The sequence below is a fragment of the Vibrio sp. GLN_1 genome (assembly GCF_043106015.1).
Classification (GTDB): domain Bacteria; phylum Pseudomonadota; class Gammaproteobacteria; order Enterobacterales; family Vibrionaceae; genus Vibrio; species Vibrio parahaemolyticus.
Window position 1 is genome coordinate 1 of sequence record NZ_JBICMD010000002.1, and the last position, 42,058, is coordinate 42,058.

Sequence of the window (42,058 nt, forward strand, 5' to 3'; positions counted from 1 at the left end):
AAAAAAAATCTGACTTGTACCAGTTCGACCGGATGAAAGCATTCGCCGATAAGGGCGAACCGGGTCGCTTGGTCGGTGGTACGCCTAGTGGCGGTGCAGATCTTGGTTTGTGGTGCATCGAGTCACTGGAACGCACGGATCAGTATTTTACGGATAACGGCATTCCCTTAGAAATTAAGGGCACGTTAACAATCTCGGAGTATGGGGAAGATGAGTTCTAACGGTGTTCAATATCAAACCCGCCGTGGCGATATGCTCGATTGGGTTTGTCATCAACATTATGGCCAACGTCCGAAAGCCGTTGAAGCGGTTCTCGACGCCAATCCAGGGCTGGCAAAGCATGGCCCTGTTTTGCCCGCTGGCCTTGTCATCAATTTACCGGATCTCGGTCCTGCCGAGGACAAAAGCCGGATCAGTCTTTGGGATTAAGCCATGAAACCACCTGCGTTTAAAATCTTGGCCAACGGCACTGACATCACCCGAAAAATTAACGACCGCTTAGAGCGTCTTACCGTTCGTGATGCTCCTGGTATTAAGTCCGATACGGTGACGCTTGAAATCGACAATCGCGATCAGGCGGTCGAACTGCCACCAACAGGGGCAAAGTTAGAAGTGTGGATCGGTATAGGCGAGGACCTAACCTTTAAAGGTACATACCAGGTCACGGAGTTAGAAGAACCGCTCCATGAAGACATCCTGACCATTCATGCTGTAGCGGCTCAATACAAAAGCGGAGGGATTAAAGCCCCCAAGGACCGGACGTTCGATGACATCACACTAGGCGACTTGGTGGGGCAAATCGCTGGAGAACATGGTTTAACGCCTGTTATTAGCGAAGCGTTAGCCGGTATCGAGTTTGACCATATCGACCAGAAAGCTGAATCGGATGTGAACTTATTAAACCGTTTGGGCCGTCAGTATGATGCGATTGCGAAGCCGGTTGCGGAACGGTTGCTGATGACGCCAAAAGGAGAAGGGAAAACCGCCAGCGGGCAGTCCATGCCAGAAATCACGATTTCGGACCCGGCCAATTCTTCGGGGCGTGTGACCATCACCGAAAGAACGAATTATCAATCAGTGATCGCTCATTGGTTTGATGAGGATTTGCAAAAAAAGCAGACTGTGAAAGCCGGTAGTGGTGATCCCGCTTTCACCTTGCGCCGTCAGTATAGCAACGAACAGGAAGCGCAAGACGCTGCAGAGGCTGAGTTGGCCAAGCAACAGCGTGGAAAAAAGAGCTTTACGCTTGAGCGCCCATTGACGCCAGAAATGACGGCCGAGTCTCGTGTCATTGTGCAGAACCATAAGGCCAGCGCTAACGGTACCTGGATAGCGGAAAGTGTCGATCATGTCATCGAGCCTGACCGTTTTTCAGTATCCAGCGCGCGCCTTGTTACCCCGAAAAACTAACCACCAAAACCGCATGGTTCGAAATTTCCTTATGAATCTTATTGATAGGCTTGCTGATTATGCGGCTTTGAGGTCTAATAAACTGTATGGATATACAGTGATATTTTTATCACAGGAGAGAAAAAAGTGACTCATAACGCTTTAAATGACGGGACTCGATCCGGTACATTAACTAACTTAGCGCATTTATTGCGCTTTCTGGCGTCGGCTAGTGAAAACCCTGAGATTTGTGACCCTGGTTTGCACCAGGCGATTTTACAGGCGAGTTTGACGGCAAAGGAGCTTGAACAAAAAGACGCCACTCAGACGGGCGAGATCGTCGAAAAGTGAATTGCAGATCTTTTTTGGCGTGACGCTTTCCGCATCGTGTGGTAGGCTTACACCGAAATGTTGTTTTATGGCTTGTGCGTTATGGTTTGGCGACTTAGCGGGCAAGTAAGAAAATTTAACCTGGCTTAAAAAAGCAAAACCCCGCAAGAGCGGGGTTCAAGATTCGGGTCAGGAAGTAAACTAGTCACTTCTCTAAATTTGTTTTGGCGACAGAATTTAGAAGAAACCCTAAAACACAAGACTAAGTTTACTTCGTGTGCCCGGTTGCTGCAAGCCTTACAGCGAAAAAGCAATCAAAAAATGAGCGTAATTGGACTTAGTGAAGCGTCAGCGTGGCAAGATGACCGCAGTGGTTGGCGTAGATACACCCCTAAATTTGACATCCCGATGCCGAATCACCCAATCGCGAGGCGGTTGGATGCCCTTCTTTCCGGCCATAATTGGAACCGAAACCGTTTTATGCGCAAGTTGCGCAAAGATGGCGCGACGCTTAAGCGCCGCAAGCTATCCGATGGAACTTGGAAAACGAAACACATCGCGCCCCGTCGTGCCTCGATCCGTTTGGAACGAGAACAAACGCTCGATGCGCTTGTGAGAGCGATGATTTACCGCGCTGATTACAATCCCGATGCACCTTACTTGTTTGAAGTGAAAGCCAGCATGGAAGAATTGGCCAAGATGATCGGCCAGCTCCATGAGTATGCACCTGGTTATGATGGCCAGAATGGGCAATATCGTCACGGCCGCAAAGCTTGTGACCCTGTTCATGCTGCAGCTGATGACCTTGAAGCCGCGGAAATGATAGTCGTGGTACGTGAGTTCGATCAGGAGAGTAAGACCAACAAAGCGAAAAGGATCTTTCTTAGACCAAACTTTTTTAAAGGGTTTGGCCTAACGATGGACGATACTCGCTCGATGTTAGCGACTGCTCGTAAATGGCAGGAAAAAAACGGGCTATTAAAAACGGCCAAGCAAAAACGCCAGGCTGAGATCTTAAGGCTGGCTGAGTCTGAGCGTATTGCCTCTTTGGACCGCCCTTCTCTGCGTAGCTTATTAGCTCGTATTAAGCGAGAGTTTACGGGCGAGAACAAGCATACCAAGCGCGTTATGGATGCTCACCACCGTTTGAAGCAAGCGGTAAAAACGGTCACAACTAAAGCGAAGGACACACGTTCTGACACTGAAATCAGGATCCGAACGCTTATTCAGCAGCTTCCCTTTGCGTCTGTGTATGACTCTAAAAACAAAGTCGCTCAACAGCTTGGTTTAGACCGAGCGCCAGACTTCGGCTTTAATGCTGAGTTCGACAGGCTCCTCCTGGCAATGCTAGAAACCTACACATAACAATACATTTGGTTTTTATCCGCTTCGCTGCGGAGGATATGCCGCATCCACCGCATACAATCGATTAAATATTAACCGCCTCCCGCTTTCTCGATCTCTAAATTCCTCTATTACCACCGCGATCACCTCTTATTTTTTGCTGTTCCATCCCTCCGAGTTTAAATAACCTCGAAAGTATTCACCGAACTAACCGCTTTCTAAAAAGAAAGGATATAAGCCCGCCACAAGGGCGAGGCTTATCATCTCTTTCGCTTTGCTACAGATATAATGGTACCTCCCATTAAATTGCTATTAGAGCGAAGCGATAATCGCAATTAATGGGGATTAGCAATTTAACGGGCCCCAACTGCCAGCATAAGCAAAGTGCAACGTGTAAGACCAACGATATAGCTGGCAGCGCTGTAAGTCCCTTTTGTCATTCGACAGGAGGCTATAAAGCAACACGATCAGACAGTGGAACCGACTCTTAACCCCCTTCACTTTATTCAACCACATCACCAAGCCTTCTTTCGCTTCGCGAGGTCTAGCAAGAGGATGAGGCGAGATTTAACAAAGCACTGTGCAACTAACCGCGCCGATGAAGTTCAGTGCCCTATTCAACATCATCGAGCGGCTTGGTGCTTCGCTTGCGCAAGCGCATCGCTTATCCCTGCGGGGCTAGTATCCGCTCGTGGTAGCTTTTGTGGGTGCGCTTCTGGGCGCAAAAAAGAATAGTTGCACAATAGGACGAAAAGTCCTAATATATACATCGAAGGCCGGGCAGTGTGCCAAGGCCAAAGCCGAGAGAAATCGCGATGAAAGGTATGATCCAACAACTTGATGAAACAACATTTTATTTAGAGAGCCGTGGTAACAAAATGACGCTGTCACTTGTGAGCGATAGCTGGGGTCGTCACTGGCAAATGCAGACAGACAACGCAAGCCATCGTGCTTACCGTGGGTTGGGTGTGAAAGAGTTTGCGACGCTAGAAGAAGTCGAGAAAAATTACAAAAGCTGGCGTGGTATTGCTGCCCTGGTAAATGCATAAGGCAACAGCAGGGCGGCTTTGCCGCCCTATGGAGACATAATGAGTAAAGCACCAAAGTATGATAATTCCCTGTTGCGGGATCTTCGCATCAAGAGAGGTTTATCTGTTGATGAAATGGCGGCTGCAGCTGGAGGCTTACACAAAGGCAAATGGCTTAATATCGAACATGGTTGTCGTCAAGTTAGGCCAGAGGATGCCGAGAACGTCGCGAATGCGTTAGGGGTGCCTATCGAAACTATCACGCCTTTTATTCAGTCTGGAGAGAACGAAAGGTGCAATGTTATCCGTGATGAAACTTTAATTCCGTTCGGGGGTGATTGGATCCAACCAACGGGCGAAGAAGTTCGCGCGATGCTGGCACAGTGTGAATTGACTGGGAGCGAGGCTGCGGCGCTTGTTGGTGTAAAGGATGGCCGCACGGTTAGAAAGTGGACTAGCTTTGATCCTGATGCGGTTGCAGAGGCAAAACGCCTGGGTAAAAAACATAACATGACGCCGATCCCGTTTGCTGCGTGGGCCATCTTAGCGGAGCGCGCAGGTTATGGCTGCATATGGAAGTGAACTAAGTGATTATAGAAGCCGCCACTCTAAGGCGGTTTTTTTGTGCCTGGCGACTGGCTTTTGGTAAAGAAATAAAGAATTAAAGAAAATAACGCTTGCCAGATAGGACGAAAAGTCCTAGTATTTATATCGAAGGCCGGGCACGGTGCCAAGGCCATAACCGAGAGAAATCACGATGACTAACAATCAAATCATTGCAAAAACCATTCTTGAACAACTAGGCGGTGGTCGTTTCATGGCGATGACTGGCGCTAAAAACCTGGTCGCCATTGAAAATGGCCTCCAGTTCGACTTACCTCGCACTCGCCACTATGTAAAAGATGGAATCAATAAAATTCAAGTGATTCTGGATCCGTCTGATACCTACACAGTTCGTGGACTTAAATGGATGCCTCGCAAGTATGAGTTTAAAGAGTTGGCCAACCAGCCTGGTGTTTATGCTGACACGTTTCCAACGGTTTTTACTAATATGACTGGGCTAGATACTCGCCTGTTTTAATTCAAAAGGAGGCCGTCGGTTTGATGGCCTTTTATTCACTTTATGGGTCAATAAGGCTTCAAGTTGTGAGTGAAGCGATACCTTGGTTGATGGTTGTTAGTTATTATTCACTCTAGAGGTGATTAAGATATGAAGAAGACTCGATTTTCTAAAAACCAGAATGATGCACTTTTTATCCTGGCGCTTTTGGAAAGTAAGCAATTTGAAGGTGCGGTTCCAGTGGCCAAGATGCGCACCATGATTTCACAGCCTCGTGAGGGTGAGCTCGATGCATCGAACTTTAGAAAGAGCCTCCACGCCTTGGAGGGTAAGGGCTGCATCGAACTGTTGAGGGCGAAAGATTTAAGTTTGGCTGCACAACTAACCAAAATTGGACGTCACCAGGCAGCGAAGGTTTACCGGGAACGCACTGGCGAAGAACTGGACATAAAGCCGGTTGATGATGAACAAATGACAATATTTGATAATGACCAATAAGGAAAAATTCAATGCAGCACACTACCAACCCAAATGAGCTGACATATCCTATTAAGCCAATGATTATTGTTGATGATTTCAAGGCTGACGTAGTTTTCGTGTCTTTATCACCCGAGATCCCGCTTTCTAGCTTTTCTCTGAAAGAGTGTTTTACAAATGTGCAGTTCAAGAACGGCTGCGAAAAAGCCTGGGCGAATGAGTTAAGAAAAATCGCAGACCAGTTAGATGGTCAAGAATCCAAATAGAGTAAGAAGGACGATGAATAGTATGCAGTCAAAAGATAAAGAGCTTATTGAGAAGTTGGAAGAAGCTGAAAAGACTATCAAAGCGATAAAACATGGTCTTGAGAGAAAAGTTAGAGACCAAACTCAGCTTGAGGTTATCAATATGGATGCGAAGGCGCTTGTTGATGTTAGCCAAGAAATTGAAATGATCACTCAGTATCTAGAATAAGAGGGATAGTTGTGGGTAGAAAGCTAAAGCCAAATGGTTATATCGCCGTTTGTCAGTGCGGAAAAGTGGTTGGTGCTATCGACCTAAACCGAACTGATAGGCAGGATTCGGGAAAGGTTCTTGGTCAATGGATTTCGGATGGCTGCGAATTGAAACCTCAGTTCGACAGCACTTGGCAAGTGGATGTTTCATCATGCAGCTGCGATAACTAAAGGGGAGTTGGACATGAAAGAAAGAGAATGTACCTGGATTCATGGTGATACAGAGTTTCGTTTGAGAACTGAGAGCCAAAAAGGATACTACGTAGCGTATTTGAGTATTGATCATGATGTTTCGGTCAGGGTATCGAACCCGATTTCAATTTTTATCCGTTTAGATGCTCTTACTGCACTTGACGAAAAATTTTATGTAATGGTTATCGATGGCATCGAGGTGCGAAATATTCCAGAAAAAGCAGCAAAAGAAATTTCAAAGACACTTGAATGCGAACTTACTGAACATTGTGACAAATGCGGAAAAGAAGATGCTTTGATTTTTGATTTAACTGGTGAGAAGGAGCACATTTGTTTGGCTTGCTCTGAGTAAAAGTGAGTTAAGACAAGAAAACCTGATCTTTTGGCGGTTTCGACTCAAATCGGCCGCCAAATCATTCCGAGAAAATCCCCGCCTAAAATCCCGTCAAACTGAAACAAATTTACAACATCAAAAATCGCCTCTCGATCTTGGGTTATCTGTCAGTTTTGACAGATTAACGCGCTCAGCACGTCAAAGCTGACGTAATACCGCCTAAACTTCGCTATTTACCATAATGGGCATAATGACCACCAAATAATGGGTTATGGATTTCGTTTTATATGGATGACGCTCGACCATGCTGCCCTGGATCGGATACCCTCAAAGCCGGTTATATATTAGAGGTGATATTCATGCTTAAAAAACTGTTCGTCGTCCTTGGTGGATTGGTGGCGTTGTCTGGGTGTAGTGACGCCAATTCCGAATGGCTTAATAAAGGGTATTCGGTCGGGCTTGATCGCCAAGGGTGGGCCGAGGCGAATCACGAAACCCAGCTCGGAACGGCTGGCCATTGGTTAAAATCGCTCCAGGACAAAGGCTTTTTGAATGCGCCAGAACTGACAGAGGGTGAAGCACTTAAGGAGAACGCTGCCATATTAATGGACTGCATTAATAAAGCCTTGCCAGTTTCTAATGGTGAGATTAATTACCTTGTTGCCGATTGCGTTAAATTGAACGGTTGGTCTAAGCCTTAATTCGTGACTTGCCTGGTGTGAGGGGTGGCCAAGTTCAAAAAACACCGCCCCTGTCGTTTCTTGTGATACGTGTCTGTTTTAGTATGTGTGAAAAATAACAGCGTGACGCGTCACGCTCACAGGAATAAAAATAATATGAAATATGGCTATGCGGTACGTGATAATGATCTGGGAATGCAGTTAAAGGCTTTACACGATTTTGGCTGCGATGATATTAGCTTCGGTGATGAGCTGCCCCAGGTTATCGAGGGTTTGAAACAAGGTGATGTGCTGGCGGTTTGGCGTTTGGATAAACTAGCGGCTGATGTGGCCAGTGTGGAGTCTGCGTTTAAAGAGGTGCATCGCGCCGGTGCGTCGATTGAGTTGTTATTTGAAAAGCTGAATTCGATTTCTGATCACAAAGAGATATTAAGCCAACTGATCGATGTTATGAAAAAAATTGAGGAAAGCTAATTATTCTTTTGTGTTGCTTCTGTAGAGAATCATTAGCATAGATACAAGCGCCGTTCTTACTTCTGGCGGTAGCGTTCGCGCTGCAGCTGCCACATCCCAAGGGGTGGTTTTGTCTACCCCTAACATATCGAGCGAAATGTCCAGATCGGTTGTCTTTAGCTTTTCGACTAAAATTCGATAGTGGGACATTTTCATGTCGGTTTCGCCCCGCTCGATGCGCTGATAGGTTTTTAACGTTACTCCAATCATTTCGGCGATGTTCTTTTGAGAGAGGCCCGCCGCCTCTCTGCGCTCCTTTAGCGCGGTTATTAACGGATCATATGACATCGACTCCCCTCCTGTTTAATTAGACTCACGTCACACTCGATAGGACTTTTTTTTCCGTATATCGCTAAGTATAGGACTGTTTTTGCAATTGCTATTTACAGGGCCTATTGCGCCACTGCATATTCCACTGGTCGCACCAATTTTGATGACGACAAAACATATATGCAGTTGGAAGGTATGTTTATTTAATGGATAAGAAAAAAACGATAATCAGCACCAAGCTGAATCAGATGGCGACACTGTTGCAAATTGTTGAGGATTTAAACAAAACAAGCGATTGTGTCGATCATGAAATCTATTGTGCAACGACGTTGCTCAAAGGCTTAAGGACGGATGTAGCAGAGATAGTCGAAGGTGTCGATTAACAAAAAAGCCCCAGAACGGGGCTTTTATTATATGCGGTACATCCAAGCGCATGACTTGAACATCCTGGTTATCTCTGGCGTTCGCTCGATACCATGTTTATCGAGTATCCAGTCTTGAATGCTTCGGTATACTTCATGGAAGCATCGATTATGCAACCGCCTGTCGGTCTTGATTTGCTTACCATTCACTGTTATCTGAGCAATGAGCAGTGGGATTTCTTTCCCTTCTATCTTGCGAGTGCCGGTTCTTAACCCTTTGACTCGGCCATCCTCATGAAAAACCTTGTTGATATCGAGGTTCAATCTAATCGCGCGCATTCTCCGACGTTCCTGGAGTTTCTTGATCTCCAAATCGGCTTTGTGCTTTGCCTCGTCTGCTGAACCATGTTTATTGAAAAAGAAGTACCGCTGAACGCCGAGAGCTTTGTCTTGCACTCGATAGGCGCGTGGGGTTTCTTTGTTTGGGTATAACATCGGTGTCATATTGGCTCCCGTTCAAAATAAAGGTTCTTGTCTGGGTTCTAGTGGTTCTGGTCGCTGTGGGCAAGCGTGGACATCAATCCCTGGCTCTTTTAGGTACAAGTGGCATTTCTCGTTCCAGAACACCTCAGCGTTGCTTTTTAGACACTGCCCGACACGTTGCTTTCTTGGCTCGATACTGAATCCGTAATTATCGACCTTGGGCGCGAACTGGTCATGCTTCCAGCCCTTTTGTTGGTAATGCTGACAACTAAAACAGGTATCAGGTAAGCTCATTCTGGCTATGTTCATGCGTGACCCCCTTGCCTGGTGATCTCCTGATAACACATTTTAGCTATCGCCTCGCCGATGGAATCCGGCTTATCTTTTAGGTACTCGATCACCTGGTCGGCTGGTTGATACATAAGGTCGCATAGACGCATCGCGCCCGAGAGGGTATTATTACTTTGCAGCATAATTAATTTTCCCATTGGTTGTGTTGTTGATGCCGGCGGTTGCAGGGGTGAGATACTTCAACCGACCGGCTTTCCTTTTTCACGGCTTACCCGTGGTGTTCCTTCCAGAACTCAAACATTCTTTTGAATTGGTCTATCTGAGAGATATCGTTTGTCACACAGTAGACTTTCCACTCCTTAACAAACTCCTTATCCGTTTTAAAATTTAGTGGTGCGGTTGCTGCCTTCTGGCTGTTTTCCTGACCGTTTGGCGCGGTGCTTACCGTAGGTGGTGTGCCTTTCGGGTTTGGTTTCTGCTTTGGTTTTTTAGGTGCTTCTAATGCCATGCTTGGAACTCTCTTTAAATCTTTAATTCATTAATTCGTTAAGTCTGTCGATGATCGCTTGAGTCATTTTCTCTGCGGCTTCTCTTGGACCTTTAAACTTGCACTCGATAGCGGCCAGGCCTTGATCGTGTGCACCTCGTATGGATGGTTTTTCCGGTAGAGGGTGAGGCACAGTGAAGTATGGGGTTTGTGACATGTAGTCGATAGCGTATTGAAGCTCGGCATCACTTCCCGTCGTTCTGCAGAACACGAACACAATCTTGTTTCGGTCTACGCCGTTTTTAACCAGGTCGTTGGCCAGAATGACGCACGGCTCCATATCATCCAATCCTAGCCCCGTAGGGATGACCACCAAGTCAGAGGCCAGTGATACCTCTAACGTTGCACGGTTGGCCATTGGTGCACCATCAAAAATAAACAAGTCGTAATTATCGGCCTGTTTTAATGCCTGGCTAGCACTGCCAAAGATTTCTACAGCGACGACTGGCTCCACTCCTGCAGCGAGGCGACGTTTATGCCAGGTGAAACTGGTTGATTGATTGACATCGAGGTCGGCGATTTTGACGTCCCATCCAAACCCGGCATGAGCGGCGGCAAGGTTGCGACTGGTTGTTGATTTGCCAACGCCACCCTTTTGCTGAGCGACTGCTATTTTATATCCCATTGGTTGCTACCTTTCGTTAATTAAAGATTTCTTTAAAGGTTTAGGGGTATATTAGGACTATGCGTCCTATTTGTAAAGAGGGAGAATTAAATAATTAAAGAAATAAAGAAAGCGGGACAGGCCCGCTTTTGAGGTGGGTTAGTACGGCTCGACATCTTGCGGCTGCATTGAGCCTTTATTACATTCCTGACAAGTGGCTCCGATTTTGGAGACAGTAAACCAGTTGCCACAATCTGGGTTATCACATTGGCAGTAATAGCCATCATCTTCGGCCCAGTAACATTCAACTATCCCGGCTTCTACTAACTCGATCACTCCGCCTTGGTTACATTGTCCGCATGTAACGACATCACCTTCGTTTAATAAGTCAGGGTTCGCGCTGTTTGTTTCAACATTGTGCGGCCCTTCGTGATTGCATCGAGGGCAGGGTCCGAGCCAGTTTACTTTTAATGGTTCCATGTGTTGATCCTTACTCTTTCCATTTCGGCGGCGTTTCATGTGTAAGTCCTGGTATTTCCATCGAAAGACTGTTCGCATCTTCTTTGGAAAAACCAATACTGTTTAGTGTTTCTACATCGATGTCATGAGCAAATATCAATCTGGTTAGTAAATGCCTTAATCTGTCTGTTTCTTCAAAGGCGTTGCTCATGCTGCACGTTACAACGGGGTAGGTTTTACCGTCGAGTTGTACTTCACGAGGAAAAAAAGGAAGTGATTCGTTTAATACTATGGTTGAGTTATTCATGACCGCCGGGTCCTTATTTCACTTGTTTTAGATAGGTATCAATATTTTGGTGAATGACTTCGAATTCGATGACCCACACTAAATCATCGGGTTCGCATTGGCCGTAAATCTCGCGCCAGGTGTGTCGGAACTGAGGGAAGCTGCCAAACCCTTCGCGGATTACCTGTTCTGGGTCTTGGCGGAGTTCTTTCATTGTTTCGATTCGAACGTCGGTAACTTTTAGAGTAAGTCTGCTGGCGTGTCTTGGCATGTGAATCGATGGCACCCATTTATAGCCCCGAACCTCATGGTCCTGGCAGTTTGCTATGGACTCTCTTTCACTCGCTTTATATCGATACTCATGGATTTCAGAAATATTACGCGGATTCACTTGTTGGTAATCGTTATGGCCTAAAGCGGCAAAAGTTTCGCGCACGTAAATTAGGTCATCGACAAAGCAGGGCGCTTTCACAAGATCATGTTGATACTTATCGTCAAACGTTCCTTTTCGGATAAGCGCTCCCCACTTCCCTTTTTTTGGGTGAGAAGATGTAATCTTAGTTGGCTTACGGTCTTTAAGTTCCCAGCCTGGAGTAACTTCTAGCGGTCTGCGAGTGACTGTTTTACGCCCATCCAATAGAGCGCGAACCAGCTCAGTTTGAAATAACATTGGAACAGTTTTCATTTTTAAGTCTCCTTACGCTGCTTCGCTGTTTAAGTTGGTTTGCACTAGGTCATTAGGTGTGACGTTCCCGTTTTGGCTAACGTTGACATTAAATAGCCAGTCCTCAGCGAACTGTTGAACGTCTTTCGGGATACGTACACCACCAGGGGGCGCTTTGTGGGTGACAATGGTATTTGTGGCCACATCGTAAGAAATGAGCTTTGCGGTGCCGGATTGGTGCATGTGTAACAGGGCTCGGCTTTGATGTGTCTCGCCAGTTTCTTCGTTCTGAGAGGTGATCACCTGTGGCCATAAAATCAAATGGTGTTCGTCTTTATGGAACAGGCCAGTGAAGTCCATGTTTTGTTTTTCTAACTGCAGTCGCTTGATCTTCTCGATAGCTTGGTTTTGCTTCACTTTGAGGTCTTGGTTTTCTTGGCGGTACTGCTTGTTCTCTCGCTCCAGGCGCGCGTTTTTGTCATCTTTCTCTTTGCTTTTCTCTTTGACGCGCTTGATCTGTTCTCGTAGCTTTTTCGGGTTATCGCCGCCTTTCAGTTCATTGATTTGGCGCTGCAGCTCGTTCGAGCGGGTGCGTGACATTTCCAACTCTCGGGTTAATCTCTGGTTTTCTGATTCCAGTTTCATCTTGGCCTGAGCGACTTTCTCGGCCGTGACGAGAATGGATTTCATCTCTTCAATTGTTTCCTGCAGTTCGCCGATCTCTTTTCCCATCTCCACCATTTGATTGGCGTAACCTTCGGCACGGTTCTTATGGTGGTGATAGTCTTCCAGCTTGGCGTTCTGTTGGTTAATGGTTTCCGCCATTCGGTCGGATTCCTGCACCATTTGATTAAAGTGGCCAAGGAAAGCTTCGAGTGTGTCAGCGGCCTGGTTGTTGAGTTCAAGCGGTTGTAATTCCATTGTGTTAACTCTCTTTAATTCGTTATTTCTTTAATTCTTTATTTTATTTCGACGTTCGGTGGCTCTGGCCAATTCGCAAGGTCTGCACCAGGAAAGTAAGCCGTCCGGGTTCTTGGCACAGTTGTGAAAAAAGTCGCTATGTATCGGTAAGAACTGATGGCATCGAGTGCAGCGCTTCTCGATACCATCTTCGCCAATGCGAACAATCCCGAGGCGTAGTCGGCTTTCAAAAATGGCGGCAGGTAAGTAACGCTCCGGCGGGTAAATTTTTTGGATAACGTCCGAAGGTGGGATCTCGAACTTTTCGCCGATGGTGTCGAGGTCCATTCCGTCCACTAATAGAGCGCTCATAAGGCTAATGTCATGCGGTGTGATGTCTTCCATGCTTAGCCCCCTCATGCCGCTTGGTCTTGTTGTTCTTGTTGCTCTAACCAGGCGCGCCCTTTTTCCATTAAGGCCAATTTGGTGACAGGGTCGTGTACGGTTGGTCCGCAATAAAACGCCGGGAAGATGATCGCGCACATCGGTTTGTTTAACGGGTCTTTCATGATTTCGCCCGTTTCCGCATTCACAAACTCGATACGGCCAGAAGCCCACTTTCTGACGGTGGTGCCTTTGCGGCTTTTGGGCCCTGACTTGTAGGTGTGGTCGTAGTAGTAACCAGTGATGTGGCGAATGATGCAAGGTTGCCCCTCTGGCCACCATTCTCCGGAGCAATCGTTCGGTACTAAAAACACGGTGGTAAAGCCTTGCTGTTGCTCTAAACGCGCTTGTTGTATCCACGGCAAAATGTTGCTGTAAGGGGGGTTAAGCCAGCCTGTTGCGTTTGCTCCCGCCGGAACGCTGGCTTTCCAGTTTTTACCCAGACCATTTATCTCTTTGGTGAAGTAGGTTTTCACTTTGGCGGATTTGTGCGTCGCGGCAAGGTCGATACCGAATTGAAACTCGGCATCGAAGGCGGCAAACAACCACGGCACGGTGGAGGTTTGATCGCGGTATTCTTCTTTGGTTTTGCTGCGTTGTTGGTGATTTTTTCCCATTGGTTGTGTTCCTGAGTTAGCAAGTAAATTCGCGACCGCTGCGAACGGTGCGGCTGTATTCGGTACGAGTGCGGGTTCTGGTTCTGAGCGCTTGGTCGTCGAGGTCACTGACGACAGAGAAACAAAGGACCAGGCACATCACGCGTAAAATGCCCATTTCAAACGCACGGGTGATCATGTGCATGGGGGTTTTGGCTTGGAGCTTGAGCCGGATGTCTTGCTCGATGAGCTTGAGTTCCGGCGGGGTGAGATCGAGTTCCTTGCCGAGCTGTGAAGGGCGTTTCCCTTCGGCATGGCCTTTTAATACGGCCAATTCATCAAAATTCAGTCCCATCCCTGGGACCAATTCGAGACTACTCACGAGAATGATCCTCCAGTTGTAGGCTGTCGATTTGGGTCATCATTTGGTCGAAAGCGGTTTTCACCTGGTTGGCTTGGAAGTACGCCGCGTTGACCAGGGCGTGTGTTTCATCATCGAGTTCGCCATCCAGCGCTTTTTCGAGCAGGGTAGTTGTGGCCAATAAGTCCGCCAAGGCCGCTTGGGCGGTTTGCTTTTGTTGGCGCTGCACGTTGCGAAGTTTGGTCGGGGTATCGACGCGTATCAACGAAAGTTCGCTGCACATGGTATTTCCTTAGACGTTGTTTGTTTTGCTGTATCGTTGTTTTTTGTTACTGCAAAAAGTTGTTAATGCTGCCATAAAAAAACGCGACTCGGCCGCGCTTTTAAAGCGTTCGGTTACTGGTTCGGTTTCCAGCAGCCTTTGAAGACGTAACGACCGACCACTTTCAGATTGGTGGTGAAATCATCTTCACTAAATTGTTGCGTTGGGGCGTGGCGTTCGTCGTCCGCGTAAACGCTGTAACCGGATCCGATGTCTCGACGCACATAACGAACATACAGGTCGCCCGCTTGAGTTTGCAAGGCATAGATATCGGTGTCGGTGATCTCATTCGCACTTGTGTCAATCAGCAGTGAGTCGCCTCGACTGAATTGGCTGTTCATTGATTCATCTGGCGCGGTGATGAGTTTCAAACTGTGCTCATTGAGGCCGCGTCGTTTGAGCGCTTCCACATTGAACGCAAGTTCGTCATCTTTGCCGCCTTGCTCCTGGTTCACGTTCGCCGTGATGTATTTATTCGTTTCAACGCCGATCCCAGGCTCATTTGACCAACCGGATAAATATTGCGGTGTGGTATCGAGCACCTTGGCCAAGTATGGGTAAAGTTCAACGCCTGGACTACGCTGGGCACATTCCCAGTTTTGCCAGCGGCCTGTGCTAATGCTTTCCGGAGCAACCCGAGACGCCGCCTCGGCCGCTTCCCGAGCGGTCCACTTCTTTAACAGTCGGCGTTCCCTGAGTCGGTCGCCGATGATTTCTTTAATATCTGATTTCATTATTTACACCCTGTCTGTTGGGCTTTTTTGTTACCTGGATAACGTTTTTATTGAATTCTTTAATTCGTTAATCGCTGATTTTCTGTCGCTATAATACCACAAAATACCACAATTCGCGGAAATTGCCACATCTCGATCATTGTCATAACAACGTTTTGTTGTTAATCTGTATCGCAAATCGCGGAAAGGACAACTAAATGAGGTTTCAAGACTGGATCAAATCGAAGGGTTTCGGCGGGCAAACCTGGCTGGCCCAGATGATTGGGGTCAGTCCTAAGACGGTGAACGAGTGGGTTCACTTGCGCCGTTCGCCAAAACCTCAAAGTAGAAACAAGATCCGACGCATCTCTGGCGGGAAAGTCGATTTCAGTCTGTTCGACCTGGAGTACGAGCAAGCGCAAGCAGAGAGGGCAGCATGATTGTGATGGCGTTATTAGGCGCGACAGAGGAACAGAGCGAGGCCGCGTATCAAGCGCTGGTGAGTGAACTGGGTTCGGGGCGGGTTCGTCGTCTGTATTTGGGTTATTTGCCCGATCCTGCCGAAAGAGCGCGCCGCCTTCGAATGGAAACGTCCGGGCGCTGGCCTGATGACATTGTCACGCTGTTTATTGGTAGCGGCTGCAAGGAAGAATTGCAGACGTTACGCGGTATGGAGGCGTTCGTTTGTCATCAATACGGTGCTCTAACAGATGATTATGACCATCTGGATATCCAGCCACACGATTTCATGATCAGTGAATTTCGTTGGGCTCCATCCCACGTTATCAGCATCGTTGAGGCTTGGTCCGAATGTTACGTCCGAAAGCTGGATCGCCGCCGTAAACGTCGAGAGCAGAAAAAGAGGACCGCGGCATGAGCATGACCCGAGGCGCGGTGATGTTAGGGCAAAAACCCCAGTTTCGCCGTTTTCTGTCGCAACTGCTCGACGTTCAAGTGACCGATGAAGCCGAAGCGGCTAACGCGGTAAGAGCGTTCTGTCGCATCGAGTCCCGTCGTCAGTTAAATACCAACGCCGCGGCCGCGGATCGCTATCGTCAGCTGATCCGCTTTTTTAATGATTGGATGAACAACAAACCCTTACAGCAGGAGAACTCCCGATGAGTGTGAAGAATCGCTTTGCGGCGACCAGTGAGCAGGACGCCGAGGACCAGTTAAAAGCGTTGTACAGCGGCAAGCCAGTAAGAACCGGCTCAACCGCTCACCATCGCATGACCTGGTTTATCAAAAGTCGTCAGGTGACGATGGCGCGCGCCAGTTCACACCGAAACGGCCGCGGCGAACCGATGTACCTCGTGGAAGTGAAGTAAGGCGACGTAATGGCTAACTGGGATGAGATTTTTGACCAATGGGCACGCTGGGTTCACCAGGGCGCATTGGTGCCCGGTGGCCAATCTGTTTTGGGCAAGCTGATCGAGTGTCAAGGGGTGTTCGGTGGCGGTGGCGGCGGTGGCCCTGTTTTAGATTGCATCGAGGCCGATGTTGAGGCGGCGGTGTTACGTTTGGCGGCAGAAGATCAGGCAGCTGCAACCACCTTTCGTATGGAGTATGGCGCGATTGGTCATACGCAAGACGATACCCAGTTAAAACGAGCGCTCCGAGTCGGGATCAGTTTGCCCACCTATAAGCGCCGCTTAAAGAAAGCGCGCGACCATGTGATCAAGGCATTAACCAAGAAAAGGACCCAAGACAATGTATAGAACCTCTAATGAACGTCATATTTTGAACCACAAACAACGTGACCACTCTCGAACCATTCCGTTGGTGAAAGCGAACCCGGACAAGGTCAACCGCCGTCGTCGCATCGAGGACATTCTAGAACAGCGTCGCCTTGATGGCTTGTTTAACCTGTAAAGAATTAATGAATTAAAGAAAGTGAAAGAGCTTGTTTTATTCGGTGTCACCTTGCCAGCGGCCTATGTGCTTCTGGCTTGGCTGGCAAGTTAGGCCGGGGCCAGTATGAAAAATAAAGTGATAAAACTCACTGACAAAAACCTCAAAGCGGAAGCGAGTGGCGATGTGTATACGTTGCGGGAAGAAAACAGCCCGCTGCGGTTTCGTTTCCATGCTGGTCGCGATGAACACGGCCATCGTCAAAGCGGGACCTGGTACATCGTTCGCTGTGATAAATGGCATTGGCTCGGTCACTGGCCCGCGTTAACCGCCCCAGCGGCGAAAAAGGTCGTTCCTGAAAAGTTGGCGCAGTTGGCTATCTCAGCCAATCAAAGCGTGGCCGTCAGTAACTTTGAAACCGTGGGCGATGTGTTGTCCTGGTATTTGCCTCGCGTGGCCAAAGACACCAACCTGTCAGCCCCTCGCAAAGCCACGATTAAAAGCGCCATCAATCGCCACTTGATCCCCGCGCTGGGGTCGTTGGCCATTGACTCGCTACACAGTGCGGTGCTCGATGACGTATTGATTTGGCCACTGCAGGAAACGCACTCCTTATCGACGGTGAAATCGGTGCTGGCCATCTTAAAACAAGCCTTCAAACGTGCGCAGAAACAAAAGCGCATCGAGTCGAACCCACTCAAAGCGGTGTTCTTTTCGGACTTCTTCTCGGTATCGATTAAAGAGAAAGATGGCCGCTTATTCGCGTCTGACATGCAAATCCTGTTCGAACGCCTCCTAGGATGTGACCGTGTCACGCAATGCCTGACCGTCATGCTCATTGGCCACGGCACTCGCATCACCGAAACCCGATTCGCCAAGTGGAGCCACATCGATTTGATGGATGCGTATTGGCGTATCCCACGCAGCGACACCAAAACCAGTGAATGGCATAAGTTGCCACTCTCGCCACAAATGGTTGAGTTCCTAACGCAATACCGTGCCTGGCAAACCAAGAAAGGCTATCGCGGGGTGTTTCTGTTTCCGGGTCATGGCCATGCCAAGCCCATCAGTTACAGCACATCAAGAACATTACTCAAGCAAGTCAGTGAGGGGAACTGGAGTGCGCATGACTGCCGTAAAGCCATGAAAACCATCATGACCGACGCTTTAAGTATCAATGATGCAGTGAGTGAACGCATTCTCAACCACGCGATGGACAGCATTCGCAAAGCCTATGACCAAGCGCTGTATGACGTGCCAATGCTCGAAGCGCTGACGAAGTATCACACCTGGTTAGACCGTCGAGGATTTCAAGCATTACGCGACGAGACAGAGACGAGATCACCAAGATCCTTTAAACACGACGAGTTAAGTCACTGCATGGCCTGAGTCAGCAAAGCAGCCATCTATCACAGGGGAATAAACAATATGGGAATTTCATTAGCGAGAAAGCGCCAGAGTCAGTACGAATCAGTCAGAACGGTTGTGGTTAGTACGCCTTTATCAAGGGGCGAAAAACAACGAGTAATCAATAACATAAAGAGATATACAGGTCACTGCGTGTGGTTTGCTGGCACAGAAATGCCGGGGACCCTGGGGCGCTGAAAGTCAACCACGGGTGCGAGGCCCGCGGTATTTGAGAAATTTTCGGATCTCCTATGCGCCGTCAGCACTCTCGCCAGATCCCTGACGAATCGCAGATCCCGCAAGGGCTGAACGGTGACGAAACGATCCTTTTTAACGAGATAAATGCCGATGCGATACATGAACATCACCCAGATAGCCATCACTTTCGACCTGAGTCGGGACACGGTGCGAAAGCGGCTTCGAGCGGCGAACGTCGTCTCGGCCATGAAGGGAAAGAAGCGCGAAGATCTGTATGACATGGCCCAAGTCGGTCCCGCGTTATTTAGTTAAACACCTGTGAGGTGATTAAGGGGTGTTATGCCGTTTTGGAAACCATCGGAACGGGTCACGCTGGCAAGCTTGGAGAATGGAACCAAGTTTCGCTTATGCCGAAACGGGCTTCGCTACAAGTTGATTGATAAGTCATACAGCAAAGCCAGGGCAAGAGTAAAAGCAGTTGGCCATCAAACTGGGGTGATTGGATTTAGCGAATCAATCCCGCCAACGCTCAATAAAAACAGTTTGGTCGTTCCAATCAGTTAATCAGTGAAGAAGGAGTTGGCACCATGCCATTACTAAAACAAGACATTCGATCATCGTCGCGTTCTGGGAAAACCACAATGCTGTTGAGTTTGGTCGCGGGCTATGTGGCCCAGGGTATTCCTGGCGTCATTGTTGCGGCAAATGACCAGGCCGCGCATGAGTTCCGAAATCGTCACTCGCCCGCGTATGAGGTTTGGAACCCGAGCCAGTTGGTTCGCTACCTGAAAGGCCCAAAGAAACCCGATGATTATCGAGTGTTCTTGCTGGATGACGCCGAGCGTATGCAAAGCCGTGAAGGCCACCCGGTGGCTTTGCTGGAGCATCATTTCAAAGATACGTCTGATTACATTGTCGTGATCCCGTTCTATGCCGATGAGCAAACAAACCCAGCCGTTTTGATGTCTCGCGAAAACCCCAATGGTTGGAAACTGGAGTCGCTTACCGAAAAGCTACGCGAAGAAATCAACAGCAAGTCGCTGAACATTGCGTCCGACCCGTCAGTCGAAGCGCGACTTGTTACGAATAATAACTTCCAGATCCTTGGGCTATTGATGCAAATCGAAGCCTTGCAGCGTGAATCAATGGTCATTATGTTGCAGCTTGGCCCCGATCAGGGACCGACTGGCCGCGCCAGATTGGGGGCGAAGTAATGGAGGCATTTATCGATGCAATCAAAAAACGTGCTTGGGGATCAGTGGCGTTATCGCTGAAATCTATCCTTTTCACCTTATTGGTTTGGCTGATTAACAGTGCAATAAGCATGGTGAAAATCATGTTTGTTCTTTACCTGTGCGGTTGGGCGGTTGGTTTTGGTGGTTGGGCTGGGTTGAATTCTGCCATTGAGTTTGAAGCCTTTATTCACTCGTTCTGGCCAGCGGGGTGATGCCGTGGCCAAGATGTCAGAACAAGACAAGTTAGAGCGTAAGCGGGCGCAAGAACGCCGCCGTTCTAAACGGTATCGAGAGCGTAGGAAAGCGGAGAAAGCCAAGCAGGAAGAACAGCTCGGCGTGACTAAAGTGGAATTGAGTCTTTCTTCTGCAGATCGAGATCGCCTTGATGTCATGCGTCAGGCCCGAGCGGTGGTCGGTGAGCCTTACACCAGAGAGGAATACATTGCGGAGTTGATCCAACACGATGAACAGCGATACCAGGAGCAAGTCGCCGCGCTCGGTTGTTGTGGGAAATGTAAGTCATCATTGCCGCAAGGTTGTGATGGTGTGTTCGAGGGGGATAGCGATTGCTGGCGTACCCGAAAATATAGAGAGTTAATGCTATGAGATTAAGTCACAAACGCAAAATAGCGCACAAGAAAGGTACTTACCAGCCGCGCTTGGTGAGTCGAATTAAATTCCGTTGGCCACTATTAAAGCCCGGTGAAAAGGTCAGTCTGTTCAGCCGTGCTAGAACGGGGCTTTCTCATGTCTTGCTAGATGAAACCATCGATGCAGCTATGTTTCCAAGTAAGCCGTCAAAGGTGGTAATGTCTTTCAACGCGAAGGATTGTATAAAGAAAATTTCTTTAGCGGCCAAACGTGTTAAAGAATTTCTTTCACCTAAGAATGTTGTGTCAAGTTAGGGCGTGATGCATCACGTTCACATCTAAAATCAACGTAAGTCGTCACGCAAAACATTCTCAACATTCGAGGTTGTGTGACAAATATCAAACAACCAGATGAAGATATAACAACTTAATGTTGTTTTTTCTGAGCTATTAGTTTATGGTTTTATATAACGTGGTTTTAGTGCGTCCAGAGGGCGGGCTGAATCGCTCACCTAGCCAACTTTTATAAGCCCACCAACTCTTTCGGTGGGCTTTTTTTATGCCTATGCAAAAAGTCATCGATAAAGTTTCCGAATGGAAAGGGCGGCTTATCGCGTATGGTGGCGGCTCCGGCGTTTCGGCCTACAGTGCGAAATCCGTCGCTAAGTCAAACCAAATACCCGAAGTCGCACAACAAGCAACAGACATCCTATCTGTTTACATCCTCCCAGGCGTGACCGTTGGTTCTGCAATTACCATCCTTGGAATTGTCGTCGTTATTGGACGTTTTGTTTTTGACGTCTGGAAATACTTCGATCAACGCCGCCTTAAGCTATTAGAACGCGAGGGCGCATAAATGCTATCTGTCACATTGTTTAATCTCGCTTACCTGGTCGTTGCGGTTGTTACCGTTTTTCTGGCTCTACGACTTCGCGACTGGTTATCAAAGGTAAAGTTTCGTGATCAAATTCTTCCCATCATCCAAAAGGATTCGCTGGCCACGGCGATGTATTACGGTCTTTGGGCTGTCGGCGTTTGCGTTCTCGCCGGTTCAATGCTGGGCGTCGGTTGATAAATACGATAGCCAAATCAAAAGTGCCTGGCGTCGATATGTTCCCTCATATCACTGGGGGCTTGGTTGGGCTCAGCTATGGCAAGAGTCTCGGCTAAATCCTGATGCTGTTAGTCCTGTTGGTGCAGCTGGCGTCGGTCAGTTTATGCCAGGGACTTGGTCGGACATGCAAAAACAAGGCGTCGTTCCTTTTGGAACTTCGCCGCGTGATGCGCGTTTCAGCATTCAGGCGTCTGCCTATTACATGCGCCAAAACCTTGATGGTTGGAATTCCGAAGGCCGGACCCCTGGCAGTCATTACGACCTCGCTGCGGCGGGTTATAACGCTGGCCGTGGTCATTTGTATAAGGCCCAGAGGTTGTGTCATGGCGCGATGGAATATTCTGGCATCATTGCCTGTTTACCGGATGTCACCGGAAGGCACTCAAAAGAAACCATCGACTACGTGAACAAAATTCACCACTGGTATGAAAAACGCTTTGGGGTGTCCTTATGGTGGTAACAAAAATTCGTATGCTCCTGGCGGTTGGCGTTTTAGCCGCCGGGGCTGTTTTGCTGTGGCGGCTGGATACAGTCTCCGACGAACGCGACCAAGCCAATGTTCGCGTTGGCCAGCTAGAGCAAAGCAACAATCAATTAATCGCAGATCTGGAAGCACAGCGCCGTGAGGTTCATGCCTTGCAAAGCAGCTACCAGACCGAACAATCCCGCGTGGCCAACCTGGTCAAAGATTTAGAGCAAGCGCAACAGCGCGCCACCGCTCGACAAAAGGTGATTTATGAAACTGCCAATCAATCAGATTGCGGCGTCCAGCCTTTGCCTGATGATCTTATCCGGTTGCGCCGTGAGCGAACCACCGCCACCGGTGATTAAAACCGAAGTTATCTATCGGACCCCGCCGCCCGCTTACACGGTTGGTTGCTTCGTTCCTCCTTTCACTGGAACAGCGTGGGCAGATTTGGCCGCTGATAATGAAGCACTTATCTCGGTGATCGAGTCTTGCGATAAACGATTCAAACTTATTCGTGCCTGGGACAAGAAACCAGGACAAACCAATATCGACCCGATGCAATAGGGGACCACTTCCACACATCCTTGAAATGAAGCCCTTCACGCATCGGGTCGTTATGCATTGAGGGGTAGATGTGGGATCAGTCAGCCATTTGAACGACGCCTTTTCCTGGAACATTACTCGGATAGCGGAGGCGTTTGGATTGCACCGCGACACGGTGCGAAAAAGATTAAAAGAAGCCAGGGTCAAGCCAAGCGGGAAAAAATCCGGTGTGGATATTTACGCCCTGGCTGATGTCGGTCCTGCGTTGTTTGCGGCCGAATCATCGAATAAATCCGAGGACGACTACAACCCAAACAAGATGGTCCCGAAAGACCGGAAAGATTTTTTCCAGTCAGAGCGAGAGCGCTTGAAGTATGAAACCGAAATCGGCGAATTAATTCCAGAAGGTGAATATCGACTCGATTTAGCGGCCACGCTGAAATACCTGGTCAGTGCCTTTGAGTCGCTGCCGGATAACTTAGAACGCCGCTACAAAATGCCTCCTGAAGCACTCGAATATGTCGAGAGTTGGGCTGATGAGTCAAGAACCTATCTTTATCACGGATTATTAGAGGTTGAGCCTGATGCTAAATAGCTACGCATCGCCGGGAAAAGTTCGGCGAGAAGTAGCGAGTTTAATCAGACCGCCGAACCGTGAACCCGTATCACAAAGCGCCCGCCGTTTGCTGCACGTTGAGCAAGGTGGGTCAATGGTGCCGTGGGATGGGGATTTAGTTCCATACATTCACGAACCAATGGATTGTTTGAAGTCGCGCTTATACAGCTCGGTGATCTTCGCCGGCCCAGCGCGAACATCCAAAACCGTCAGCTTAGTTGATGGCTGGATATGTGACACCATCGTCAACAACCCGGCCGATTTTCTCCTGGTGCAAATCAGCCAAGAGAAAGCCGCGGAATACTCAAAAAAACGTCTTGGCCGTGAGTTCAATGCCAGTGCAGAGATTCAAGAAAAACTCTCACCGCGGGCGCACGACAACAACGTTCACGACAAAGTATTCAAAGCGGGCAACTTTTTAAAAATTGGTTGGCCATCAAAAAACATCTTCGCCAGTTCCGACTGGAAATATGTGGCCATTACCGACTACGACCGGATCCCGCTGAACGTTGATAGCGAAGGTTCGGCGTTCTTGCTGGCGTCGAAACGTACTCAAACATTTATGTCGTCAGGCATGACCCTTGCCGAAGGGTCGCCCGGCTTTTACATTACCGACCCGACCTATCGTCCTGCGACGCCCCACGAAGCGCCGCCCACTCATGGGATTTTGTCCCTTTACAACCAGGGCGACCGCCGTTTGTTTTACTGGCAATGTCCGGACTGTGGCGAATGGTTCGAGCCGGACTTTCCATTATTGCAATGGGATAGAGACGTCGCTGATCCGTCATTAGCCTCAAAAGAGGTGTTCATGAGCTGTCCGCATTGCGGCAGTTTACACAGTGAACACAAGCGAATGACGGGCGGCAAGTCGTTAAAAATGACGCTCAATGCAAGCGGTCTTTGGATCCCCGAAGGTTGTCAGGCCGATCAGAACGGCGTGATCACCGGCTCACGCCGCGATACTCGCGTCGCTAGCTTCTGGCAGAAAGGGCCAACCGCTGCGTTCCAGACTTGGAACCAACTGGTTTATAAGTACCTTTCCGCGTTAGAGCAGTACGAGAAAACAGGCGATCTCAACGATTTACAAACCACGGTCAACACCGACCAAGGAAAAGCATTTACGCCGCCGCGTAAGGGGGATCAAAGCGTTCAATTGCTAATGGACCGCCGCACCGATTTAGGGGTTCGCGTGGTGCCAGATTGGGCACGATTCCTCACCGCCGCCGTTGACGTTCAAGCGGGTGCGAAAACTGCGCGCTTTGACGTCATGGTGCTGGCTTGGGGCTCCGACCTGGAATACCAAGTCATTGACCGGTTCAAGATTGAAAAATCCAAGCGAACCGATCCGGAAAACCCGGACAAGTTTGTCCGGGTGAACCCGGCCACGCACCTCGAAGACTGGGACTTGCTGATCGATAAAGTGATCAACAAGTCCTACGAACTGGACGATGGCAGCGAACGCCGAATGCCGATTCATTTAACGTCGTGTGATTCCGGTGGTGAAGATGGCGTGACCGATAACGCCTACGCCTTTTATCGCAAACTGAAAAGTGAAGGTATTCACCGCAAGTTTATGTTGGTCAAAGGTCAGGGCAAAGGCCCCGTTATCAAAGAAACCTACCCAGACAACACCAAACGAAGTGACCGAAAGGCGCGCGCTTATGGTGATGTGCCGGTGTACCAGCTCAACACGGACCGAATCAAAGACACCGTATCAAACTCCATCGAGCGTGATACGCCAGGGCGTCGATATTGTTGGTTCCCGGATTGGTTGCCGGAATGGTTCTTTGATGAGTTGTTAGCCGAAGAACGCAACGCCTCCGGCCATTGGGAAAAAGTCTCCACTCGGAACGAAACGTTCGACCTGTTCGTTTACAGCTGGGCGGGAATATACAAATTAAAAGCGGACCAAATTGTCGATTGGGAAAATGCGCCCCCTTGGGCAGTGCCAATCGATGAGAGTTCTGAACTAATAACCGGAGACGGTGAAGCCGTGGCGCTGCCTAAGCGTCGCCGCCGTCGCTCAAGTTTATGATGGTGACTTATGGCATACACACAAGAGGATCTTGACGCGCTTGACGAAGCTATCGTCACCGGCGAACTGAGCGTCAAAATTGACGGACGAGAAGTCACGTATCGCAGCATCAAGGAATTGACCACAGCAAGGCGTCTGGTATTGCGGGCGCTTGCCCGTCAGAAAGGTGTGCGAATCAGTACGTTTTCTGCCGTTCAAACCAATATTGATCGAGGTATTCGCTGATGGGCTTAATCCTTGGATTAGATGGTCAGCCGTTAGCGTCTCAATCGTATGAGGGCGCAACGCGCGAACCTCGTGGCCGCAACTGGCCAGCGCCGTCCGTGGGTCCAAACCGAGCATTAGCCACGGCAGGGAAACCACTCAGAAACCGAACTCGCCACGCGTATCGCAACAGCTTGCTGATGCGATCGGGGTTAAACAAAAACACCACCAACGAGATCGGCAAGGGCTTTACGATTATGAGCTCTTGTGAGGATGACGATTTTAGAAAAAACGTCAATAAGCTGTGGAACGTCATTTCGAAACAGCTCGATCCGTGGGGTGACTTAAACTTCGGTGGTCTGTGCCATCTGGCCGCGCTCTCGCGTCGGATGTCGGGCGAAGTGTTTATTCGTCGTTTAAACCGTCGTATTGATTCCGGTTTGGTAGCGCCGATACAGATTGAGTTGCTGGAAGCGGACATGTGCCCACAGGAACTAAACCGTCGCATTAGCTCGACCCGTCGAATCATCCAGGGCATCGAGTTTAACGGCAAGGTTAAAGTGGCGTACTGGTTCTATAAGGCCCACCCAGATGATGGTATCGAGTCGGTCAGTTTGAATGACTGCATTCGCGTTCCGGCCCGTGAGGTGATTCATCACTACATGCCACTGAGACCTGGTCAAGTTCGTGCCGAACCACCAACCGCCGCCGCGCTGATTAAGGACCGAACCTTCCACGAATACAACGACCATGAGTTGATCCGTAAGCGAGAGCGCGCGGGCATCACTGGTGTGCTTTATCGTGAATCGTTTGGTGAAGCGGACTGGGAGTTCGACCCGCATACAGGTAAAGACATGTATGGCGACTCTGAGCCAGCCAACACAAAAGAAACCATTACCGCCGGATCGTGGCTTCGAATGGTGCCAGGTGAAAAAGCCTTGCCGTTTGATGGGGATGATACCGGGCAGGGGTACGCGGATTTTGTCCGTTGGGAATCGCTGCTTTATTCCGCGGGGATGGACATTCCTTACCCATTGTTAACTGGCGACTGGGCAGGGCTTAACGACCGCTTGGTTCGAGCCTTCCTTAACGAGTACCGACGTTCAATCAGCTTTGACCAGGAAAACCTATCCGGCTTTCAAGTGGGCTTTGGTGTTTGGCGTTGGGTGGTTGAGGTCATTATCTCAACAGGCCTGTTATCTGCCCCGAACTTTGCGTCGGATCCTTGGAAATATTACTCGGTTGATGTTCGTCCGGATGCGTGGAAACACTTACATCCAGAGCAGGACATTAACGCCCGTAATAAGGCAGTTGCGTCTCACATATCCAACGGTGAGCGAGAGGCGGCGGAATACGGCACCGATATTGAAAAGAACATGCAAGTCAACGCCAAGCTGCTCAAGCAATGGCAGACGATTTGTGAAAAAGAAGGCATTGAACCGCCCGCCAAACTAGGCGGGCTTTTTAGTGCCATAGAAAAGCCTGGAGGCGGTGAAGATGAAACATAAATTCGCCATGAATTACCTGATGTCGCAGCCGTGGGCGTTGGATCAGCAACTGCTTGCGCTGATGAGTGACATTGCCAATCGAGAGGTGGACAGCCTCTCATTGGATGATTTTGTCCCTGAATCCCTAGCGGGTAAACAGGGCAAAAAAGTCACCCGCGGCATGGAAATGCGAGAAGGCGGCATCGCCATCATTTCGGTGAGTGGCGTGATCAGTCGTTACGCGAATTTGTTCACCAATATTTGCGGCGGCACAACCACGCAACTCCTGGCGCAAGACTTTACCCAGGCACTGAATGATCCCGCGATCAAGTCCATTGTCATGTATTGCGATTCACCAGGTGGTGAGGCGAACGGCATTCACGAACTGGCAGAAATGATTTATCAGGCCCGCGGCAAAAAGCCAATTATCGCTTATGTCGGTGGCATGGCTTGTTCTGCGTGTTATTGGATTGCCAGTGCATGTGATGAGGTGGTGATGGACGCCACCGCGACCGCGGGCTCGATTGGTACGGTGCTGCAAATGCGTCGCCGTAAGCAAAAAGAGGATGACGATTTCGAGACGATTGAAATCGTGTCGAGTCAGTCTCCGAACAAGCGTCAGGACCCTGGCACGGATAAAGGCCGAGAAGCGTATCAAAAACACCTGGACGATCTCGCCGAAGTGTTTGTCCAGCGCGTGGCCAGAAACATGAACGTTGAACGTGACACGGTCATTAACGATTTCGGCGGCGGTGGGATCCTAGTCGGTCAGGCCGCTGTTGATAAAGGTATGGCTCACCGTCTCGGGAGTCTGGAGGGCGTTATCGCCGAACTCAAAACAGGAAAGAAAAAACCAATGCCAGATCCAAATAAAACGACAACCGGCGCAAATGAAGGTGAAGACAGAATCACACTGAGTTTGCCAGGCGTCGATGCATTCAGCACAGAGGATTTAATCGCTGCAATTACCGAGCAGCGCCCTGATGCTATTGCCGCTATCCAAGGCGAACAGCCAGAAATGGCCATCGCTCACGCTGCCGACATTGTGGCTGCATGTGCGAAAGCGGGCGTTCCTGCCTTGTCTGCGTCAGTGCTCAAGGATGGGATCACCAAAGCCGAAGCAGAAAACAAAATCAGCATGGCTTCCAGCCTAAAAGATACGTTAGCCGCGGCGGGTTTGTCTGGCAGTTTTGACACGCTTGTTGGCTGTATCGATGACCCGGTGAAAATGGTCGGAAAGGCGATTCATGAAGCGAAAGCCGAAACCGATGAAAACGGCGACCAAACTCGTCATGTGACGGACAAGGTGAAGAAAACCGCGTCTCTGAGCACTAAATCCATTTACGCCAATCGATAAGCAATTGGTGTTTTCTTCTCCCTTTCACTGTAAGGATAAATTATGACAGTCACACACATGCCCGCCCGTATTGGTGCTCACGTAGCCGGTGAAGTCGATCACGTATCTCGTGATCGTATTGTTGTTATCGGTGGCCCGTATGTATCGGGCACCGTTCTCGGCAAAAAAGACGATGGCACTTATACCCAACTGGATGTTGCAGTAGATGCAACAGAGGCCGAAACGGCGGAACTGGTGCTTTATGGTCATATTGATAGCGCGGAAGCCACCGAGGCGGTGGCACATGCCCGCGTCTGTGCGCTGTACGACAGCAAAATGACTTGGCCCGAAGGTATTACGCAAGTTCAGAAAGAAGCCGCGGTCACTGCTTTGGCCGCTAAACAAATTGTCCTGCGCTAAGCGCAGGATATTTTCTTTCCCATTTTTTAAAGAGAGAACAACATGGAAATGCAACAAGCGCTTGAGTCTGAAAAGTTTACACTGCGCGAACTGACCGCGGCGATCAATAACGTCACTGTTCCTAAAACTCGTCTAGCAGAGCTGAAACTGTTCGAAGAAAAAGGTATCAGCACCACATCGGTTGATATTGAATACAAAGACGGTCAGATCCAATTAGTTCAAGATGTGCCACGTGGTGATGATGGCGAACCTCTGGATGACCCTGATCGTAAAGTGGTGACATTTAAAGCGCTTCACTTACCAGTGCCGGCGAGTATTTTCGCTGATGAAATCCAAAATAGCCGCGCGTTTGGTGAAGAAGATGAACTCGAATCGCTCCAGGACGTGATCGACGAAAAAGCCGAGATTGTTCGTCAAAGCATCGACATTACGATCGAGTATTTCCGCTTTGGTGCCATCTTCGGCAAGGTTTACAACAAAAAAGGCGTGGTGGTTCTGGATCTGTTCAAAGTGTTTGATCTGAAAGAGACCGACGGCGAAAACACCATCGACTTTAACGGCGATCTTCCAACTCAAATGTTGCAAGTGAAGCGTGATTCAGAGAAGCACATCAAAGGCGCGAAACCGAAAGGTTATCGTGTGTTCTGTCGTCCTGAATTCTTTGATGAAATGCTGAAAAACGAAAGTTTTTACAAAGCATTTGACCGTTACAACAACGGCGAAGCACTGCGCGAAGATGTGCGCCGCGGCGTGTCTTGGCAAGGGGCATTCTGGGAAGAATACGACGAGAAATTTGGCGATAAAGACCCAATGCCAGCGAAATATGGCGCGGTAATGGTGCCAGAGGGTAAGCCTGGTCTGTTCTTGACCCGATTTGCACCTGCGAACTACAAAGAGACGGTCAATACTAAAGGCTTGCCGTACTACGTTAAATCGGAGCCTAAGAAGTTCGATAAAGGTGTGGATCTAGAGGGGCAATCTAACCCGCTTAACCTTTGTACCAGCCCGCTGGCAGTACGTCGCATTAAGTTCACGCCTAAATCTGAGCCAGCCGCTTAATGCGTGAGCGTGACCCCTTTAAACGCGCCAGCCGCCGGATACTCCAGCGGCTTGGCCGTCACCACGAAATTCTGATCAAGCCGCCTTTAGGGGAATGGCTCAAAGTGGCCGCCGTGCCAAACCAGCCGATGCTGGATGTGGAAATCACTGGCGGGGGCAAAGGTGGTCAGGATCTGCAAATGCGTCAGCCGCACGTCGTGATCGAGTCTCGCCATTGCGTAGACATCGAGCTCGAACCGGAAAGTTGGTCGGTAAAAATAGACGGGGTGGAATACTACGTCACCAAGCCTTACGCCAAAGATGACGGAGTCACCTACTTGTTTTTAAACGATCAGCCTGACGCGACCAAACAGAGCCCGGAGGGTGAAGGACGTGGCCGCACCTGGTGTTGATTTTAAGGTTAACTTTTCTAAAGAACTGCAATTGGCCAGCGCCAAGATTGCCGCAACCCCTAAGCAGTTAGAAAAAGCCGGACAACGCGCGATTAAGAAAACCATGCGCTGGATGTATAGCCGAGCAGCTCGGGAAGTGTCCCAGCTAACCGGCATCCCGCAAAAGGTACTTAAGTTTCGCTTTAGTCTGAAAACCGTCGGTAAAGGGTCGGAAGCCGTCACCATTTTATGGATCGGTATTTCACCCGTTCTGGCTGAAAAAGCCGGTAAGGCAAGGCAGACCAAAAAAGGCGTCTCGCTGAAAAAGTATCGATACGAGGGCGCGTTCGTAGCGGATATGTACGGTTATGAATCAGCGGTCTGGATCCGTTCCAGTCGCAACCATAGCCAATACACCACGACGGGCAAAGCGCGCAAATCAAACCCTAATTCACTCCCGGCTCACTTACGTGGCCGTTTTCCTGTTCAGCATATTGCGATTGATATTTCGGACGCGGCGACCCAAGCATTAAAGCGTTTGGAATCTCGGGTCCCTGATGAATTTCGCAAGAAACTAGACCAGGAACTGAACTATGTGGTGAACCATGAAAGTGCTTAAAGACTTTACCGAGCTTCACGACGCCATCGAGGCCGAGCTTAAAAAACGCTTGCCGCTTCTCGATACCGTGGCCTTATATGACCCGACGGATATCGCTCCAGGGGAGTCGTTTAAAATCGACACACCCGCGGTACTGATTGAAATGGTTGAAGCCAAACCAGGGCGCGCAGTGACAGGCGGTCGGATCCCGTTTAACTGTGAATTTGCTTTGCACTGCATCTTATCCAGCAAAACGCCAGATTTGCCGCTGGCCGTGCGTAACTTGGCGGCGATGGTGGCGCTTGTGGTCGGTTATACAGAGGAAGATGCCGCGCAAAATAAAGAGTCGGATTTTGTGGTCGGTGGCCGTCAGAGTTGGGGACTGAGTGCTCTGGGGGTTGAGTCGGTGCCCATTGACTCGATCAACATCTATCCTGGGGCATTTAAGCCAGGCAAGGGCGGCAATGAAAAAGCGTTTGGCTTTGACTCGATGATTGTCACCTTTGAGCAGCAAATCCACTTAGGCGATTTACTGATTAACCCGCCTGAGTTTTTACCTGGTGAAGTGGCATTTGAAGGGGCGCAAGGATGGACCTAGAGGAACGCGTCAGCGAGTTGGAACGCAAACTCGAAGAAGTGTTTATCCGTGGTGTCATTCTCGAAAGTAACTCGATTGAGCGCTGGGTCGTAGTGTCTTACGGCACCGAAGAAAGCCCAATGCAAACCGGGAAGCTCCCCGTCAAACCGATTCGATCCGGCAAGGCTATCGTGTGGTGGTTTCCCGAAGTGGGTGAGGCCGTCACAGTCATTTCACCGGGCGATCTGCGTTTTGGTGAAGTGTTCCCCGGTAGTTACTACAGCGAACGGCCAGCGCCGAGCGATGACCCAGATTTGTTCCTGGTCGAGTTTGGCGACGGTTCGAAAATCTCCCATCACCGCGGCACCCATAAGCTCGAACTGATCAATATGGGGGATGTTGAAGCCACCATCGAAGGCAACTTAACCGGCACGATCAAAGGCACCACGAATGCGACCTTTGACCAGGATGTAACCGCGCATGTGAAAGGGAACGCCACGGTCAATTGTGACAAGGCCGTATCCGTTACAGCAAAGGGACCGATTGATGTTCAAACCAATCAAACTCTAACCGTGAAGTCAGCCGGCGCGATGAGCTTGGCCACCGATGCCAGTATGGAGCTGAAAGCGGGTGGCAGTATGAAGTTAACCGCATCGAGGATTGATTTTAACTGATGAGTTGGAAGCCAATACGAGACATTTTGTTTCAACATCCAGATACCGCCACCGGGCTCGATTATCTCTGTTCCTTTGATCTGAGTGATGGCCAGGTGCTCAATGGCTATACGTGGGAAGTGACTCCGGAAACGCCGCCACAGTTCTCGATATCGTCGTCGAGTTCTGGCGTTCGATTAACATCCGAAAGTTTGGCGGGGCTGTTCAAGCCAGAATTCATTGATTACCGAGAGGGGGATCAGATAGTTCGGGTGGGTGACTGGCCAGAGTTACCGCCTGGCAAAGACTTGATTGAATTTCGACCCAGCGGCCAAGGTGTGAAGGAATACACGCTCACGGTCACGGTGAGTTACATCGATACCGATCCAGACACCGGGCAAGGGGTTGAGCGAACGGATAACCATTCTTGGCGTTGTCTGGCGTCCCACGACTACAGCAGCGGCCGAGATAAGCTTCTGGAGTATATGAATGCCGGCAGTAACTAGACAAGGCGATGGCGGCACTGGACACGGTGCTTTCCCGCCCCGAACCTCAACGGCGGGCAGTGGCAATGTATTCGTCAATGGCCAACCGATTCACCGCGTTGGTGATGCCTGGGGTGTTCACTGCGACCCTTCGCCAAGTTGTCACGGCGGCACACTCGCCGCGGGGTCTTCTTCTGTGTATGCCAATGGCCAGCCTATTGGCCGTATAGGCGATCCTGTTGATTGTGGGTCCGCTGTTTCAGCGGGTAGCCCGAACGTCTTTTCAAATTAACGAATTAAAGAATTAACGAAATGAAGCAAGGCACCGATGCCCTAACGGGTAAAACTATCGGCGGCCTCGACTATCTGCGCCAGCGGATAACCGACGCGTTAAACACCCCTCTCGGGAGTTTGGTCGGTGCCCGTGACTATGGTTCACGGCTAAATGAAGTCGTAGACCGCAACCTCGATCAAAGCTTTGAAATGCTGTGTTACGTGAGGGTTTCTGAGGCCATCGCAAACCCAAGGAACGGCTTGGAAGATTTCAAATTAATGGAAATGAACGCCACGCCACTCGGCAATGGCCAGATAGAACTGGATTTAGAAGGGGTGCTTACCTACAACGGCGAGCCTGTAACTTTAGAGGGGATTTTATTCGATGACCAAAGACGTAATTGATTTATCCCAACTCCCTCCGCTTGATGTGGTCAAGCAAGTGGATCATGAATCCTTACTGAAAGACACGGTAAAACGCGCGGGGTTGGCTAACCCCGCACCAAGTGATCCAGGCTATCGCATCACCTCAGAGAATACTTATCGTGAAGTGATGGTTCGCCATGATGCCAACGAACAAGCCAAAGGGTTAACGCTGGCGTTCGCGAAAGGTGGCGATCTTGATCATATTGGCGTTACGTATTATCGCCGCCCAGACGGAAAGCCCGTCGAACGGTTGAATAAAACCCTCACGGATGTGGTCGATATTACCACTTATCCGATGACGGTTTCGGGGGCGATTTCGGTCCAGGCGGGGCGCAACTACGCGGTCATTACTGGAGACCCCACAGCTGGATTTGAGGTGCCCGACACCGAGCGAGAGGGCTGGGTTGTGGAATCACCAGAGGGTGATCGCGCCGCTTGTTATAGCTACGTTCTCCAAGATGGCAATTATGTTTTGCGTTGGGAACGGTTTGGTTGGCCAGACGACACCACGGGCATTGCAACATTAAACCTCATCAAAACAGAAACCAGCATTCTCGGTAAAGAGCAAGAGGACGACGAAGCGTATCGCCAGAGGCTGCATGAATCAGCGGGTGGTTACAGCGTGGCGGGTCCTGATGATGCGTATCGTTTTTTTGCCAAAAGCGCTCATCCAGATATTAAAGACATTGCGGTCACTAGCCCCGCCCCGATTGAAGTCGTGCTGTATGTGTTGACGAAAACCGGCAACGGGGTCCCAAGCCGTGGTTTGTGCGATTTGGTTCGTGCTTATGTTGAACCGTTTCGCCCATTATCCGACGAACTAACGGTCGAGCCAGCCACAGTGATCGAGTATAGCGTAACGGCAGAACTCACCATCAAACCGGGCCCGTCTCCGGATGAGGTCGTCAAAGCTGCCAAGCAGCGCCTATCAGAATACTTGGCCAGTGAAAACCGCTTTGGCGGTGAGTTAGATGTGTCAGGGGTTCACTGGGCGTTAAAAGTGGAAGGGGTCGCCAAAGTCCGATTAACCGGGTGGGTTGATATCGTCGCCGCCGAAAATGAAGCGCCATTTTGCACAAACATAGTGGTGACGTATGTCTGAATCCGATAAGTCGTTATTACCTGGCAACCTGAGCCAGCTAGAGCGTGACCTTGCCGGCGCGTTATCGCGGATCAGTGATATCGATATTCCGATATCGAAGCTTTGGAACCCTGATCTTTGCCCAGTTGAGTTATTGCCTTATTTAGCCTGGGCGTTAAGGGTGGATCGATGGCGAAGTGACTGGACCGAAACGCAAAAGCGAGAAGTCGTCCGACAAGCTATCGATATCAACCGAACCCGTGGCACGCGCGGTGCAGTAGAACGGGTGATTAAAGCCATTCGTGGTGATGAAGTTAGCTTAAAAGAATGGTTTGAAGATAAAGAAAACCTTGCAAAAGGGACCTTTCGAGTTGACGTTAAGTCTATTAATCAACCGATTGATATTTCTGAACTTCAAACATTAGTTCCATCTATCCAAAAAGCTAAGAACACCCGAAGCCACTTAGTTGGATTTTCCGTGACAAGCCAAGTAGAAAACCCTGAAAAGCTCATCGCAATGAGTCGACAGGGCAATCATGTCCGTTCTGGACCTTGGGTTATCAGCTCAATGGTGAGTTCATCTAGCAGTGCGCTCGCTTGTTTGTCTCGCGTTGCTGTTGTGGTCCGTTCTGGTCCGCTTCCGTTAATTCTGGAGTAAAAAATGTCAAATCTAATCCCTGAAAGTGAACAGCAATACGGTTCAATTCTGACCGTATTAGGGGAAAACGCCGAGCAGAACGGTAAGCTGTTAAATAAGCAAATCGAGTTTACGCATATAGCGTTAGGTGATGCTAACGACACCTATGTGCAACCTGATAGAAAAAGCCAGGCTTTGGTTAATGAGTTGCATCGTATCCCCGTAAATTCCGTTGATGTATTACAAGCGACGCCGGATTCGGTCCCAATCCTTAAAGTTGAGGCTATTTTACCGGACAACATTAATGATGTTGTGATTCGTGAGTTTGCCGCGGTCGCTACCTTTAACGGACAAACCTATTTTCACGCTATTGGTAACTGTGCTCGAATTTATGTTCCCAAGCCTTTGAATAACGGTAATGTGTCTAATCCGGTTGTTTTAGAAATGACGTTTGTGATTACAAGCGCTGAACCGATTATCGAAGTTGACCCAAATGTTGTGACGGCAAGTCGTGAATGGGTGGGGAAAAACTTTAATGCCAAGAGAGGGGAGGTTATTTACGCGGATGAATACATTAAGGATAAATCAGCGTTAACGACCGAAGAACAAACCTTTCTTCAAACATGTGGCTGTACCGTCATGTGGCCTGATTTAAATATCGGTTCCCCTTTTACTATAGATTTATCAGACAACACGTTTTGGAACGCCATTAACCCAGGGAAGGTAACGATTTATGCAATGCATAATGGTTATGTTTTTCATACCCAAGGTAATTCACAACCATCGGGCATCACTGGAATTGATTTGGATGGGAAATTGATTGCTAAATCGATAGCACAATTTACGAACTGCACTGGGAAAGTGACCGCAATTAAAAGTACAGCTAAAAACATCGATCCTAATGGTGTTGATAACTATGTCGGCGGCTGGATCTTCTTAAATTGTCCAGATGTGGAATACGACGGTTTAACCGCAGAGAATATCAAACAGAATAACCCAGAAACACATGGCCAGTATCAGTCTTTGTCATTGAACAACGTTGCTAAAGTGAAAGGAGGCACTTTCTACGGAGAGAATGTCGATAAACTATTTCACTGTGCGGGAGATGTCGGTGGCGTGATTGATTATCTAGGGTACAAAAATATTCTTGATAATGTTGTTTACGCAATGGGTAAGCCAAACGGCCTTACGATAAAAACAATTTTCGGGGATGGTTGCCAGGAAGGGATTGTTTACAACACTGACGGTCCAGATTGTCAGATGACGATAGAAACTGCTGTATTGAGAAACATGACCTCAAAAGTGATGACGCTTCGAACGGGCTCGGGTTTGAAAGTTGGTTTATTGGATGCTAAGGGCGCACGAACGGGCATATCCGATGTTGGTTTTGAAGGCGTTAATGGAGTCACAATCGATACGGCCATACTGGATACTATATCGGAAGAACGAGCGGTTAACCTGAGCAAAACATCCGGCGAGATAAAAACGCTTATTACTAAAAAAGTGGATTCCACTCTTTATAATGAGGTTGTCAGATTAGGTGGGCTAGCAGACTTCACAATTAACTCTTGGAAAGACTCATTGGGTAGTGCATTTACGGCTTGTCGTTTACAGGAGTTTACAACCGGGAAATGTAGAATTGGCTCGGTTGATACCGATAAAACACCAGTGGTTTATCAAGCCGATAAAGATTTCGGTGGTAAAGTATACATAGGAATGATTAATGGGACGAATACCGATGGCGCTGGTCAGTCGCCATTAACCATCATTGGTGGGGATATCACAATGTCCCAGAATTTCCATAAGGTAGACACCTATGGCCAATCGGCTTTGGATGAGCTACACAACATTAATGGTGCACCTATCATTGGAGTAAGGTTAACGTTAACAACAGTTAGCAATGAGCGAGATGTCATCGTTAAGCATGGAACTGGTAATATAAAGCTTAGAGATGCTGCAGATAAGCGCCTTAACTCTATATATGACGCCATTTCGTTTATATGGAGAGGTGATTATTGGTGTGAAGTATAAAAGATTAACCAAAACTAAACCCCGCACTCGCGGGGTTTTTTATTACCTGAAATTCATTAACGCCCAGCCTTTGCGCTGGGCTTTTTATTATCCGAAATAAGGAGAATACACCCCATGTCAGGAAACTATTTCCACGGCGTCGAGACGTTTTACCTCAAAGATGGTAATCGTCCGATCACTGTGTTGGCCGCGTCTACCATTGGCTTGGTGGCAACGGCTCCGAATGCCCAGGTAGCCACCGCGGCCGCGTTGACCCTGGGGGAAGACAACGGCGCATTAACGTTTGAAGCGGTTAACACGGGCATTCGTGGCAACGGGATCAGCATTGAATTGGTGGACCCAGCTGCGAACGATGCCGCCCTGGCGGTGTCGGTTAACGATGAAAAAGTCACTGTAACCTTGGCCACTGGCGCAGATGGCGTGATTACGTCCACTGCGACCGATGTTGCTGCAGCGGTAAACGCGCATGATGAAGCGAATGATTTGGTGTCGGTGACTGCGGGCGGTGATGGCTTGGGCGTGGTGGAATACGCTTACCCAACGTATCTGTCAGGCGGTGAGGATGAAGCCTTCCCGCTCAATGTGCCAACGTTGGTAACGTCTGACAAGATGATTGCTAAGGCAGGCACTGGCGGCACACTGAAAGACGCACTGAAAGATATTTACAGTCAGGTTGGTGCGGTGGTGATTGTGGTTCGAGTGGCCGAAGGGCAGGACGAAAACACCACCAAAGCGAACGTGATCGGCACCATTGACCCAGAGACAAGTCAAGCCACCGGTTTGAAAGCCCTGGAAGGTGCAGAAGGTAAACTGGGTGTGCGTCCTCGCTTAGTCATTACCCCAGAGTTCTCTCACCTGGCGGGTGTGGGTGAAGAAGTTGAACGCGTGGCCAAGAACCTCAACGCGACGCCGATCATTGATTCGGACCATTACGCCGGTTACAGCGCGGTAGTAAAACGTGCGCGTCAGTTTGCCGAGGCTTTGTTTGTTCATGGCGGTATTGAGCTGTTTGATTCTGATCTGAAAGCGAATGTAAAACGCCATGCCTCGGCCATTGTGGCGGGCCACATTGTGCGCGTCGATAATGAGGAGGGTTACTGGCACTCACCATCGAATCGCAAGATAAGCGGTATTCAGGGTACGGCGATTGATATTCCATACGTATCGGCGGGACCAGGCGCGATCAGCTGCATGGCCAACCAGCTCAACAGCATGAACGTGTGTACCATCGTCAATAAACAAGGTGGTTGGTTCTTCTGGGGCAACCGCCTCACCAATGGCACGATGCTGCCACATCAACGCATTCGTTACATCGTTGGCGACAGCATTGTTTATGCCCACTTTGACGCGGTAGACCAGAACATCACGAAGAACTACGTCGAAAGTGTTACGGGTCGAGTAAACGCGTTCCTTCGCGGCTTGAAGAATCGCCAGGTGATCAGCGGTGGTTTTTGTTGGGCCGATAAGGACCTTAACATCGATGCGATTGGTACAGGCCAGGTGTTCTTTGATTATGACCTCGGTTTCTACGATGTCGCCGAGCGTGTGACCTTCCGTCAGCACATCAACAACTCATACAACGAAGCAATTTTCAGCTAATAGGGGCAAGCAATGGCGGGTATTCCTTCAGTCCTTGTGGACTTTAACGCCTTTCTGAAAAACGAAAGTTTTGCAGGTCAGGCCAACAAACTGACAATCCCGAAGATTGTCACCAAGACGATTGATTTCGACGGTGCCGGCATTGGCGGCACCATGAAGCGTGATGTCGGCAAGTTGGAAGCGATGGAGTCAGAAGTTACGGTTTCTGATTATCCAGAAAAAGTGTTCGATTTGATTGGCTCTCGTGAATCCCGAGACGAACAATTCGTCGTGAAAGGCGCGCTCGATGTCGGTGGCCAGATTAAACATGTGGTCGTGCGTCAGTCTGGTTTCTGGCGTGAAGTGGAGTTCAACGAGTGGGCCGCGGGCGGTGTGGAAGCGACCACGAAATTCATCATCGATGTTGAGTTCTTTGAACTTGAAGTAGATGGCAAAGAAGTGCTGCACATCGACAAGCTGAACAACGTGTTCAGCGTGAACGGCAAAGACCGAAACAAAGAGATTCGCCAGGCGCTCGGCCAGTAAATCTCAATCATCATTAATTCATTAAATCTTTAATTCTTTACGCCTTGCGGTTTCGCAGGGCGTTTTTGTTTGGAGCAGAAATCATGTCTCAAGTTACGCTAAAAAAGCCCCTAAAACGCGGTGATACCGAAATTACTGAAATCAACTTTCGTGAGCCAGACACCGGCACCCTTCGCGGTCTGGAAATGTTCTCTATCTTACGCATGGATGTGAACACGCATCGTCAACTGGTGCCGCGTATCAGTGACATCACCGCCAATGAATTCGATATGTTGAAGCCGTCTGATCTGGTTGCGGTACAAACGGAGGTGGTCGGTTTTTTCACGGAATAAGTTCCGTTCCGGCCGACGTAATGGAAGCCGAAGCCGATATCTTTCTGGTATTCACCGGCTTTAATCCCAGTGCCACCGCCAGCATGACGCTGAGTGAATTAATGCGTTGGCACGAAATCGCATTACAGCGCCATGAAAAAGCGCAAGAACAAGCCGAGAACGCCGGGCAGTCCTAACGGGCTAGCCCGGCTTTTTTTCGTTTGTAAGGGGTATACATGGGCGATACGACCAGCAAACTCTCGTTTGTTATGGAAATGGTGGACAAGATCACGACCCCAATTTCCAAAGTGACAGACAAAACCACCAAGTCCGCAAAGGCGATTGAAGCCACTCAAAAGCAAATCTCGAAGCTGTCGCAATCGGCCGCGGATCTGGATGCCTTTAAGCGCTTAAAACGTGACAGCGTGGAAACCAGTCGCGCGCTCGATGAGCAAAACAAAAAGGTGGCCGACCTGGCGCGTCAGATGCGCGCTGCGGAAAAACCAACGCGCGCCATGACCACCGAGTTCAATAAGGCGAAACGCGAAGCGCAGCAGCTCACCCAGCAGCATGAAAAAGAAAACCAACGTTTGGGGGAGTTGAGAACCAAACTTGACCAGGCGGGGATAAGTACCAAGAACTTACGCCAGGCAACCAGCCAGGTCGAGCGACACACCGCCCGTTTGAATGACCGGCTTAAAGATCAGCAACAGCAACTGGAAGCGGTCGCGCAGCGAGAGAAAAAGCTCGTCGGACTGCGAGAGAAAAACAGCCAGCTGATGGGGTCGGTTGCAATGGATACGGCCAAGGTAGGTGCGGCGACTTATGCCCTGGCTAAATTGTCAGAGTCTTATGGCCAAGTGGCCAGCGCCCAGGGCACGATCCAAAGTTTGGGGATTGGGGTCGAAGGTATCGACGCGATCACTAAATCGGCGCGAGACTTCTCGAATCAATGGAGCGGCACGACCCAAGCGCAATTTATTGCGGCGAGCTATGACATTAAGTCGGGTATTTCTTCGCTCTCTGATGCCGCTGTGGGCGAATTTACCCGCATTGCGGCAATGACAGCAGGGGCAACCAAATCAACCACTGATCAGATGACCAGTTTGTTCGCGTCCGGCTATGGTATTTATCGTCGTCAGTTTGATCGCTTTGGTGCGACCACCATCGACGGCTGGAACGCCATGTCAGAAGCCGAGCGGGACATGAAGTTCGGTGAATACTTTTCCGCGGGTATCGCGTCGAGCGTAAAGGCGTTTAAGACTAACGGCTCGGAAATGAGCTCGGCGATCTCTAACCTGGGCGCAACGGCGACCGCGGCGAATGTGTCGTTCGCTGAGCAGTTATCGATCCTTGGCCAGCTCCAGGCCACAATGTCTGGCAGTGAAGCGGCCACCAAATATAAAGCCTTTCTTAATAGTGCCGCCGGGGCGGGCGATAAGCTCGGGTTGAACTTCCTCGATGCCAACAATCAACTGTTATCGATGCCGGACATTCTCGCCGAACTGCAGGGGCGTTATGGCGACACGATAGACGCGATCGAAGAACAGGAGCTAAAGAAAGCGTTTGGCACTGATGAAGCGATGGCAATGATTAAGTTGTTGTATCCAGAAATCAACACGCTCAAACAAAACATTGGCAGCATGAACGGCGCGCTTAAGAGCGGCATGACCACCACAAATGAAATGGCCCAGGCGATTTTATTGGGTCCGAATGAGTCGGTCGAACGCATGAATCAGCGTATCAGCAACTTAACGGCCACGTTGGGCAAAGTGTTTGCCCCAATGATGATGTTTGTGACCGATACGATAGGCGGCGCGGCCATTGTTATCGCGGATTTGGCCGAGCGATTCCCTTTCCTAACTCAGTTAATTGGTGGGGCGGTAATGGCGCTGATTGCGCTTAAAACCGTGATGATAGGTGTCAAGCTGGCACAAGTAGCCTGGAACATGGCCATGATCACTGGAATGCAACGCATGACACTCATGGCAGGATTGCAAAAAGTCCTGGCCGCGGCCACTGCAGTCTGGACGGGGGCACAATGGGCGTTAAATGCAGCGCTCAACGCTAACCCGATTGGCTTGGTGGTAATGGCCGTGATGGCGTTGATTGCCGTGGTGGCCTTGATAGTGAAGTATTGGGCCCCGTTGGGTGAATTTTTTAGCAATCTATGGGACGGCATTGTCGCGAAATTTCAATCCGCGATGCAATGGGTTGCCGATACCGTCGGCAAGGTCAAAGGTTGGTGGGATAGTATTTTCGGCGATGATGACAAAGTCTCTAAAGCCGTTGAAATCAGTCGCAACGTTCAGCAAGAAAACACATCCTCACCATACCAGGGCGGATATGTTGGCGGGGTCACGCCAGCTCGAACTGGGATCGCCGCTTCGCATACCGCACCGGCGAATTACACCTCTAGTTATCAAATCGCAATTGAGCAGCAACCAGGCGAAAGTGGGGACGATGTCGCGCGTCGAGTTCGTGAAGAACTGGATCGCCGTGATCGAGAAAAAGCCCGTTCTCAGCGTGGTGCTCTATACGATATAGGCTAAGCAATGGATGAACTACGAAACGGCGTCATGTTGGCGCTGAGTTTCCCTTCTGGGGACTTTTTCTTTTCAGTCTCTGGTCCTCAATATCAACAACTACGCACCTCGATGAAATGGCGCTGGGCAAAACGCCCGCGCCTTAATCGAAAGCCGGCGAAACAGTTCCAGGGGCCGGACAGTGATACCAAAACACTCAACATCACCATTTATCCGC

Annotated in this window: 69 protein-coding genes; 55 read left to right on the forward strand and 14 right to left on the reverse strand. The window is 49.4% G+C overall.

Annotation, left to right across the window (positions count from 1 at the left end; translation table 11 throughout):
* From ACF8OV_RS00030 to ACF8OV_RS00100, 15 genes are all read left to right on the forward strand, one after another.
* Window positions 1-221: phage tail protein (locus tag ACF8OV_RS00030; protein WP_392404269.1), on the forward strand; the 221-nt coding region annotated here is incomplete at its 5' end.
* Window positions 211-429 carry a tail protein X gene (locus ACF8OV_RS00035; RefSeq protein WP_392404270.1) on the forward strand — a complete coding sequence of 73 codons (219 nt, stop codon included), beginning with the start codon at window positions 211-213 and terminating at the stop codon, window positions 427-429. The genes ACF8OV_RS00030 and ACF8OV_RS00035, both read left to right, overlap by 11 nt.
* A gap of 3 nt (window positions 430-432) precedes the next feature.
* On the forward strand, window positions 433-1,410 hold the full coding sequence (locus ACF8OV_RS00040; RefSeq protein WP_392404271.1) for a contractile injection system protein, VgrG/Pvc8 family: 978 nt from the start codon (window positions 433-435) through the stop codon (window positions 1,408-1,410).
* Between the two features lie 126 nt (window positions 1,411-1,536).
* Window positions 1,537-1,740: a hypothetical protein gene (locus ACF8OV_RS00045; protein ID WP_206971473.1), complete on the forward strand. Its 204-nt coding sequence runs from the start codon at window positions 1,537-1,539 to the stop codon at window positions 1,738-1,740.
* A 300-nt stretch (window positions 1,741-2,040) separates the two neighbouring features.
* Window positions 2,041-3,084 carry a hypothetical protein gene (locus ACF8OV_RS00050; RefSeq protein ID WP_392404272.1) on the forward strand — a complete coding sequence of 348 codons (1,044 nt, stop codon included), beginning with the start codon at window positions 2,041-2,043 and terminating at the stop codon, window positions 3,082-3,084.
* 794 nt (window positions 3,085-3,878) lie between these two features.
* Entirely contained in the window at window positions 3,879-4,112 is a 234-nt protein-coding gene (locus ACF8OV_RS00055) for a hypothetical protein (RefSeq protein ID WP_140350581.1), read from the forward strand.
* A gap of 39 nt (window positions 4,113-4,151) precedes the next feature.
* Window positions 4,152-4,673, forward strand: coding sequence for a helix-turn-helix domain-containing protein (locus ACF8OV_RS00060; RefSeq protein WP_392404273.1), 522 nt, complete (start codon window positions 4,152-4,154; stop codon window positions 4,671-4,673).
* 175 nt (window positions 4,674-4,848) lie between these two features.
* Window positions 4,849-5,172: a hypothetical protein gene (locus tag ACF8OV_RS00065; RefSeq protein WP_392404274.1), complete on the forward strand. Its 324-nt coding sequence runs from the start codon at window positions 4,849-4,851 to the stop codon at window positions 5,170-5,172.
* Between the two features lie 129 nt (window positions 5,173-5,301).
* Window positions 5,302-5,649, forward strand: coding sequence for a hypothetical protein (locus tag ACF8OV_RS00070; protein ID WP_392404275.1), 348 nt, complete (start codon window positions 5,302-5,304; stop codon window positions 5,647-5,649).
* 11 nt (window positions 5,650-5,660) lie between these two features.
* Complete coding sequence (locus tag ACF8OV_RS00075) at window positions 5,661-5,894, forward strand: hypothetical protein (RefSeq protein ID WP_243190402.1); 234 nt, start codon at window positions 5,661-5,663, stop codon at window positions 5,892-5,894.
* A gap of 22 nt (window positions 5,895-5,916) precedes the next feature.
* Window positions 5,917-6,102 (forward strand): hypothetical protein, encoded by a 186-nt coding sequence (locus ACF8OV_RS00080; RefSeq protein ID WP_318092625.1) that lies wholly within the window; start codon window positions 5,917-5,919, stop codon window positions 6,100-6,102.
* A gap of 11 nt (window positions 6,103-6,113) precedes the next feature.
* Window positions 6,114-6,314, forward strand: coding sequence for a hypothetical protein (locus tag ACF8OV_RS00085; protein WP_392404276.1), 201 nt, complete (start codon window positions 6,114-6,116; stop codon window positions 6,312-6,314).
* A gap of 13 nt (window positions 6,315-6,327) precedes the next feature.
* A complete protein-coding gene (locus tag ACF8OV_RS00090; RefSeq protein WP_392404277.1) occupies window positions 6,328-6,687 on the forward strand; it encodes a hypothetical protein in 360 nt (119 codons plus the stop codon).
* 341 nt (window positions 6,688-7,028) lie between these two features.
* Window positions 7,029-7,370 (forward strand): hypothetical protein, encoded by a 342-nt coding sequence (locus tag ACF8OV_RS00095; protein WP_392404278.1) that lies wholly within the window; start codon window positions 7,029-7,031, stop codon window positions 7,368-7,370.
* Window positions 7,371-7,505: 135 nt separating this feature from the next.
* Complete coding sequence (locus ACF8OV_RS00100; protein WP_193243532.1) at window positions 7,506-7,823, forward strand: recombinase family protein; 318 nt, start codon at window positions 7,506-7,508, stop codon at window positions 7,821-7,823.
* Here ACF8OV_RS00100 and ACF8OV_RS00105 read toward each other — a convergent pair whose 3' ends face one another.
* The gene (locus tag ACF8OV_RS00105; RefSeq protein ID WP_193243534.1) at window positions 7,824-8,150 is read right to left on the reverse strand and encodes a helix-turn-helix transcriptional regulator; all 327 of its coding nucleotides are present in this window, start codon (window positions 8,148-8,150) and stop codon (window positions 7,824-7,826) included.
* A 188-nt stretch (window positions 8,151-8,338) separates the two neighbouring features.
* Between ACF8OV_RS00105 and ACF8OV_RS00110 the strand changes: the two genes are divergently transcribed.
* Window positions 8,339-8,515 carry a hypothetical protein gene (locus ACF8OV_RS00110; RefSeq protein WP_392404279.1) on the forward strand — a complete coding sequence of 59 codons (177 nt, stop codon included), beginning with the start codon at window positions 8,339-8,341 and terminating at the stop codon, window positions 8,513-8,515.
* 27 nt (window positions 8,516-8,542) lie between these two features.
* Here ACF8OV_RS00110 and ACF8OV_RS00115 read toward each other — a convergent pair whose 3' ends face one another.
* The 13 genes from ACF8OV_RS00115 to ACF8OV_RS00175 all read right to left on the reverse strand — a co-directional run bounded on the left by ACF8OV_RS00115 (window position 8,543) and on the right by ACF8OV_RS00175 (window position 15,185).
* Window positions 8,543-8,998, reverse strand: coding sequence for a hypothetical protein (locus tag ACF8OV_RS00115; RefSeq protein WP_392404280.1), 456 nt, complete (start codon window positions 8,996-8,998; stop codon window positions 8,543-8,545).
* Window positions 8,999-9,010: 12 nt separating this feature from the next.
* A complete protein-coding gene (locus ACF8OV_RS00120; RefSeq protein ID WP_140350636.1) occupies window positions 9,011-9,286 on the reverse strand; it encodes a hypothetical protein in 276 nt (91 codons plus the stop codon).
* A 250-nt stretch (window positions 9,287-9,536) separates the two neighbouring features.
* The gene (locus tag ACF8OV_RS00125; protein ID WP_193243539.1) at window positions 9,537-9,776 is read right to left on the reverse strand and encodes a hypothetical protein; all 240 of its coding nucleotides are present in this window, start codon (window positions 9,774-9,776) and stop codon (window positions 9,537-9,539) included.
* A 22-nt stretch (window positions 9,777-9,798) separates the two neighbouring features.
* Window positions 9,799-10,440, reverse strand: coding sequence for a ParA family protein (locus tag ACF8OV_RS00130; protein ID WP_193243541.1), 642 nt, complete (start codon window positions 10,438-10,440; stop codon window positions 9,799-9,801).
* A 138-nt stretch (window positions 10,441-10,578) separates the two neighbouring features.
* A complete protein-coding gene (locus tag ACF8OV_RS00135) occupies window positions 10,579-10,899 on the reverse strand; it encodes a hypothetical protein (protein ID WP_140350633.1) in 321 nt (106 codons plus the stop codon).
* 10 nt (window positions 10,900-10,909) lie between these two features.
* On the reverse strand, window positions 10,910-11,185 hold the full coding sequence (locus ACF8OV_RS00140; RefSeq protein WP_392404281.1) for a hypothetical protein: 276 nt from the start codon (window positions 11,183-11,185) through the stop codon (window positions 10,910-10,912).
* Window positions 11,186-11,198: 13 nt separating this feature from the next.
* Window positions 11,199-11,849: an ASCH domain-containing protein gene (locus ACF8OV_RS00145; RefSeq protein WP_392404282.1), complete on the reverse strand. Its 651-nt coding sequence runs from the start codon at window positions 11,847-11,849 to the stop codon at window positions 11,199-11,201.
* A 12-nt stretch (window positions 11,850-11,861) separates the two neighbouring features.
* A complete protein-coding gene (locus tag ACF8OV_RS00150) occupies window positions 11,862-12,749 on the reverse strand; it encodes a hypothetical protein (protein ID WP_392404283.1) in 888 nt (295 codons plus the stop codon).
* 30 nt (window positions 12,750-12,779) lie between these two features.
* Window positions 12,780-13,133 (reverse strand): hypothetical protein, encoded by a 354-nt coding sequence (locus tag ACF8OV_RS00155; protein ID WP_193243549.1) that lies wholly within the window; start codon window positions 13,131-13,133, stop codon window positions 12,780-12,782.
* 11 nt (window positions 13,134-13,144) lie between these two features.
* Entirely contained in the window at window positions 13,145-13,789 is a 645-nt protein-coding gene (locus ACF8OV_RS00160) for a DNA N-6-adenine-methyltransferase (RefSeq protein WP_392404284.1), read from the reverse strand.
* Between the two features lie 16 nt (window positions 13,790-13,805).
* A complete protein-coding gene (locus tag ACF8OV_RS00165) occupies window positions 13,806-14,150 on the reverse strand; it encodes a hypothetical protein (protein WP_206971492.1) in 345 nt (114 codons plus the stop codon).
* Window positions 14,143-14,412: a hypothetical protein gene (locus ACF8OV_RS00170; protein WP_140350625.1), complete on the reverse strand. Its 270-nt coding sequence runs from the start codon at window positions 14,410-14,412 to the stop codon at window positions 14,143-14,145. The genes ACF8OV_RS00165 and ACF8OV_RS00170 overlap by 8 nt, the downstream gene beginning before the upstream one ends.
* Window positions 14,413-14,525: 113 nt before the next feature.
* On the reverse strand, window positions 14,526-15,185 hold the full coding sequence (locus tag ACF8OV_RS00175; RefSeq protein WP_140350624.1) for an XRE family transcriptional regulator: 660 nt from the start codon (window positions 15,183-15,185) through the stop codon (window positions 14,526-14,528).
* A 415-nt stretch (window positions 15,186-15,600) separates the two neighbouring features.
* On the opposite strand from ACF8OV_RS00175, the gene ACF8OV_RS00180 reads away from it, so the two are divergent.
* The 39 genes from ACF8OV_RS00180 to ACF8OV_RS00370 all read left to right on the forward strand — a co-directional run.
* Window positions 15,601-16,041 carry a hypothetical protein gene (locus ACF8OV_RS00180; protein ID WP_392404285.1) on the forward strand — a complete coding sequence of 147 codons (441 nt, stop codon included), beginning with the start codon at window positions 15,601-15,603 and terminating at the stop codon, window positions 16,039-16,041.
* A complete protein-coding gene (locus tag ACF8OV_RS00185; RefSeq protein ID WP_392404286.1) occupies window positions 16,038-16,286 on the forward strand; it encodes a hypothetical protein in 249 nt (82 codons plus the stop codon). The genes ACF8OV_RS00180 and ACF8OV_RS00185 overlap by 4 nt, the downstream gene beginning before the upstream one ends.
* Window positions 16,283-16,492 carry a hypothetical protein gene (locus tag ACF8OV_RS00190; protein WP_140350620.1) on the forward strand — a complete coding sequence of 70 codons (210 nt, stop codon included), beginning with the start codon at window positions 16,283-16,285 and terminating at the stop codon, window positions 16,490-16,492. The genes ACF8OV_RS00185 and ACF8OV_RS00190 overlap by 4 nt, the downstream gene beginning before the upstream one ends.
* Window positions 16,493-16,501: 9 nt before the next feature.
* A complete protein-coding gene (locus tag ACF8OV_RS00195; protein WP_140350619.1) occupies window positions 16,502-16,882 on the forward strand; it encodes a hypothetical protein in 381 nt (126 codons plus the stop codon).
* Window positions 16,875-17,036 carry a PA3496 family putative envelope integrity protein gene (locus ACF8OV_RS00200; protein ID WP_392404287.1) on the forward strand — a complete coding sequence of 54 codons (162 nt, stop codon included), beginning with the start codon at window positions 16,875-16,877 and terminating at the stop codon, window positions 17,034-17,036. The genes ACF8OV_RS00195 and ACF8OV_RS00200 overlap by 8 nt, the downstream gene beginning before the upstream one ends.
* 105 nt (window positions 17,037-17,141) lie before the next feature.
* Entirely contained in the window at window positions 17,142-18,404 is a 1,263-nt protein-coding gene (locus ACF8OV_RS00205; RefSeq protein ID WP_392404288.1) for a tyrosine-type recombinase/integrase, read from the forward strand.
* Between the two features lie 269 nt (window positions 18,405-18,673).
* Complete coding sequence (locus tag ACF8OV_RS00210; RefSeq protein ID WP_392404289.1) at window positions 18,674-18,898, forward strand: hypothetical protein; 225 nt, start codon at window positions 18,674-18,676, stop codon at window positions 18,896-18,898.
* Between the two features lie 61 nt (window positions 18,899-18,959).
* Window positions 18,960-19,184, forward strand: a complete 225-nt coding sequence (locus tag ACF8OV_RS00215) for a hypothetical protein (RefSeq protein ID WP_140350616.1) — start codon at window positions 18,960-18,962, stop codon at window positions 19,182-19,184.
* Window positions 19,185-19,207: 23 nt separating this feature from the next.
* A complete protein-coding gene (locus tag ACF8OV_RS00220; protein WP_392404290.1) occupies window positions 19,208-19,834 on the forward strand; it encodes a hypothetical protein in 627 nt (208 codons plus the stop codon).
* Window positions 19,834-20,067: a hypothetical protein gene (locus ACF8OV_RS00225; protein ID WP_318130496.1), complete on the forward strand. Its 234-nt coding sequence runs from the start codon at window positions 19,834-19,836 to the stop codon at window positions 20,065-20,067. Before ACF8OV_RS00220 ends, ACF8OV_RS00225 begins: the two co-directional genes overlap by 1 nt.
* Before the next feature lie 4 nt (window positions 20,068-20,071).
* Window positions 20,072-20,461 carry a hypothetical protein gene (locus tag ACF8OV_RS00230; RefSeq protein ID WP_392404291.1) on the forward strand — a complete coding sequence of 130 codons (390 nt, stop codon included), beginning with the start codon at window positions 20,072-20,074 and terminating at the stop codon, window positions 20,459-20,461.
* Window positions 20,458-20,760, forward strand: a complete 303-nt coding sequence (locus tag ACF8OV_RS00235; protein WP_392404292.1) for a hypothetical protein — start codon at window positions 20,458-20,460, stop codon at window positions 20,758-20,760. The genes ACF8OV_RS00230 and ACF8OV_RS00235 overlap by 4 nt, the downstream gene beginning before the upstream one ends.
* Window positions 20,761-21,004: 244 nt before the next feature.
* Window positions 21,005-21,301: a hypothetical protein gene (locus ACF8OV_RS00240; protein ID WP_161489208.1), complete on the forward strand. Its 297-nt coding sequence runs from the start codon at window positions 21,005-21,007 to the stop codon at window positions 21,299-21,301.
* Window positions 21,302-21,517, forward strand: a complete 216-nt coding sequence (locus ACF8OV_RS00245) for a hypothetical protein (protein ID WP_392404312.1) — start codon at window positions 21,302-21,304, stop codon at window positions 21,515-21,517. It abuts the gene before it with no gap.
* Window positions 21,518-21,533: 16 nt separating this feature from the next.
* Window positions 21,534-22,019, forward strand: coding sequence for a transglycosylase SLT domain-containing protein (locus ACF8OV_RS00250; RefSeq protein WP_392404311.1), 486 nt, complete (start codon window positions 21,534-21,536; stop codon window positions 22,017-22,019).
* Window positions 22,010-22,390 (forward strand): hypothetical protein, encoded by a 381-nt coding sequence (locus tag ACF8OV_RS00255; RefSeq protein WP_392404293.1) that lies wholly within the window; start codon window positions 22,010-22,012, stop codon window positions 22,388-22,390. Before ACF8OV_RS00250 ends, ACF8OV_RS00255 begins: the two co-directional genes overlap by 10 nt.
* 272 nt (window positions 22,391-22,662) lie before the next feature.
* Complete coding sequence (locus ACF8OV_RS00260) at window positions 22,663-23,166, forward strand: DUF1441 family protein (protein WP_140350608.1); 504 nt, start codon at window positions 22,663-22,665, stop codon at window positions 23,164-23,166.
* Window positions 23,156-25,222, forward strand: coding sequence for a phage terminase large subunit family protein (locus ACF8OV_RS00265; RefSeq protein WP_392404294.1), 2,067 nt, complete (start codon window positions 23,156-23,158; stop codon window positions 25,220-25,222). The genes ACF8OV_RS00260 and ACF8OV_RS00265 overlap by 11 nt, the downstream gene beginning before the upstream one ends.
* 9 nt (window positions 25,223-25,231) lie before the next feature.
* Window positions 25,232-25,447, forward strand: coding sequence for a phage head-tail joining protein (locus tag ACF8OV_RS00270; RefSeq protein WP_392404295.1), 216 nt, complete (start codon window positions 25,232-25,234; stop codon window positions 25,445-25,447).
* On the forward strand, window positions 25,447-26,934 hold the full coding sequence (locus tag ACF8OV_RS00275) for a phage portal protein (RefSeq protein ID WP_392404296.1): 1,488 nt from the start codon (window positions 25,447-25,449) through the stop codon (window positions 26,932-26,934). Before ACF8OV_RS00270 ends, ACF8OV_RS00275 begins: the two co-directional genes overlap by 1 nt.
* Window positions 26,924-28,270, forward strand: a complete 1,347-nt coding sequence (locus ACF8OV_RS00280; protein WP_392404297.1) for a S49 family peptidase — start codon at window positions 26,924-26,926, stop codon at window positions 28,268-28,270. Before ACF8OV_RS00275 ends, ACF8OV_RS00280 begins: the two co-directional genes overlap by 11 nt.
* A 42-nt stretch (window positions 28,271-28,312) precedes the next feature.
* The gene (locus tag ACF8OV_RS00285; RefSeq protein ID WP_392404298.1) at window positions 28,313-28,669 is read left to right on the forward strand and encodes a head decoration protein; all 357 of its coding nucleotides are present in this window, start codon (window positions 28,313-28,315) and stop codon (window positions 28,667-28,669) included.
* A 42-nt stretch (window positions 28,670-28,711) separates the two neighbouring features.
* A complete protein-coding gene (locus ACF8OV_RS00290; protein ID WP_392404300.1) occupies window positions 28,712-29,728 on the forward strand; it encodes a major capsid protein in 1,017 nt (338 codons plus the stop codon).
* A gap of 113 nt (window positions 29,729-29,841) precedes the next feature.
* Window positions 29,842-30,120, forward strand: coding sequence for a hypothetical protein (locus ACF8OV_RS00295; RefSeq protein WP_243190372.1), 279 nt, complete (start codon window positions 29,842-29,844; stop codon window positions 30,118-30,120).
* Window positions 30,101-30,718: a phage tail protein gene (locus tag ACF8OV_RS00300; RefSeq protein ID WP_140350600.1), complete on the forward strand. Its 618-nt coding sequence runs from the start codon at window positions 30,101-30,103 to the stop codon at window positions 30,716-30,718. The genes ACF8OV_RS00295 and ACF8OV_RS00300 overlap by 20 nt, the downstream gene beginning before the upstream one ends.
* Window positions 30,705-31,295: a hypothetical protein gene (locus ACF8OV_RS00305; RefSeq protein ID WP_140350599.1), complete on the forward strand. Its 591-nt coding sequence runs from the start codon at window positions 30,705-30,707 to the stop codon at window positions 31,293-31,295. Before ACF8OV_RS00300 ends, ACF8OV_RS00305 begins: the two co-directional genes overlap by 14 nt.
* Entirely contained in the window at window positions 31,286-31,948 is a 663-nt protein-coding gene (locus ACF8OV_RS00310; RefSeq protein WP_392404301.1) for a phage baseplate assembly protein V, read from the forward strand. Before ACF8OV_RS00305 ends, ACF8OV_RS00310 begins: the two co-directional genes overlap by 10 nt.
* On the forward strand, window positions 31,948-32,433 hold the full coding sequence (locus tag ACF8OV_RS00315; RefSeq protein ID WP_392404302.1) for a hypothetical protein: 486 nt from the start codon (window positions 31,948-31,950) through the stop codon (window positions 32,431-32,433). The genes ACF8OV_RS00310 and ACF8OV_RS00315 overlap by 1 nt, the downstream gene beginning before the upstream one ends.
* Window positions 32,417-32,704 (forward strand): PAAR domain-containing protein, encoded by a 288-nt coding sequence (locus tag ACF8OV_RS00320; RefSeq protein ID WP_243190364.1) that lies wholly within the window; start codon window positions 32,417-32,419, stop codon window positions 32,702-32,704. Before ACF8OV_RS00315 ends, ACF8OV_RS00320 begins: the two co-directional genes overlap by 17 nt.
* A 20-nt stretch (window positions 32,705-32,724) precedes the next feature.
* Window positions 32,725-33,090 carry a hypothetical protein gene (locus tag ACF8OV_RS00325; protein WP_392404303.1) on the forward strand — a complete coding sequence of 122 codons (366 nt, stop codon included), beginning with the start codon at window positions 32,725-32,727 and terminating at the stop codon, window positions 33,088-33,090.
* 37 nt (window positions 33,091-33,127) lie between these two features.
* A complete protein-coding gene (locus ACF8OV_RS00330; RefSeq protein ID WP_392404304.1) occupies window positions 33,128-34,213 on the forward strand; it encodes a baseplate J/gp47 family protein in 1,086 nt (361 codons plus the stop codon).
* Window positions 34,206-34,850, forward strand: a complete 645-nt coding sequence (locus tag ACF8OV_RS00335) for a phage tail protein I (RefSeq protein WP_392404305.1) — start codon at window positions 34,206-34,208, stop codon at window positions 34,848-34,850. The genes ACF8OV_RS00330 and ACF8OV_RS00335 overlap by 8 nt, the downstream gene beginning before the upstream one ends.
* 3 nt (window positions 34,851-34,853) lie before the next feature.
* Window positions 34,854-36,860, forward strand: coding sequence for a phage tail protein (locus ACF8OV_RS00340; RefSeq protein WP_392404306.1), 2,007 nt, complete (start codon window positions 34,854-34,856; stop codon window positions 36,858-36,860).
* A gap of 114 nt (window positions 36,861-36,974) precedes the next feature.
* Window positions 36,975-38,459 carry a phage tail sheath C-terminal domain-containing protein gene (locus ACF8OV_RS00345; protein ID WP_392404307.1) on the forward strand — a complete coding sequence of 495 codons (1,485 nt, stop codon included), beginning with the start codon at window positions 36,975-36,977 and terminating at the stop codon, window positions 38,457-38,459.
* A 12-nt stretch (window positions 38,460-38,471) separates the two neighbouring features.
* Window positions 38,472-38,984 (forward strand): phage major tail tube protein, encoded by a 513-nt coding sequence (locus ACF8OV_RS00350; RefSeq protein ID WP_392404308.1) that lies wholly within the window; start codon window positions 38,472-38,474, stop codon window positions 38,982-38,984.
* Window positions 38,985-39,067: 83 nt separating this feature from the next.
* Window positions 39,068-39,316, forward strand: coding sequence for a phage tail assembly protein (locus tag ACF8OV_RS00355; RefSeq protein WP_140350589.1), 249 nt, complete (start codon window positions 39,068-39,070; stop codon window positions 39,314-39,316).
* Window positions 39,317-39,336: 20 nt separating this feature from the next.
* A complete protein-coding gene (locus tag ACF8OV_RS00360; RefSeq protein ID WP_140350588.1) occupies window positions 39,337-39,492 on the forward strand; it encodes a GpE family phage tail protein in 156 nt (51 codons plus the stop codon).
* A gap of 39 nt (window positions 39,493-39,531) precedes the next feature.
* Window positions 39,532-41,847: a phage tail tape measure protein gene (locus ACF8OV_RS00365; RefSeq protein WP_392404309.1), complete on the forward strand. Its 2,316-nt coding sequence runs from the start codon at window positions 39,532-39,534 to the stop codon at window positions 41,845-41,847.
* 3 nt (window positions 41,848-41,850) lie between these two features.
* Window positions 41,851-42,058, forward strand: a 208-nt coding sequence (locus ACF8OV_RS00370) for a phage tail protein (RefSeq protein WP_392404310.1), incomplete at its 3' end; no start/stop codon positions are given.

Excerpts from the sequence above, each read along its gene's own strand:
- ACF8OV_RS00130 (WP_193243541.1), bottom strand. The coding sequence starts at position 10,440 with ATGGGATATAAAATAGCAGTCGCTCAGCAAAAGGGTGGCGTTGGCAAA.
- ACF8OV_RS00080 (WP_318092625.1), top strand. The coding sequence starts at position 5,917 with ATGCAGTCAAAAGATAAAGAGCTTATTGAGAAGTTGGAAGAAGCTGAA.
- ACF8OV_RS00220 (WP_392404290.1), top strand. The coding sequence starts at position 19,208 with ATGCCATTACTAAAACAAGACATTCGATCATCGTCGCGTTCTGGGAAA.
- ACF8OV_RS00155 (WP_193243549.1), bottom strand. The coding sequence starts at position 13,133 with ATGGAAGACATCACACCGCATGACATTAGCCTTATGAGCGCTCTATTA.
- ACF8OV_RS00350 (WP_392404308.1), top strand. The coding sequence starts at position 38,472 with ATGGCGGGTATTCCTTCAGTCCTTGTGGACTTTAACGCCTTTCTGAAA.
- ACF8OV_RS00255 (WP_392404293.1), top strand. The coding sequence starts at position 22,010 with ATGGTGGTAACAAAAATTCGTATGCTCCTGGCGGTTGGCGTTTTAGCC.
- ACF8OV_RS00160 (WP_392404284.1), bottom strand. The coding sequence starts at position 13,789 with ATGGGAAAAAATCACCAACAACGCAGCAAAACCAAAGAAGAATACCGC.
- ACF8OV_RS00310 (WP_392404301.1), top strand. The coding sequence starts at position 31,286 with ATGGACCTAGAGGAACGCGTCAGCGAGTTGGAACGCAAACTCGAAGAA.
- ACF8OV_RS00180 (WP_392404285.1), top strand. The coding sequence starts at position 15,601 with ATGATTGTGATGGCGTTATTAGGCGCGACAGAGGAACAGAGCGAGGCC.
- ACF8OV_RS00245 (WP_392404312.1), top strand. The coding sequence starts at position 21,302 with ATGCTATCTGTCACATTGTTTAATCTCGCTTACCTGGTCGTTGCGGTT.
- ACF8OV_RS00270 (WP_392404295.1), top strand. The coding sequence starts at position 25,232 with ATGGCATACACACAAGAGGATCTTGACGCGCTTGACGAAGCTATCGTC.
- ACF8OV_RS00355 (WP_140350589.1), top strand. The coding sequence starts at position 39,068 with ATGTCTCAAGTTACGCTAAAAAAGCCCCTAAAACGCGGTGATACCGAA.
- ACF8OV_RS00105 (WP_193243534.1), bottom strand. The coding sequence starts at position 8,150 with ATGTCATATGATCCGTTAATAACCGCGCTAAAGGAGCGCAGAGAGGCG.
- ACF8OV_RS00215 (WP_140350616.1), top strand. The coding sequence starts at position 18,960 with ATGCCGTTTTGGAAACCATCGGAACGGGTCACGCTGGCAAGCTTGGAG.
- ACF8OV_RS00280 (WP_392404297.1), top strand. The coding sequence starts at position 26,924 with ATGAAACATAAATTCGCCATGAATTACCTGATGTCGCAGCCGTGGGCG.
- ACF8OV_RS00195 (WP_140350619.1), top strand. The coding sequence starts at position 16,502 with ATGGCTAACTGGGATGAGATTTTTGACCAATGGGCACGCTGGGTTCAC.
- ACF8OV_RS00240 (WP_161489208.1), top strand. The coding sequence starts at position 21,005 with ATGCCTATGCAAAAAGTCATCGATAAAGTTTCCGAATGGAAAGGGCGG.
- ACF8OV_RS00065 (WP_392404274.1), top strand. The coding sequence starts at position 4,849 with ATGACTAACAATCAAATCATTGCAAAAACCATTCTTGAACAACTAGGC.
- ACF8OV_RS00340 (WP_392404306.1), top strand. The coding sequence starts at position 34,854 with ATGTCAAATCTAATCCCTGAAAGTGAACAGCAATACGGTTCAATTCTG.
- ACF8OV_RS00120 (WP_140350636.1), bottom strand. The coding sequence starts at position 9,286 with ATGAACATAGCCAGAATGAGCTTACCTGATACCTGTTTTAGTTGTCAG.
- ACF8OV_RS00075 (WP_243190402.1), top strand. The coding sequence starts at position 5,661 with ATGCAGCACACTACCAACCCAAATGAGCTGACATATCCTATTAAGCCA.
- ACF8OV_RS00100 (WP_193243532.1), top strand. The coding sequence starts at position 7,506 with ATGAAATATGGCTATGCGGTACGTGATAATGATCTGGGAATGCAGTTA.
- ACF8OV_RS00210 (WP_392404289.1), top strand. The coding sequence starts at position 18,674 with ATGCGCCGTCAGCACTCTCGCCAGATCCCTGACGAATCGCAGATCCCG.
- ACF8OV_RS00360 (WP_140350588.1), top strand. The coding sequence starts at position 39,337 with ATGGAAGCCGAAGCCGATATCTTTCTGGTATTCACCGGCTTTAATCCC.
- ACF8OV_RS00305 (WP_140350599.1), top strand. The coding sequence starts at position 30,705 with ATGAAAGTGCTTAAAGACTTTACCGAGCTTCACGACGCCATCGAGGCC.
- ACF8OV_RS00060 (WP_392404273.1), top strand. The coding sequence starts at position 4,152 with ATGAGTAAAGCACCAAAGTATGATAATTCCCTGTTGCGGGATCTTCGC.
- ACF8OV_RS00200 (WP_392404287.1), top strand. The coding sequence starts at position 16,875 with ATGTATAGAACCTCTAATGAACGTCATATTTTGAACCACAAACAACGT.
- ACF8OV_RS00190 (WP_140350620.1), top strand. The coding sequence starts at position 16,283 with ATGAGTGTGAAGAATCGCTTTGCGGCGACCAGTGAGCAGGACGCCGAG.
- ACF8OV_RS00145 (WP_392404282.1), bottom strand. The coding sequence starts at position 11,849 with ATGAAAACTGTTCCAATGTTATTTCAAACTGAGCTGGTTCGCGCTCTA.
- ACF8OV_RS00110 (WP_392404279.1), top strand. The coding sequence starts at position 8,339 with ATGGATAAGAAAAAAACGATAATCAGCACCAAGCTGAATCAGATGGCG.
- ACF8OV_RS00315 (WP_392404302.1), top strand. The coding sequence starts at position 31,948 with ATGAGTTGGAAGCCAATACGAGACATTTTGTTTCAACATCCAGATACC.
- ACF8OV_RS00325 (WP_392404303.1), top strand. The coding sequence starts at position 32,725 with ATGAAGCAAGGCACCGATGCCCTAACGGGTAAAACTATCGGCGGCCTC.
- ACF8OV_RS00055 (WP_140350581.1), top strand. The coding sequence starts at position 3,879 with ATGAAAGGTATGATCCAACAACTTGATGAAACAACATTTTATTTAGAG.
- ACF8OV_RS00115 (WP_392404280.1), bottom strand. The coding sequence starts at position 8,998 with ATGACACCGATGTTATACCCAAACAAAGAAACCCCACGCGCCTATCGA.
- ACF8OV_RS00140 (WP_392404281.1), bottom strand. The coding sequence starts at position 11,185 with ATGAATAACTCAACCATAGTATTAAACGAATCACTTCCTTTTTTTCCT.
- ACF8OV_RS00185 (WP_392404286.1), top strand. The coding sequence starts at position 16,038 with ATGAGCATGACCCGAGGCGCGGTGATGTTAGGGCAAAAACCCCAGTTT.
- ACF8OV_RS00040 (WP_392404271.1), top strand. The coding sequence starts at position 433 with ATGAAACCACCTGCGTTTAAAATCTTGGCCAACGGCACTGACATCACC.
- ACF8OV_RS00265 (WP_392404294.1), top strand. The coding sequence starts at position 23,156 with ATGCTAAATAGCTACGCATCGCCGGGAAAAGTTCGGCGAGAAGTAGCG.
- ACF8OV_RS00125 (WP_193243539.1), bottom strand. The coding sequence starts at position 9,776 with ATGGCATTAGAAGCACCTAAAAAACCAAAGCAGAAACCAAACCCGAAA.
- ACF8OV_RS00335 (WP_392404305.1), top strand. The coding sequence starts at position 34,206 with ATGTCTGAATCCGATAAGTCGTTATTACCTGGCAACCTGAGCCAGCTA.
- ACF8OV_RS00135 (WP_140350633.1), bottom strand. The coding sequence starts at position 10,899 with ATGGAACCATTAAAAGTAAACTGGCTCGGACCCTGCCCTCGATGCAAT.
- ACF8OV_RS00150 (WP_392404283.1), bottom strand. The coding sequence starts at position 12,749 with ATGGAATTACAACCGCTTGAACTCAACAACCAGGCCGCTGACACACTC.
- ACF8OV_RS00225 (WP_318130496.1), top strand. The coding sequence starts at position 19,834 with ATGGAGGCATTTATCGATGCAATCAAAAAACGTGCTTGGGGATCAGTG.
- ACF8OV_RS00275 (WP_392404296.1), top strand. The coding sequence starts at position 25,447 with ATGGGCTTAATCCTTGGATTAGATGGTCAGCCGTTAGCGTCTCAATCG.
- ACF8OV_RS00070 (WP_392404275.1), top strand. The coding sequence starts at position 5,302 with ATGAAGAAGACTCGATTTTCTAAAAACCAGAATGATGCACTTTTTATC.
- ACF8OV_RS00345 (WP_392404307.1), top strand. The coding sequence starts at position 36,975 with ATGTCAGGAAACTATTTCCACGGCGTCGAGACGTTTTACCTCAAAGAT.
- ACF8OV_RS00320 (WP_243190364.1), top strand. The coding sequence starts at position 32,417 with ATGCCGGCAGTAACTAGACAAGGCGATGGCGGCACTGGACACGGTGCT.
- ACF8OV_RS00290 (WP_392404300.1), top strand. The coding sequence starts at position 28,712 with ATGGAAATGCAACAAGCGCTTGAGTCTGAAAAGTTTACACTGCGCGAA.
- ACF8OV_RS00050 (WP_392404272.1), top strand. The coding sequence starts at position 2,041 with ATGAGCGTAATTGGACTTAGTGAAGCGTCAGCGTGGCAAGATGACCGC.
- ACF8OV_RS00365 (WP_392404309.1), top strand. The coding sequence starts at position 39,532 with ATGGGCGATACGACCAGCAAACTCTCGTTTGTTATGGAAATGGTGGAC.
- ACF8OV_RS00205 (WP_392404288.1), top strand. The coding sequence starts at position 17,142 with ATGAAAAATAAAGTGATAAAACTCACTGACAAAAACCTCAAAGCGGAA.
- ACF8OV_RS00235 (WP_392404292.1), top strand. The coding sequence starts at position 20,458 with ATGAGATTAAGTCACAAACGCAAAATAGCGCACAAGAAAGGTACTTAC.
- ACF8OV_RS00170 (WP_140350625.1), bottom strand. The coding sequence starts at position 14,412 with ATGTGCAGCGAACTTTCGTTGATACGCGTCGATACCCCGACCAAACTT.
- ACF8OV_RS00285 (WP_392404298.1), top strand. The coding sequence starts at position 28,313 with ATGACAGTCACACACATGCCCGCCCGTATTGGTGCTCACGTAGCCGGT.
- ACF8OV_RS00090 (WP_392404277.1), top strand. The coding sequence starts at position 6,328 with ATGAAAGAAAGAGAATGTACCTGGATTCATGGTGATACAGAGTTTCGT.
- ACF8OV_RS00095 (WP_392404278.1), top strand. The coding sequence starts at position 7,029 with ATGCTTAAAAAACTGTTCGTCGTCCTTGGTGGATTGGTGGCGTTGTCT.
- ACF8OV_RS00035 (WP_392404270.1), top strand. The coding sequence starts at position 211 with ATGAGTTCTAACGGTGTTCAATATCAAACCCGCCGTGGCGATATGCTC.
- ACF8OV_RS00175 (WP_140350624.1), bottom strand. The coding sequence starts at position 15,185 with ATGAAATCAGATATTAAAGAAATCATCGGCGACCGACTCAGGGAACGC.